General features: G+C 62.0%; 43 protein-coding genes, 1 tRNA gene and 3 pseudogenes (1 of these 47 running past the window's edge). 18 read left to right on the top strand and 29 right to left on the bottom strand.

Going from position 1 to position 51638, the window contains the following annotated elements; genetic code table 11:
* Positions 1–858, bottom strand: an 858-nt coding sequence (istB, locus tag NB311A_RS11275; RefSeq protein WP_009797880.1) for an IS21-like element helper ATPase IstB, incomplete at its 3' end; no start/stop codon positions are given.
* A pseudogene (gene istA / locus NB311A_RS11270) lies at positions 858–2359 on the bottom strand (IS21 family transposase). The gene istB and the pseudogene istA, both read right to left, overlap by 1 nt.
* Before the next feature lie 561 nt (positions 2360–2920).
* Here istA and NB311A_RS23185 point away from each other — a divergent pair.
* Entirely contained in the window at positions 2921–3193 is a 273-nt protein-coding gene (locus NB311A_RS23185) for a winged helix-turn-helix domain-containing protein (protein WP_116394757.1), read from the top strand.
* Between the two features lie 151 nt (positions 3194–3344).
* Here the strand turns inward: NB311A_RS23185 and NB311A_RS11265 are convergent.
* The 4 genes and pseudogenes from NB311A_RS11265 to NB311A_RS11250 form a co-directional block, all read right to left on the bottom strand.
* Positions 3345–3640 (bottom strand): annotated as a pseudogene (locus NB311A_RS11265) (integrase core domain-containing protein); the annotation flags it as partial.
* A gap of 222 nt (positions 3641–3862) precedes the next feature.
* Positions 3863–3938, bottom strand: a tRNA-Phe gene (locus NB311A_RS11260).
* Positions 3939–4068: 130 nt separating this feature from the next.
* Positions 4069–4251, bottom strand: a complete 183-nt coding sequence (gene yacG, locus NB311A_RS11255; RefSeq protein ID WP_009798675.1) for a DNA gyrase inhibitor YacG — start codon at positions 4249–4251, stop codon at positions 4069–4071.
* Positions 4241–4864, bottom strand: a complete 624-nt coding sequence (locus NB311A_RS11250) for a Maf-like protein (protein WP_009798674.1) — start codon at positions 4862–4864, stop codon at positions 4241–4243. The genes yacG and NB311A_RS11250 overlap by 11 nt, the downstream gene beginning before the upstream one ends.
* Before the next feature lie 347 nt (positions 4865–5211).
* On the opposite strand from NB311A_RS11250, the gene NB311A_RS11245 reads away from it, so the two are divergent.
* From NB311A_RS11245 to NB311A_RS11225, 5 genes are all read left to right on the top strand, one after another.
* The gene (locus NB311A_RS11245) at positions 5212–6408 is read left to right on the top strand and encodes a hypothetical protein (RefSeq protein ID WP_009798673.1); all 1197 of its coding nucleotides are present in this window, start codon (positions 5212–5214) and stop codon (positions 6406–6408) included.
* 115 nt (positions 6409–6523) lie between these two features.
* Entirely contained in the window at positions 6524–7711 is a 1188-nt protein-coding gene (locus NB311A_RS11240) for an acetyl-CoA C-acyltransferase (RefSeq protein WP_009798672.1), read from the top strand.
* Positions 7712–8045: 334 nt separating this feature from the next.
* Positions 8046–8564 (top strand): RNA polymerase sigma factor, encoded by a 519-nt coding sequence (locus NB311A_RS11235; RefSeq protein ID WP_009798671.1) that lies wholly within the window; start codon positions 8046–8048, stop codon positions 8562–8564.
* Between the two features lie 231 nt (positions 8565–8795).
* Complete coding sequence (locus NB311A_RS11230) at positions 8796–9800, top strand: FecR domain-containing protein (RefSeq protein ID WP_009798670.1); 1005 nt, start codon at positions 8796–8798, stop codon at positions 9798–9800.
* 226 nt (positions 9801–10026) lie between these two features.
* Positions 10027–12423 (top strand): TonB-dependent siderophore receptor, encoded by a 2397-nt coding sequence (locus NB311A_RS11225; protein ID WP_245256982.1) that lies wholly within the window; start codon positions 10027–10029, stop codon positions 12421–12423.
* Positions 12424–12461: 38 nt separating this feature from the next.
* Here the strand turns inward: NB311A_RS11225 and NB311A_RS11220 are convergent, their stop codons facing one another.
* The 7 genes from NB311A_RS11220 to NB311A_RS11190 all read right to left on the bottom strand — a co-directional run bounded on the left by NB311A_RS11220 (position 12462) and on the right by NB311A_RS11190 (position 19211).
* A complete protein-coding gene (locus NB311A_RS11220) occupies positions 12462–13340 on the bottom strand; it encodes a hypothetical protein (protein ID WP_131522910.1) in 879 nt (292 codons plus the stop codon).
* Between the two features lie 216 nt (positions 13341–13556).
* Positions 13557–14453: an ABC transporter substrate-binding protein gene (locus NB311A_RS11215; protein ID WP_040674935.1), complete on the bottom strand. Its 897-nt coding sequence runs from the start codon at positions 14451–14453 to the stop codon at positions 13557–13559.
* A 5-nt stretch (positions 14454–14458) separates the two neighbouring features.
* Positions 14459–15241 carry an ABC transporter ATP-binding protein gene (locus tag NB311A_RS11210; RefSeq protein WP_009798666.1) on the bottom strand — a complete coding sequence of 261 codons (783 nt, stop codon included), beginning with the start codon at positions 15239–15241 and terminating at the stop codon, positions 14459–14461.
* A complete protein-coding gene (locus NB311A_RS11205) occupies positions 15238–16257 on the bottom strand; it encodes an iron ABC transporter permease (protein ID WP_040674932.1) in 1020 nt (339 codons plus the stop codon). Before NB311A_RS11205 ends, NB311A_RS11210 begins: the two co-directional genes overlap by 4 nt.
* Positions 16258–16589: 332 nt before the next feature.
* Entirely contained in the window at positions 16590–16874 is a 285-nt protein-coding gene (locus NB311A_RS11200) for a hypothetical protein (protein WP_009798664.1), read from the bottom strand.
* Positions 16875–16997: 123 nt separating this feature from the next.
* Positions 16998–18347, bottom strand: coding sequence for a HAMP domain-containing sensor histidine kinase (locus tag NB311A_RS11195; protein ID WP_245256981.1), 1350 nt, complete (start codon positions 18345–18347; stop codon positions 16998–17000).
* Between the two features lie 189 nt (positions 18348–18536).
* Positions 18537–19211, bottom strand: coding sequence for a response regulator transcription factor (locus NB311A_RS11190; RefSeq protein WP_009798662.1), 675 nt, complete (start codon positions 19209–19211; stop codon positions 18537–18539).
* A gap of 295 nt (positions 19212–19506) precedes the next feature.
* Between NB311A_RS11190 and NB311A_RS11185 the strand changes: the two genes are divergently transcribed.
* The 3 genes from NB311A_RS11185 (at position 19507) to NB311A_RS11175 (ending at position 25527) form a co-directional block, all read left to right on the top strand.
* A complete protein-coding gene (locus NB311A_RS11185) occupies positions 19507–20763 on the top strand; it encodes an efflux RND transporter periplasmic adaptor subunit (protein WP_009798661.1) in 1257 nt (418 codons plus the stop codon).
* Positions 20764–20781: 18 nt separating this feature from the next.
* Positions 20782–23934 (top strand): efflux RND transporter permease subunit, encoded by a 3153-nt coding sequence (locus NB311A_RS11180; RefSeq protein ID WP_009798660.1) that lies wholly within the window; start codon positions 20782–20784, stop codon positions 23932–23934.
* Positions 23935–24060: 126 nt separating this feature from the next.
* Positions 24061–25527, top strand: a complete 1467-nt coding sequence (locus NB311A_RS11175; RefSeq protein WP_009798659.1) for an efflux transporter outer membrane subunit — start codon at positions 24061–24063, stop codon at positions 25525–25527.
* Positions 25528–25709: 182 nt separating this feature from the next.
* Here NB311A_RS11175 and phaR read toward each other — a convergent pair whose 3' ends face one another.
* Positions 25710–26306 (bottom strand): polyhydroxyalkanoate synthesis repressor PhaR, encoded by a 597-nt coding sequence (gene phaR, locus NB311A_RS11170; protein WP_009798658.1) that lies wholly within the window; start codon positions 26304–26306, stop codon positions 25710–25712.
* 301 nt (positions 26307–26607) lie between these two features.
* Here phaR and NB311A_RS11165 point away from each other — a divergent pair, with 301 nt between their 5' ends.
* Together NB311A_RS11165 and phbB are read left to right on the top strand one after the other, a co-directional pair.
* The gene (locus tag NB311A_RS11165) at positions 26608–27786 is read left to right on the top strand and encodes an acetyl-CoA C-acetyltransferase (protein WP_009798657.1); all 1179 of its coding nucleotides are present in this window, start codon (positions 26608–26610) and stop codon (positions 27784–27786) included.
* A gap of 145 nt (positions 27787–27931) precedes the next feature.
* The gene (gene phbB, locus NB311A_RS11160) at positions 27932–28657 is read left to right on the top strand and encodes an acetoacetyl-CoA reductase (protein ID WP_009798656.1); all 726 of its coding nucleotides are present in this window, start codon (positions 27932–27934) and stop codon (positions 28655–28657) included.
* Between the two features lie 219 nt (positions 28658–28876).
* On the opposite strand, the gene NB311A_RS11155 is transcribed toward phbB, so the two are convergent.
* Both NB311A_RS11155 and NB311A_RS11150 read right to left on the bottom strand, forming a co-directional pair.
* Positions 28877–30235 carry an MFS transporter gene (locus tag NB311A_RS11155; RefSeq protein WP_009798654.1) on the bottom strand — a complete coding sequence of 453 codons (1359 nt, stop codon included), beginning with the start codon at positions 30233–30235 and terminating at the stop codon, positions 28877–28879.
* Positions 30236–30298: 63 nt separating this feature from the next.
* Positions 30299–31513 carry a DNA recombination protein RmuC gene (locus tag NB311A_RS11150; protein ID WP_009798653.1) on the bottom strand — a complete coding sequence of 405 codons (1215 nt, stop codon included), beginning with the start codon at positions 31511–31513 and terminating at the stop codon, positions 30299–30301.
* Positions 31514–31661: 148 nt separating this feature from the next.
* Here NB311A_RS11150 and def point away from each other — a divergent pair, with 148 nt between their 5' ends.
* Genes def through truA form a run of 3 tightly spaced genes read left to right on the top strand, consistent with a single transcriptional unit; the run spans position 31662 to position 33890 of the window.
* Positions 31662–32189 (top strand): peptide deformylase, encoded by a 528-nt coding sequence (def, locus tag NB311A_RS11145; RefSeq protein WP_009798652.1) that lies wholly within the window; start codon positions 31662–31664, stop codon positions 32187–32189.
* A gap of 31 nt (positions 32190–32220) precedes the next feature.
* Positions 32221–33153, top strand: coding sequence for a methionyl-tRNA formyltransferase (gene fmt, locus NB311A_RS11140; RefSeq protein WP_009798651.1), 933 nt, complete (start codon positions 32221–32223; stop codon positions 33151–33153).
* On the top strand, positions 33153–33890 hold the full coding sequence (truA, locus tag NB311A_RS11135) for a tRNA pseudouridine(38-40) synthase TruA (RefSeq protein WP_009798650.1): 738 nt from the start codon (positions 33153–33155) through the stop codon (positions 33888–33890). The genes fmt and truA overlap by 1 nt, the downstream gene beginning before the upstream one ends.
* A gap of 103 nt (positions 33891–33993) precedes the next feature.
* On the opposite strand, the gene gloB is transcribed toward truA, so the two are convergent.
* The gene (gene gloB / locus NB311A_RS11130) at positions 33994–34761 is read right to left on the bottom strand and encodes a hydroxyacylglutathione hydrolase (protein WP_009798649.1); all 768 of its coding nucleotides are present in this window, start codon (positions 34759–34761) and stop codon (positions 33994–33996) included.
* A 328-nt stretch (positions 34762–35089) separates the two neighbouring features.
* Between gloB and NB311A_RS11125 the strand changes: the two genes are divergently transcribed.
* The gene (locus tag NB311A_RS11125) at positions 35090–35830 is read left to right on the top strand and encodes a class I SAM-dependent methyltransferase (protein WP_040674761.1); all 741 of its coding nucleotides are present in this window, start codon (positions 35090–35092) and stop codon (positions 35828–35830) included.
* A gap of 59 nt (positions 35831–35889) precedes the next feature.
* Here the strand turns inward: NB311A_RS11125 and NB311A_RS11120 are convergent, their stop codons facing one another.
* The 5 genes from NB311A_RS11120 to NB311A_RS11100 all read right to left on the bottom strand — a co-directional run bounded on the left by NB311A_RS11120 (position 35890) and on the right by NB311A_RS11100 (position 43148).
* A complete protein-coding gene (locus NB311A_RS11120; protein WP_009798647.1) occupies positions 35890–36591 on the bottom strand; it encodes a DUF4167 domain-containing protein in 702 nt (233 codons plus the stop codon).
* Between the two features lie 436 nt (positions 36592–37027).
* Entirely contained in the window at positions 37028–37924 is an 897-nt protein-coding gene (prmC, locus tag NB311A_RS11115; RefSeq protein WP_009798646.1) for a peptide chain release factor N(5)-glutamine methyltransferase, read from the bottom strand.
* A gap of 181 nt (positions 37925–38105) precedes the next feature.
* A complete protein-coding gene (gene prfA / locus NB311A_RS11110) occupies positions 38106–39182 on the bottom strand; it encodes a peptide chain release factor 1 (protein WP_009798645.1) in 1077 nt (358 codons plus the stop codon).
* 166 nt (positions 39183–39348) lie between these two features.
* Positions 39349–41613, bottom strand: a complete 2265-nt coding sequence (gene ptsP, locus NB311A_RS11105; RefSeq protein ID WP_009798644.1) for a phosphoenolpyruvate--protein phosphotransferase — start codon at positions 41611–41613, stop codon at positions 39349–39351.
* 281 nt (positions 41614–41894) lie between these two features.
* On the bottom strand, positions 41895–43148 hold the full coding sequence (locus NB311A_RS11100) for an aspartate kinase (RefSeq protein WP_009798643.1): 1254 nt from the start codon (positions 43146–43148) through the stop codon (positions 41895–41897).
* A 383-nt stretch (positions 43149–43531) separates the two neighbouring features.
* Here NB311A_RS11100 and ubiG point away from each other — a divergent pair, with 383 nt between their 5' ends.
* Positions 43532–44317 carry a bifunctional 2-polyprenyl-6-hydroxyphenol methylase/3-demethylubiquinol 3-O-methyltransferase UbiG gene (ubiG, locus tag NB311A_RS11090; RefSeq protein ID WP_009798641.1) on the top strand — a complete coding sequence of 262 codons (786 nt, stop codon included), beginning with the start codon at positions 43532–43534 and terminating at the stop codon, positions 44315–44317.
* A 64-nt stretch (positions 44318–44381) separates the two neighbouring features.
* Here ubiG and NB311A_RS11085 read toward each other — a convergent pair whose 3' ends face one another.
* The 4 genes and pseudogenes from NB311A_RS11085 to NB311A_RS11070 all read right to left on the bottom strand — a co-directional run bounded on the left by NB311A_RS11085 (position 44382) and on the right by NB311A_RS11070 (position 46807).
* Entirely contained in the window at positions 44382–44825 is a 444-nt protein-coding gene (locus NB311A_RS11085; protein ID WP_009798640.1) for a DUF1178 family protein, read from the bottom strand.
* A gap of 15 nt (positions 44826–44840) precedes the next feature.
* A pseudogene (locus NB311A_RS11080) lies at positions 44841–45064 on the bottom strand (DUF1178 family protein); the annotation flags it as partial.
* On the bottom strand, positions 45061–45942 hold the full coding sequence (locus NB311A_RS11075; RefSeq protein WP_009798638.1) for a carbon-nitrogen hydrolase family protein: 882 nt from the start codon (positions 45940–45942) through the stop codon (positions 45061–45063). The pseudogene NB311A_RS11080 and the gene NB311A_RS11075, both read right to left, overlap by 4 nt.
* A gap of 55 nt (positions 45943–45997) precedes the next feature.
* Positions 45998–46807, bottom strand: coding sequence for a ComF family protein (locus NB311A_RS11070; RefSeq protein WP_009798637.1), 810 nt, complete (start codon positions 46805–46807; stop codon positions 45998–46000).
* Between the two features lie 105 nt (positions 46808–46912).
* Here NB311A_RS11070 and NB311A_RS11065 point away from each other — a divergent pair, with 105 nt between their 5' ends.
* Positions 46913–47764 carry a methyltransferase domain-containing protein gene (locus NB311A_RS11065; RefSeq protein ID WP_009798636.1) on the top strand — a complete coding sequence of 284 codons (852 nt, stop codon included), beginning with the start codon at positions 46913–46915 and terminating at the stop codon, positions 47762–47764.
* A gap of 74 nt (positions 47765–47838) precedes the next feature.
* On the opposite strand, the gene mutT is transcribed toward NB311A_RS11065, so the two are convergent.
* The 3 genes from mutT to NB311A_RS11050 all read right to left on the bottom strand — a co-directional run bounded on the left by mutT (position 47839) and on the right by NB311A_RS11050 (position 50631).
* A complete protein-coding gene (gene mutT, locus NB311A_RS11060) occupies positions 47839–48240 on the bottom strand; it encodes an 8-oxo-dGTP diphosphatase MutT (protein WP_009798635.1) in 402 nt (133 codons plus the stop codon).
* A complete protein-coding gene (argJ, locus tag NB311A_RS11055; protein WP_040674755.1) occupies positions 48237–49475 on the bottom strand; it encodes a bifunctional glutamate N-acetyltransferase/amino-acid acetyltransferase ArgJ in 1239 nt (412 codons plus the stop codon). Before argJ ends, mutT begins: the two co-directional genes overlap by 4 nt.
* Before the next feature lie 238 nt (positions 49476–49713).
* Positions 49714–50631: a peptidylprolyl isomerase gene (locus tag NB311A_RS11050; RefSeq protein WP_009798633.1), complete on the bottom strand. Its 918-nt coding sequence runs from the start codon at positions 50629–50631 to the stop codon at positions 49714–49716.
* Between the two features lie 544 nt (positions 50632–51175).
* On the opposite strand from NB311A_RS11050, the gene secA reads away from it, so the two are divergent.
* Positions 51176–51638, top strand: partial view of a preprotein translocase subunit SecA gene (secA, locus tag NB311A_RS11045; RefSeq protein WP_009798632.1) — the 5' end (the start) only. It continues 2396 nt past the right edge of the window; only the first 463 of its 2859 coding nucleotides appear in the window; it begins with the start codon at positions 51176–51178; its stop codon lies off the right edge, out of view.

The raw sequence follows: 51638 nt of genomic DNA, 5'->3' as shown, positions 1-51638 counted from the left end.
GGCTCGCAAATTTGACCCCGTATCGGCGTTCAATTTTGACCCCTTCGCGCGGCGTGGTTTGAGGGTAGCGCTCGACTCGTCGGAGCTGGCCGGGATTGCGGAGACGAGACGAGCGCGGGTGGCGTGATCGTCGTCGCGGCTTTTGAAGCGCCAGCTGTCGTTACCGGTTTCGACGATGTCGCAGTGGTGGGTCAACCGGTCGAGCAGCGCGGTGGTCATCTTGGCGTCGCCGAACACGCTGGGCCATTCGCCGAAGGCGAGATTGGTGGTGACGATGACGGAAGCACGCTCGTAGAGCCGGCTGACGAGATGGAACAGCAACTGGCCGCCGGATTGGGCAAAGGGCAGATATCCGAGTTCGTCGAGCACGATGAAGTCCATCCGGGTCAGATGTTCGGCAAGCCGGCCCTGACGTCCGTTACGGGTCTCGATCTCGAGGCGATTGACGAGGTCGACCACGTTGTAGAAGCGACCGCGGGCGCCGGATCGGATGCAGCTTCTGGCGATTGCGATGGCCAGGTGGGTTTTGCCTGTGCCGGTGCCGCCGACGAGCACGACGTTGCGCTGCTGGGCGATGAAGCCGCCGCCGGCGAGATCATTGACGAGCGTCTGATTGATCGGCGTGCCTTCGAACTGGAAGTCATCGAGATCCTTGGCCAATGGCAGCTTGGCGATGGTGAGCTGGTACTTGATCGACCGCGCCTGCTTCTCGTTGATCTCGGCGCTGAGCAGGTCGCCGACGATGTGCTGAGGTTCGTGCTGGCGCTTGACGGCCGTCGCCATGATCTCGTCGAAGGCAGCCCTCATTCCGTAGAGTTTGAGCTCACCCATGAGGTCGAAGATTTGGGTTCGTTCCATCAGATGGTCCTCCGGAGGTTGTCGTAACGGGCGCAATCGGCGATCGGCGCATGGCGGAGCGTCAGTGCCGCCGGCGTCATAATGTTGGCCGGTGCAGCGGGTTCGCGTTGGCGAGCCAGGATGTTGAGAACGACGTCAGCGGAATGAACGCCATGAGCGATCGCCTCGGCGCAGGCGGCTTCGACCGCCGACAAACCGTCCGTCAGCACCGCATTGAGGATGTCGACCATCTGTCGATTGCCGTCGTCGGTGCTGGCGAGCCTGCGCCGGATCCGTTCGATCGCGGCCGGCAACACCCAGTCCTTGAAGGGTGCGCCGTTACGTAAGGCCCCGGGTTTGCGCGCGAGCACCGGCACGTAGTGCCAGGGATTGTAGGTCGTCTCGCCGCGTCCGAACGATCGCGGATGCTCCGCAACGATGCGCCCGTCCTGACGGATCACGATGCGATCGGCATAGGCTTGAACTTCGACCGGGCGCCCGACGGCGCTGGCAGCGACCGAGTATTTGTTGTTGTCGAAGCGCACCAGGCAGGTCTTCGAGACCGATGCCGGCACCGCGTGGAATCCGTCGAACCGGCCAGCATAGGGAACGAGCTTGGGCCGCTCGGCTTCGAACACCTCCCAGACCGTCTGTTCGGCCAGTTCTGGATGTCGGTGCGCCTTGGCGTAGGCGATGCACTTATCCAGAAGCCACGCGTTCAACTCGTCCAGGGTTTTGAACCGCAGCCGTGGCGTGAAGAACCGTTCCCGGACCAGCCCGACCTGGTTCTCGACCTGACCCTTCTCCCAGCCCGACGCCCGGCGTGCAGGCGACCGGATCGGATCAGATAGTGGCTGCACATCTGCAGGAAGCGGCGATTGTAGCGGCGATCCTTGCCGACGAAGATCGTCTCTACCGCCGTCTTCATGTTGTCGTAGATGCCGCGGCTGCAGGTACCCTTGAACAGTGCGAACGCCCGGTCGTGGGCGTCGAATACCATCTCCTGCGTCTCCCGCGGATAGGCCCGCACGAACAGCATGCGGCTGTGGCACAGCCGGACATGAGCGACCTTCACGATCGCCGTCACGCCGTTGAGGAGAACGATCTCATGGCTCCAGTCGAACTGGTAGGCTTCGCCCGCCGCAAAGCTCAACGGAACATAGGCCGCCGCGGTCGATTGCCCGCGCTCCTTGCTCCAACGCCTGGCGTAACGCCGTACGGCATCGTAGCCGCCGTCATAGCCGCGTCCGCGCAACTCTTCGAAGATCCGGATCAGCGTCAGCTGTTCGCGAGCCGATTTGGCCGCGTTCGCCGCCAGCAGTTCATCAAGCTCCGCCGCCCAACGCCCGAGTTTGGGGCGCGGCTGGATCGAACGCTCATACTCGAACAAGGTCTTGCCCGACCTCAGCACCTTCCGGACCGTGTTCCGCGACACCTTCAGGTCACGGGCGATCTCCTTGATCGTCTTGCCCTTGATGAAGTGTTCGCGCCGTATCCGCGCAATCGTCTCCACGATCAGCATCCCCGACCACCTGCTTCATGACAAAGCAGGCAGCGCAACAGCCAACCTGTAGGGGGTCAATTTTGGACGCCGATCCCCCGGCTTACGGGGTCAATTTTGCATGCCGAATGACAGCGTCGTTGACGATGTCGATTATTACGCAAATGCATAGCAGCTCTATAGTTATCACGCAACGAACGCGGTGCGATGGCGCTTCTATTATGCTCTGCTTTGAAAGTGCTAGACAATCGATGCTGCTGATATCCGCAAATATCCATTCATCCTTTTGCTTATTGGATGTTCAGCGGTGCGTTAGAAGGAGTTCGCCTGAGAAACTCATCAACACGACCTGTGAACGAACCACTGCCGGAGGACTCCGTCATGCGGAAAATCGATCCTCGTCCGCGATGCGTCGTTGTTGCTGACGGGTCGCTTACATCCCCCGGTTATCCTCCTCATTTGTCAGCGTCCTTTATGTCATCGAGGCGGAGCTTCATCGCGACATGCTGGCTCCAACACTATTGTGAGCAGCGGCCCGATCCCTGCTGTTTGCGGCGTTGTCCGTTGGCGCATCGTTGATCTCTGCGGTGGCTGTATGAGGAGTTCAGGGTCACAACCTCCAAGCAGACTCCGAGCCGGGAACTGCGAGGCATGGACTATCGCGAACTCGCCGCTCGTCCGCGGCATCATGCGCAAGCCGAGGGCGCGATCGAGGATTCTAAAAACCTTCTCTGCCCGAGTGGCGGAAATTGCGAAGGACAAGAGCGTCGATGCTGCTTCGCCTGGAACAGGCTAATCGATCAACCTTGGCGCATTTCGTTCATCGGAATGCGTGATTGGGCGTACCGGTTTTGATCAGCGAGCCTTGGTATAACGTGCCGAAAAGGGACGTTCGATCAGCGAGGAGGACATCATGCACCGTCGTGAATTCGTGGCGACCATGGGGACTGCGGCGGCAGTTTTATCGGCATCGAAGGCTTTTGGCGCCCCGGCAAACCGCGCCGGCCTAATTGTTCAGTCCCGGCATTTGACGGATTGGATTGATGGTGAATCGGTCGGTTCTGAAGTCCATTGTTTGCAGATGAACTCGTATGGGGTGAGGCCCTTCAGCGTCTTGAGCCTTCGGCCGAAGTTGTCGGCGTCGATGAAGTCCTGCAGATGCCGCCGCAACTGGTCGTGGCTGTCGTAGTGGAAACGCTTGACGGTGGCGTCCTTGACGGTGCGGTTCATCCTCTCGACCTGACCGTTGGTCCAGGGATGATTGATCTTGGTGAACCGATGTTCGATGCCGTTCTCGCGGCACGACAAGCCGTATTTATCAAGGTCATTTTTGCCTCGCGCTGTTGGCCTCAAGGCAGCAAATATCCGGGCGAGGTCAACATCAAGGCCAATAAATTCCTGGGATCGGGTGAAACCTGCGGATATGGAGCGAGATGGCGAGGGATGCCAAAAGACAATAAAATATAACTATCTTAACATCTTATGAGATGCACTGAGACGTTCTGAGATGTCGGAAAAAGGTAATGGTGCCCAGGGGCGGGATCGAACCACCGACACTGCGATTTTCAGTCGCATGCTCTACCAACTGAGCTACCTGGGCGTCGTCCGGCTTCAGCCAGCGCGCCGGTTTATAGTCAGGCTCGATGGCCCTGTCCACCCATCTGCCGGTGTCTGAAGAGCAGCGGGCGTTCAGATCGCCAAGTCAAATCGTGGGTCGGGCAGCTCGCCGCCTATTCCGCGTCTTCGTCATCGGACCTGCTGACGGGAATAACGTAGGACCCCGACAGCCAGCGGTTCAGATCGACGTCGCGGCACCGTTCCGAGCAGAACGGACGCGAAGCCTCCACCGATGGCTTGCCGCAGATCGGGCACGGCTTCTCCGGCCGCGCGCCGGCGGGTTTCCTAGCTGGCATTTAGCCAGCCGGCGCGGATCGGAAATTCCTCGCCGCCGAGTAACCCAATCGACTCGCTAAGCGGCAACCCGACCACGTTCGTGTAGGATCCCACCAGCTTGACCACGAACGAACCGGCGATGCCCTGAATCGCGTATCCGCCGGCCTTGCCGCGCCATTCGCCGGAACCGATGTAGGCTTGAATGTCTTCCTGGGTCAATCGTTTGAAGCGCACACGCGTTTCGACCAGCCGCTGGCGAAAGTTTTCCTTCGGCGTCACGAGGCATACCGCCGTATAGACGCGATGATTGCGTCCCGAGAGCAGCCGCAGGCACTGTGAAGCCTCATCAACCAGATCGGCCTTGGGCAGGATGCGGCGGCCAACCGCGACGACGGTGTCGGCAGCCAGAATGAACGAACCGCGGAGTTCGTCGTCGAGCTGCAACGCTCTCAATGCCTCCTCGGCCTTGGCGCGCGCGAGGCGATTGGCGCAGGCGCGCGGAAGCTCCCCCTTCGTTGGCGTCTCATCAATGTCGACAGGCCGTAGCGCGTCGGGTTCGATGCCGGCCTGGTTGAGCAGGCTGAGCCGTCGCGGCGAACCGGAGGCGAGTACGAGTTTGGGGCGACCTGACATGCGGTTTCGTATCTATAGCGTTTTCGAGCGAAGTGGAATCCGGTTCGCGTGAAGAAAACGCGTCAAATCAAATAGTTTCCAGAGCATGATGCCGAAAAGTGGAAACCGGTTTTGAACCAGATCGTGCTTGGTTGAGGAAAACAAAGACAGAGTTTGGTTCAACGCAGCCGAACCAGATTTTGAGAGCAGGGATCGACACGCGGAAACTATCGGAACACGCCCAGTTCCACAACCGCAACGGCAATGATGCTCCATTCTCGAAACCCTTTTAAGCTGTTCTCGTGGCGTCGTCGTGACCGTGGCCGATTGGCGGCTGACATCTGTGGCGGGCTTGCTACACAGGTGTGATGCAGAACCGAGTGATTCGTCGTTGTCACCAGATCGTCGTGGGCGCGCTGCTGCTTGCGCCGCTCGCTGACGTCTCCGATGGCGTGGCTACCCCAGCGTTGCCAGTTGGCGCCATGGCGCAGGCGGCGACCCCGACGGTGATTGCGGACTATCGCCGCAGGCTAAAGGCGTATGAGGAGGCGCGCGCCGCCTTCGAGGAAGATGCCGGCGCTTACTGGAACGCGATTGCCGAGAAGAGGCGCATTCGCAACGCCAAGCGACGCAATCGCCAGCCCGTCACCCTCGACGACTACGTGCTGGTCCGGCCTCCGCTCTATGACGGGCCGAAACGACCGGTCAACCCGGAGCCGGAAGAGGAGCGTTCGCCGCGGCGACGCAAATCCATTCCCGTCGTCGCCGATTTCCTGAGGGCGGCGGCGGAGCAGTTCCAGTTCGCGCCGCAGCGGCCAAAAAGCGAGGTCGATTTCAAGCGTGCCTATGCGAGGGTGGCGCGAGCCTACGGCCTGACGAAAGAGCAGGCGGTTCGGGTCTATTCGTTCGAGACCGGCGGCAACGGCAATCACGACATGCAATCGGGTCTCAGCACGTCCCGGCCGGGATCCCGCGCGATCTCCACCGCGATTGGCTATAACCAGTTGCTCACCACCAACAGCGTTGAACTTCTCGCCGAGCAGGGCGATGACATCCTGCGCGCGCTGGGCGAGAAAGCGGCGCGATTGTCAGGACCGCAGCGTGCGGCGGCCGAGCGCAAGATCGCGATGGTCAAGCGGATGGTGGCTTACGCGCGCTCGGCGCCCGATACCTGGAGCGCGCATCAGAAGCTCGCCGACACGCCGAAAGGCTGGGCGATTCATGCGCTGGTGCTGGATATCGATGTCGGTCCGTTATTGCAGACCCACAAGCTCCTGACCTCGATCATCTTCGCGCGCAACAAGGGTTATGCCCGTCCGCTGACCGCTGCCGAACTGGAGATGATGAATCTCACCGGCGACGGCACCGGCCTCGACATGGTGACGATGCCGCAGGCGATGCGAGAACGGGTGCCGACGGCGAATTTTTTCCAGCGCCGCGGCTATGAACGCAATCCGGTGGCGATCCGTTACGATACGGTGGCGAAGTTGCTCGCGGTCACCGATGCGCGGATGGACAGCAACAGCGCAAAGCCGGGTGCACGGGAACTGGCGGCGGCGTTCTGAGAGGCCGGAGCATTTCCAAGCGAAGCATGGCCTCGGTGCTTGACCCGAGGATGGATACCGGTTCGCCTGAGACACGCGCCAGGTCAAATGATCGCAAATTGACAGGAGGTCGCCGATGACCGAAGCCGTTATCGTCTCCACCGCCCGCACGCCGATCGGCAAGGCCTATCGGGGCGCGCTCAACGCCACCGAAGGAGCGACCCTGCTCGGCCATGCCATCCGTGAGGCGGTTGCTCGCGCCGAAATTGATCCGATGGAAATCGAGGACGTGGTGATGGGCGTCGCCATGCAGCAGGGCGCCACCGGCGGCAACATCGCCCGCAAGGCGCTGCTCCGTGCCGGCCTGCCTGTCACCGTGGCCGGCGCCACCATCGACCGCCAGTGCGCCTCCGGCCTTCAGGCGATTGCGCTGGCCGCGCGCTCGGTCCTGTTCGACGGCGTCGGAATCGCGGTCGGTGGCGGCGGCGAATCGATCAGCCTGGTGCAGAACGAGCACGCCAACACCTTTCATGCCGAGGATCCCGCGCTGCTCGAGATCAAGGGCGAAGTCTACATGCCCATGATCGACACCGCGGAAGTGGTCGCGAAGCGCTACGGCATTTCACGTGAGGCGCAGGACGAGTACGCGCTCGAAAGCCAGCGCCGTACCGCCGCCGCGCAGCAGGGCGGCAGATTCAAGGACGAGCTGGCGCCGATCTCCACAAGAATGGCGATCGTCGACAAGCAGACCGGGGACGTCGCGTTCAAGGACGTGACGTTGTCGCAGGACCAAGGTCCACGTCCTGATACGACCGCTGAAGGTCTCGCCGGGCTCAAGCCGGTTCGCGGCGAGGGCTTCACCGTTACAGCCGGCAACGCCAGCCAGTTGTCGGACGGCGCCAGCGCGAGCGTGATCATGAGCGACAAGGAGGCGTCGAGGCGCGGCCTGAAGCCGCTCGGCATCTTCCGCGGTTTCGTCACGGCGGGCTGCGAGCCCGATGAAATGGGTATCGGCCCGGTGCTCGCGGTGCCGCGCCTTCTGAAACGGTACGGCCTCACGGTGGACGACATCGATCTTTGGGAGCTGAACGAAGCGTTCGCCGTGCAGGTGATCTATTGCCGCGACAGGCTGGGCATCGATCCGGACAAACTCAACGTCGACGGTGGAGCGATCGCGGTCGGCCATCCCTATGGCATGTCGGGCGCGCGACTTGCCGGCCATGCCCTGATCGAAGGACGGCGACGCAAGGCCAGATATGCCGTGGTCACCATGTGCGTCGGCGGCGGCATGGGCGCGGCTGGCCTGTTCGAGGTGCTCCCGTGAAGAACTTGACCCGTCGTGTATCCCTCGCTGAATGAAAGAGACGTGTCCGCCGGAACGCGATGCATCGTCGCTTTAATGCAACACTTCCAAGAACAATCGAAATTTCAATGCAATGGGGCTGCGGATTTGTTCAGCCTGATTTCTGATCAGTCTTCTTAAACTCATTCTAAATAATTGCGTTTGTGAGGGAAATTCGTTCACGCTAAGAAACGCGCCACGGTTGGTTCATCGTGCATGCGGCGGGACCATGCGGCCAGGTCGGTTGTTTGATCAGGGGTTAGCGGTCTTGCATTTGGAATGACGCCCACCGCGTGCGTTGGTCAGGAGACCCGATATGCTCGGGACGTTGGTTCAGGAGTTGCAGCAGACGGAGGAAGGCCGGCTTCGCCGGTTTTTCCTGCGCCGTTTCCGCAATCGGGCGGATGCCGCGGACGCGACTCAGGAAACCTTCCTCCGCCTGCTGGCATCGGCGCAGCGCAGCCTGATCGAGAATCCGCAAGCCTATCTGTTCCAGACCGCGCGCAATATCGCCTTCGACCAGGAGCGTCAGCAGAAGCGTCGTGCCCAGGTCGAATGTCCGATCACGGATGAGAAGGCCGTTCTCAATGTTCCGTGTGACGCGCCGTCGGCGGAAATGGCGCTCATCGACAAGGAGCGGCTCCATCTCTTCGAACAAGCCCTTATCGGACTTCCCGAAAGAGCGAGAAAGGTGATTGTTCTGCGCCGGACGGAAGGCTGGTCCTATCCCGTCATCGCGGAGCATCTCGGCGTATCTCCGAATACGGTCTATAATGACTTGCGGCTGGCGATGGCGCATTGCATGACCGCTATCGCAGGGCCAGATCGCACCTAGAGTCTTTCACCGCTTCACGGAAACGGTAAAAGACTCTGGCTTTTTGATTTGACACGTTTTCTCCACGCGAACCGGATTCCACTTCGCTCGAAAACGCTATGGCAAGATCGTACTTTTTCGTGCTGGGCCGGCCGGAGCTTTCCGGATTCCGACTGGCTCTTTTTTGTGAGATCGGATCGTGCGTGGAGTCATACATTATGAGGCTTCCAAGCAAGCACGCGGGCGATCTGAGTGACACAGGACAACCCTGGCGATCCTGAAGCAGGCGGTTCTTCAAAGCCCGGCGCGGACGATCCGTTCGACGCCGAGGCGCTCGACTGGTTCGTGCGCCTGCAAGGGCAGAGCGGCGATCCCGCGACCAGCCGCGCTTTCAGGGCCTGGCTCGATGGCGATCCCCGCCGCGCGGCGGCGTTCGAAAAGGTCACGGAGGTCTGGGGCGCCCCGGAATTCCTGCAGGCCACCAAAAATGTCGCCAGCGCCACGGGGGTTGTTAATCCGCGAAAGAAAACACGGCGGCGCTCGCTCGCCAAAAAGGCGGCTGCCGTCACATCGGCCGTGATCGTCGCATTTGCACTGGCGAAAGGGTCAGACCTGTCGCTGCGGCTGCAAGCCGACTACGTTACCGCCGCGGGTGAACAGCGGGCGGTCTCGCTGCCTGACGGATCGCGCCTGACCTTGAATACCGGGAGCGCGGTTGCTCTCGACTTCGCGAACGGACAGCGCGACGTCAGGATGCTGAAGGGAGAGGCTTATTTCGATGTCCGCGCCGGATTACCGATTCCGTTCCGGGTCGCCGGCCATTTCGGAGATGTCGAAGTCAAGGGCACGGCGTTTTCGGTCACGCTGAATGACAGCGAAGACAATGTGGTTCTCAGCCGCGGCGTTGTGGAGGTCGCGAACCGCGCCCAACCCCGGGAGCACGCTTCGCTGGCTCCGGGTGAAACAGTCAGTGTGACGGCGAGCTCGATCTCGCCGGTCAGGAAAATCGACACAGAACGCTCGCTCGCCTGGCTGGAAGGCCGCATTCGTTTCGATGATCGGCCGTTTGGAGAGGTTCTGAACGATTTGCGCCGTTACTATCCGGGGCGAATCTTCGTCGCGAATAGCGCGATCGAGCGGGTCTCGGTGAGCGGGAATTACAAACTGGATCAGCCGCTTCTGGTGATTCAATCGCTGGCGGAAGCCGCCGGTGCGACCATGACGACGTTGCCGGGCGGGATCGTTATCCTGCGCTGACCCGCGCAACTTTTTTTGTGAGATTGGCGATCCTTCTCAGTCCTCAGTGATAGGGCGCGACGTTCGTATTCAGCGGACGCGTGGACCCTATAGCGTTTTCGACACCGGTTCGCGTGAAGAAGCGGTGAAGATTCCGGGGCTGAGCGGGGCGTTGCAGATGGCATTTCGACTGGAGGCGGTAAAGAGCAGGCAGGGGACTCCCTTTGCGGCTGGAAGGCTTCGCCGCATGACCTCGTGGTTGCTGGCTTCGACGATCCTCTGCTGCGCGGGCGCGAGCTTGTCATCTCCGTCATTTGCGCAACAACCGGTGCCTGCCTCAGCGCAGAGCCGGGCCGTCCAGTTCTCGATTCCCGCTCAGCCGTTGCCGGCGGCGCTCGATGCCTTCATTCGCGCGACGGGCTGGCAGGTCGGTTATTCTACCCGCCTCACTGACGGTCATCGCTCGACTGCTGTGAACGGCATGATGCCGCCGGCTCAAGCGTTGCGGACGTTGCTGGCCGGCACCGGAATCAATCTTAGGCTCACCGGGACCAATACGGCGACTCTTGTCGCGCCAAACTCTGTTGCAGCCGGCGGCGCGGCTCCATCAGGCGCGATCTCGCTCGACACCATCGACGTGCAGGGCGAGACCGCGTGGGGGCCGGCGAACGGCTTTGTCGCCAGCCGCAGCGCCACCGCCACCAAGACTGACACGCCGATCGTCGAGGTGCCGCAGTCGATCTCGGTGGTGACGCGCGACCAGATCGAGACCCGGAGAAACCTGACTCTGAACGAGACGCTGCAATACACGCCAGGCGTTTTCGCCGGGACCGGCGGACATCAGCACAGCGCACCGCAGTTCCAGATCCGAGGCTTCCAAACAACTCCGCTGAACGGGGCATTCTACTTGAACGGGCTGCGCTCGATCGGCAGTGGCGATCTCGAGCCCTATGGGCTGGAGCGCGTCGAGGTGATGCGCGGGCCGGCATCGGTTCTCTATGGTCAGGGTCAGCCCAGCGGAGTCATCGCTCTCGTCACCAAGCGTCCGACTGAACAGCCCTTTCACGAAGTCCGGCTTCAGGGCGGCAGCTTCGAGCAGAGGGGCGGAGCATTCGATTTCGGTGGCCCGATCAGGGAGGATAGGACGCTGCTCTACCGCTTCACCGGCCTGCTGCGCGAGGGCGGCAACGGCATCGACTTCTCGAACGACAAGCGTGCGTTCCTCTCCGGGGCGGTGACCTGGCGTCCGACTACTGCAACGGAAATCACAGCTTTCGGCCTGTATCAAAAAGATCAAGGCAAGTGGAACTTCGGCCTCCCCGCAAGAGGAACGGCGCTGCCGAATCCGAACGGGAGAATTCCGATCACGCGCTACATCGGGGAGCCCGCCTTCGATTATGACAACACGGAGTCGACGGCCGTCGGGTACAATCTTGAGCATCGCGCCACCGATGGCCTGACCTTCAGGCAGAATCTTCAATACGGACGGCAGGTCTGGGACTATCGCTACGTCTCGCCACGCAGTGTGCAGGCCGATTTGCGCACGCTCAATCGAGGTGGGGCCCAGAACTACAGAACCTGGGACTCGTTTGCGGTCGACAACCAGGCGGAGTTGAAAGCCAACACTGGTCCTCTGCGTCATACCGTGCTGTTCGGCGTGGATTATCGGTGGGGTCAGATCACAAACGTAGGTACAGATAGTGGCGTCGTGGGTCCGATCGATGTCTTTGCACCGATCTATAATACTGGCGTCTTTATGCCGCCTGCCGACTATGGGACCCAGCAAACTCTAAACTACACTGGCATCTACCTTCAGGATCAGATCAAGCTCGATCGATGGATAGTGACCCTGGGGGGACGCTACGATTGGTCGGACCTCAAGACCGCCGACATCTTTAACGCCAACGGTCCGAGTACCAATCAGATCGCCAGCGCCTTCACCAAGCGGGGCGGGCTGGGCTACGAATTCGACAGCGGGGTAGTCCCTTACATCGGCTATTCCGAATCCTTCCTGCCCGTTTCTGGAACGACGTTTGACCAGGTGCCGTTCAATCCGGAGACCGGGAAACAATATGAGGCCGGTATCAAGTACCAGCCGAGGGACACGAATTTACGGTTGACCGCCGCGGTTTACGATTTGCGGCGCCAGAATGTCACCACGGCAGATCCGGCTCATCCGGGGTTTTCAATCCAGACCGGTGAAATTAGCTCGCGTGGCTTCGAGTTCGAGGCGGTCGCCAGCCTGACCAGCAACCTCAACCTGACCGCCGCCTATGCCTATAATGACGCACGGGTGACCCAAAGCAACGGCGCCGACCTCGGCAAGCGCCCGTTTCGATCACCGCCGCATCTTGCGTCGCTATGGGCCGACTACACCATCCGCGATGGTGCGCTGAGCGGGCTCGGCTTCGGTGGCGGCATACGTTATGTCAGTGCCAGCGCCGGCGATTTCCTCAACACCTTCGAGGCACCGGCCTACACGGTGGTGGACGCGATGGCCCGTTACGACATCGACAACTGGCGCTTCTCCGTCAACGCCACCAACTTGTTCGACGCATACTACGTCGCGGCCTGCTTCTCGACCACGCAATGCAATGTCGGCCGGACGCGCACCGTTCTCGGCACCGTGACCTATCGCTGGTAGCTGCCCCGCTATGGATCGCATCTCCGCGCGCCGATCAATCACCGCGTGTAGTTGTAAAGAGCGCAAAATCCGCTTCCCTTATGGTCCATCCCGATGGCATCGGAACCGGGTGGGATCTGGCTGCCATTGTAAACCTTGAGATAAAGGTTTGACGAACTGTCCAGGCTCTCTGTTCTTTCGTCCCTGCCATAGACCACGAATGTTGGTGGTTGCTGGCCGCACAACAGATTATTGTTCTTCAATACGGGATTCTCGCGTTTTACGAGCCGCAAGACCCCAGGCTGATCGGTGCTGGTCAATTCGAGCGTCGTCCCGTTTTCAAACCGAATGCCCTTTGCCGAAATCTGGATGTCGCCTGTGATTGCCGTGGCCGTCGTGCTCGCGGCAGTCCATGAGTCGCGGGGTGATGCTGCCGGCGCGGTTGCGAAACCGCAGACCCGTTGCATGGTTCCGGCGGCTTTCGATGAGCCTTGAAGCTCGAAGGAAAAAGCGGCTTTCCCGCGTTCATTGCGAACAGTCAGCATATCGCCACGACCGAAGGCGACAACAAAGGCGGGCGAGAGAAGTCCGGTGATGCCCCACGATTCTTCCCCGGCGATATAGTGCAGGCCGCCCGCGAACCGTTCCGTCCCGGCCTTTCCAGTCACCTCGAACGTGACCGGTTCGCTTTGATCGTCGATCTTTTGAAGCGCGTCGCCTCGATAGGACGAGAACGTCCCGGTGAATCCTGCGCCAAGTCGCTTATTGCATCCGCCGAGGAAGACCGTATGGCCGTCCGTGGCTGTCTTGCTGACTTGAACGGCCGGCGAACCGGCATCAGGAAATGCGGTCCACGCCTCCTTTGCCTGCACGGAAGAACAGAGGCCGGGCGCGATCAAGAGAAATGCTGCTGCTGAAGCTGCGAAGGCTTTCCCCACTATATACTCCCTACCGAAATTCCAGAGTATGATCCGATCAAGTTGAATCAGACCATGTTCGGGAAGTTATTGTCTGGTCGCATTTCTTGTGGCGAACTGGTCTCCACTTCGCCGGAAAATGCTCTCGGTCACGGACCACCGAGCCGAGTGAGCGACTGTATAGCTGGAAATGCTCCGGGGGAGCACCGGGGGCTAATGCGCTCTCCCGGTCGATTTCTAGTCTCCGATCCGTTTCAACTCCGCGACCAACCGGTCCAGCGCGTCGGCAAGCATCGGCCCGCCGCACACCGTGAGATCCTCGGGAATCAAGATGCGCCGCGACGGCGGATACAACTTCTCCAATGCCGGGTGCAGCAGCAGCGCGCTGCCTTCGTCCTCGGCGACGTTGCGGCCATCGGATATCAGGATGAAATCCGGCCGGGCGGCAACGATGGTTTCAAGCTTGGCAAACCCGCCAAACGTAATGCCAAGGCCGGATGCGGCGTTCGACAACCCGGCGACCGAGAGTAATGCGCTGGCGAGGCTGTCGTCGCCCGATACCCAGCCGCGCCGCGACAGCGCCAACACCCGATAGAGCTTGCGCGACGCCGCTCCCCTCGCGCGGGCAATGGCGGCGTCGAGCCGCGCGATCTGGATTTCCGCGCGATCCGGATGGCGGACAAGATCGCCCATCCGGCGGATCTGCTCCTTCACGTCATCGATCGATTTCGCGACATCGAACGCGACCACGCGCATCCCTTGCTGCTTCAAGAGCTCTCGCGTCGCGCGCCTGGTGTAGGGGGTGGCGACGACAATATCGGGTCCGAGCATCAGCACGTCCTCCGCCTCGCCGGAGAGCCGCCGATATTTCTCCGCCTCTTCAGCAGCGTAGGAGCGCGCGGCATCGCGCGAATAAGGGCTGAGGCCGACGATCTGGACGGGGTCGGCGAGCGTCATCAGAAGCTGATCGGTGCATAGATTGATCGAGGCAACCCGCAGCAGGTCGGCGGTGTATGCGGGCATGACGATTTCGACGGTCAGGACCAGAGCGGCGGCAAGGCTGCTGCTTCGCCGTGCGGCGGAACCCGCGCCGATCGCCTTGCGAAAGCCACGCAACCGCGAAAGCCGCAACATCGCGATCAAACTTCCGCCCACGGCACGAGGACGATCTCGCGTTCATGGTCGGCACGATAGGTTCTGATGCGAAAGACCTCGGCCATGATCGCCTCCGAGAGCGCGCCGGCAGGCGGTCCCTGCGATACCAGCCGTCCTTCGGACATCACCAGGACAATGTCGGCGAAACGCGCCGCGAGCCCAAGATCATGCGTCACCACGACAACCAGCGTTCCGTTGTCCGCCGTTGTTCGCAGTTTGATCAGGATCTCGATCTGATAGCGCGGATCGAGCGATGCAGTCGGCTCGTCGGCCAGAAGCACCGGCGCTTCCGCCGCCAGCACCCGCGCCAGCGCGACACGGCTGCGCTCGCCGCCCGACAAGTCCGTCACGCGGCGATCGCCCAAATCCATCACGTCCGCCATCTGCATCGCCCGCATCACGGCGGCGGCATCGTGGCCGGTCAGCCTTCCGGGATCGCGCGCGCCGTGCGGGTAACGTCCAAGCGCCACGACATCCCTGGTCGGCAGCGGCCAGTGGATCTGGTGACCCTGCGGCAGATAGGCGAAACGGCGCGCGCGTTCCTGAAGGCCGAGAGAGGATAGCGCGTTGCCGCAGATCTCGATCGTGCCTTGCGAGGGCAGCAGGCCCGCCAGCGCCCGCAGCAACGTGGTCTTGCCCGCGCCGTTCGGCCCGACCAGCGCGACAAGGTGCCCGCCGGGCAGTGCCATCGAGATGTCGTTCAGGACGAGCCTCTTGCCAAGGTGTGCGGAGAGCGACGATGCGACGAGAACAGCGTCCTCGCTCATGCCACCCCTCCACCCAGCGCCCGCCGCTCGCGCACGATCAGGTAGAGAAAAAACGGAACGCCGAGGAGCGCGGTCAGGACGCCGACCCTGATGTCCGAGGTCGAGGGAATGACGCGCACCGCGATATCGGCCGCGAGCAGAAGCGCCGCCCCGGTCAGCGCGCTCGGCACCAGCAGCCGCGCCGGGTCGTAGCCGATCAGAGGGCGCATCAGATGCGGGGCGACCAGTCCGATGAAGCCGATGGCCCCGGCTACCGCGACCGCGCCGCCTATGCCAAGCGCAACGCCGACAATCGTCCACATCCGCAACCGGCCAATATTCACTCCCAGACTGAGCGCGGCCTCTTCACCGAGACTGAGGGCACGAAACGCATGACGCTGGTACATCAGAATCACGGCTCCCGCGACAATGAAGGGCAGCGCCAGCGCCACATGCCGAAAGCTGCGGTCTTCCAGCGATCCCAGCAGCCAGAATGCAATCTCCAGCGCGGCGAAAGGGTTACTTGAGAGGTTCATTGTCAGCGACGTCGCCGCGCCGGCAAGAGCGGAAATCGCCAGCCCGGCGAGGATCAGGATCAGCAGGCTGGTATCACGCCCCGCAATCACGAGCAGCACGAACACTGAAGTAAATGCAGCCAGGATCGCCGCCGCCGGCAATGCGAAGGAATGAATATCGGCCCATCCCAGCGCGATCACCAGCACCGCGCCGAACGCCGCCGCCTGCGGCGCGCCGAACAGCGAGGGCGATGCCAGGGGATTGCGCAGCAGTCCTTGCAGGGCGGCGCCCGACAGACCGAGAATCGCGCCGATGGCGATTGCGAGGACCGCGCGCGGCAAACGAATGTCCAGCACAATGATCCGCTGGACTTCGCCGCCGCCGCCAAGCAAGGCATGGAGAACCGTTGACGGCGATAACGCCACAGGGCCGATCCCCAGCGATACCAGCGTCAGCACCGCGACACCCGCACACAGCGTCAGCGTCACGATCGCTCGCTGGCGGCTGGCGACGGTCACCATGTGGCGTTGGCCGGCTCGGCAGCGCCGTTCGCGAAACCCATGACCATCCCTTTCCGCTGAACCGACGTCGCGCTGAAATGCATCATCGGCGGGTCGCTTGGTTTGCGGTCCTAATTCGCGTTCCGCATATGCACGGATGAGCAATAGAGCATGATCCGATCAAGTTGAACCGGACCATGCTCTAGAAATTGTTGGCCGCATGTTGTTCCGGCGAGGCGGCGTCCACTTCACCGGAAAATGCTCTCATGAGTTGCCAACAAGCACAGCAGAAGACCCTGCGCAACCGCGTACGTTTCCGTGGGTTGCAGCTCGTTGAGAGCGCGCAATTGACGTTAGAATTGCGCGAGATAGCGGGGCAGTTCCTGCTCGAATTCCGGGAAGTAGCGGGAAATCACGGAAATATCGAAGCGGGCGAGGATCGACTCCTTGGGCTCGCGGTCGAGCAGGAAGCGAAAGGCGGCTTCGATACAACGCTCCGGCGTGTGCTTGCCGCCGGTCAGTTGCTGGCATTTGACTTCAGACATCGTAACGGAGTGGCGAGTCTCGCCCTTTCCTTCGCGCACCACGACCTCGAAACTGAGTGCGCCGCCGTCATCCACTCGCTGAACCGTGATCATAGCTGCTCCCGTATCGAAAAACCGTTCGTCTCCGCCTCATCGTCCTGATATCGCGCGGTACGGCATTGGCCGCTCTCGATCCGCTTGGAAGGTCAGGCTTTCTCCGACCCGATAGACTGGTTGTCACAGCGTCCTATCATCACGCCGGAAGCGCATCGTGAACTTGGCGCCGCGGCCAGGAGCATCCTCGACGGCGACGCTTCCCTGGTGCGCTTCTACGATTTTCTCGACGATCGATAATCCCAGGCCTGCGCCTCCGGCCGTATGCGGCGATCGCCGCCAGAATCGTTGAAAAATGAATTCGCGATCCGCCCATGGCACGCCGTCGCCGTTGTCGATGACGCTGATCGAGCCATCCGTGCTCACGATGAGCTCGATGCTCGTACCCTGGGGGGTATGGTGAATAGCGTTTTCAACGAGATTTCGTGCCGCGCGGCGGATCATCTCCGCGTTTCCTTTGACGAGAACGGGCTCATCGGCGCACATCAATTCGATGCTCTTCCCTTGCTTCAGCGCCAATGGCGCGATGAATTCCGCAACCTCGACGCAAACTTCGTGAAGATCTGCAATCTCCTCCGGATCGACCACGGCGGTCTCGAGTTCCGTCGCGTCGAGCAGCTGGCCGACAACACGGCTCATGTTATCGACGTCCCGACCCAAGGCATGGCTTGCCTCGCTATGCGGCAGGGTCTCGATCCTGGTGCGAAGGATGGCGAGCGGCGTTCGTATTTCATGCGCTGCATTGGCGGCAAACTCGCGCTGAGCGAGAAAGCCATGCTCAAACCGATCGAGGGCCTGATTGACGGCTTCCACGAGCGGCAGAATTTCGGGAGGCATGTCGTCGGTAGGCAGGCGGACCTCAAGACGCGTGGGACTGATATGCTTCGCTCGGCTGGACGCGCGATGCAGCGGTCTGATCGCGAGGCGGAAGATGACGATGTCGGCGGCAAGCAGGAGAAAAAGAACCGGAACGATGATCCATACAACCTGCCGGAGGAAGCTGGCCAGGATATCGTCGACGACGACATCGCTATGCGACAGCTCTTCTGCCACCTGTATCCAGACTGGGTAGCCGCCGATATCCCTGCGCACGCTGGCGCCGGTGATCGTTTTGGCGCCGCCCCGGGTCAGGGCCTTGTGCGGGACAATGCCGTTCGCGTTCGGATCGATGGCGAATAGTGCATTCTTGCTGGGACTCGACGAGAAGATCACCGACCCCGTGTCGTCAATGATCGCGTATTTGTAGCGGCCATAGGCTTCCGAATACTGATCGCGTGCGCTATCGGGGAGGTGAAGCGACCATCCTCCGCCCGGGCGAGGCTCCAGATGGCGGGCGAATATCTCGATTTGGGCCGCCATCTTGTGCAACTGAAATTTGGCGACATCCGATGCCAGCGACCAGTGCAGGACGGAGCGCAATACAACCGCCGCGATGACGATCGCGACAACATGAAGAACGACAATGCGCGACAAAATTGATCTTCGCAGCGGCATCTAGTGTCCCGATTCCGAAGTTCGCATACCTTGAAGTAACCTTTGATGCGAGCTTCGAAATCAAAGGGACACGAACAACTTTATAATTCTGGCGTGGTTTAGGTTCAGGTTCAGAAGTTCGCCTGGCAGACTCGCTGGACGCTGAAAGCGAACCTCTGAACCACCACACTAGTCACTTTCCATCATCACATAGCCGACACCGCGAATGGTGCTGATCTTGACCTTCGCACCAATGTCCAGGAGCTGTTTGCGCAGACGATGGACATACACCTCGACCGCATTGGAGGCGACATCTCCGGTCAGTCCGAAGATCTGATCTTCGAGAAGTTTCTTGGAAACGACGTTACCCTTGCGGCGCAAAAGCAACTCGAGCACCGCGATCTCCCGGGCGGACAGGTTCTGAGGCTTCATGTCGACGAAAGCTTGCCGACCTTCGCTATCGAAGGTCACGTTGGCGAGCTTCAGCGAACTGCCGAGCAACTGTCCCGGCCGCCTGAGCAGTGCTTCGAGCCGCGCCACCAACTCGTCAAAGGAAAAGGGTTTGACGAGATAGTCGTCTGCTCCGCTTCGAAGCCCGCTGACCCGGTCCTCCACGCCCCCGCGCGCCGTGAGTACGAGGACGGGGAGGGGATCCTTGCGATGCCGCAATTCACGCAGGATCGAAAGTCCGTCCCCATCGGGCAGACCGAGATCCAGGATCAATGCCGCATAACGCGTCGTTCCCAGTGCGCTGAAGGCGTCGGCGACGTTGGTGAGGAGATCGATTTCGTACCCAGCCGCCTGCAATCCCTTCGCCAGAAGATCGGCCAGTTCCTCACTGTCCTCGACGATCAAGACTCTCATGGGTGCGATCGCTCCCTGGTCCCTGCCGTTGCCTGGAAAGGCAGGCGCCGGTGTCATTCGGCTTGCGGAAGCCTAGCTGTAAGCTAGGTGTAATGCGCCTGTCATGGCGGTCGTTGTAAGGCTACCGTAAGACGCGACTTCTATAATATAGCGCTCGCCGGACGAGAAGTTATCGCCCTTTCGGGAGCGATCGCCTGGATGGGCAAGGCCTTGGACCAGTATTGAAAATCGTTGGTTCCTGGAGGACAGACCGCCCTTCCAATTCGGCCGGGCGACGGGAATAGGATACGGTATCATGCGCCGTTTGGCGTCATTCTGGCGAGCGTGGTCGGTTCCGCGCGTGGTCATCGGCCTGTCGATCGTGTTCGCCCTTGCCGTAACGGCGGCCATCGTCCTGAAAGTCGATCGCGGCAGCGCCGCCCGCAGTTCAGAGCTGGACAGCGAAATCAAGCGGCCTGACGGAAAGCTGCGTTTGACCGCATCGCAATGGGGTACCGTGACGGTGCAGCCGGTCGAGCAACACGTATTCCGTTCCGAATTCCGTACCGAGGGAAAGATCGCGCTCGATCAGAACCTGTCAACTCGCATCTTCGCACCGTATGCGGGCCGTGTGACGGAATTGATGGTCTCCTCCGGGGATCGCGTTGAGAAAGGCCAGCTTCTCTTCGTGATCGCGGCGGCCGATTCCGTGGATGCCCAAAAAGATTTCGTCGTCGCGCTGACTACCCGGAACAAGGCGGCGTCCCAGGTCAACCTCGCGCAGATCGTCGAGCGAAGAATGTCGAGCCTGGCCAAGGATAAGGCCGCGTCGCAGAGAGAATGGCAGGAAGCTCAGGCCAATCTCACGGCTTCGGAGAACGATTCCCGTTCAGCGGAAGTTGCACTTCAGGCTGCGCGCAATCGGTTGCGGCTCGTTGGAAAAACCGACGCGGAGATCGAAGCGTTCGAGAAGACGGGCGCGCTCACTCCCGATGCTCCGGTTTACGCGCCGCTGGCCGGAACCGTTCTGCAACGCAAGGTCGGGATCGGGCAATATGTCAATGCCGGGGCAAGCGACAGCGATCCGGTATTCCTGATCGGAGACACGTCGAAAGTCTGGATCGTGGCCTATGTCCGCGAGACCGATGTCGCCAAGGTGCAGATCGGCGAGCGCCTGGTGTTCAGGGTCATGACGCAGCCAGACCGTGTGTTCGAGACCCGGGTTGACTACGTCGCTCCGGGAATCGACCCTGACAATCGGCGGCTTCTGGTCCGCGCCACCGTCGATAACACGGACGGACTCCTCAAACCCGAGATGTTTGCGAGCGTCACGATTGTTGACAGCGACGGCGAGCCAATGCCGGCGGTGCCTCTTGAGGCGGTGATCTATGAAGGAAGCAACGCGCATGTCTGGGTCGTCGGCGACGATCAAAGCGTCGAATTGCGCCAGCTCAAGTTGGGTCAATCAAGCGGACAGCTGATCCAGGTGCTCGACGGGCTCCGTCCGGGCGAGAAGATCGTCACGCGCGGCAGTTTGTTCATCGACCGGATGGCGGTCGCCAAACAGACCTGACGAATGCGGTAGCTCGCCATGATCAATCCGATCGTCGCGTTTGCGTTGAGGCAGCGCGTTCTGGTGCTGGTTCTCTTCATTATGACCTTGGCCGGTGGGATCGCCGCGTTCAAGGTCCTGAACATCGAGGCCTATCCCGATCCTGTTCCGCCCATGGTGGACGTAATTACTCAAAGCGCCGGACTCTCGGCCGAAGAGATCGAGCGCTACATCACGATTCCGATTGAAACGCAGCTGTCCGGCGTGCCGAACCTCCGGGTCATGAGAACTATCTCTCTTTACGGACTGTCGGACGTCAAACTGCAGTTCACCTATGCCTATACCTATGATGAGGCGCTCCAGCAGGTCCTCAACCGTTTGGCGCAACTCTCCGGATTGCCGGAGGGCGTCCAGCCCACCATCAGTCCCGTTAGTCCGGTCGGCGAGATTTATCGCTACAGGCTTGTGGGTCCGCCTGGCTATAGCGTACTCGATCTGAAGACGCTTCAGGATTGGGTCCTGCAGCGCCGCTTCCGCTCTGTGCCTGGTATCGTGGATGTCATTGGCTGGGGAGGGAAAACAAAGACATTCGAACTGCAGGTCGACCTCGATAGGCTTGTCGCCTACAGATTGACGCTGCCGCAACTGTTGCAAACGCTGCGCGGAAGCAATCTGAATGTCGGCGGAAATATCGTCAATCTGGGCACGCAGTCGGCAGTTGTGCGTGGTGTCGGGCTGATACGGTCGAGCGATGACATCAACAATACCATGTTGACGCAAGCCGGTGGCAATCCTGTCCTGGTCCGGGACGTTGCGACGGTCATCATCGGGCACCAGCCTCGCCTCGGCATTGCCGGCCAGGACAACGACGACGATATTGTCGAAGGCATCGTTCTGATGCGCCGCGGCCAGCAAAGCACTCCGACCATCGAGCGGTTGAAGGCCGAAGTCGAGCGTATCAATACTTCCGGGATTTTGCCGCCCGGCGTGCGAATTGAGCGCATTTACGATCGTCAGGATCTCATCAACACGACGACGCACACCGTCTTGCACAACATGACGGTCGGCATTCTGCTGATCTTTGCATTGCAGTGGCTGTTTCTCGGGAATCTTCGCAGCGCGTTGATCGTGGGTGCGACGATTCCGTTCGCATTGTGCTTCGCCATCGGGATTATGATCCTGCGCGGCGAATCCGCTAACCTGCTATCGGTCGGCGCAATCGATTTCGGTTTGATCGTCGACGCCACCGTGATCATGGTCGAACGAATATTCCGGGAGCTTGGGCACGGCGCCCATAGGACTTTTCCTGAGGATGGCGACGCGTCCGGACTACACGGAAAGCTTCTCGCGATTTATATTGCGGCTACCGGCGTCAACCGCTCGATCCTGTTCGCGACCGGCATCATCATTGCGGGGTTCATCCCGCTTTTCACCATGAGCGGCGTCGAAGGGCACATCTTTGGCCCCATGGCCAAGACTTACGCCTACGCCATCGCGGGAGGCCTGCTCGCAACCTTTACCGTGACACCGGCGCTCAGCGCACTTCTGCTGCCGGAGCATGTTCGGGAGACGGAAACCTGGCTGGTGCGCACCCTTCACCGTTTCTACAGTCCGGCTTTGCGAGTCACTGTCGCGAACAGAAGGTTGACGGTTGCTGTGACGCTGGCGGTGTTCATTCTGGCGGGGATCGCGATACGATTTCTGGGGCTGGAGTTTCTTCCCAAGCTGGAGGAGGGCAATCTGTGGATACGCGCCACCATGCCGGCAACGATCTCCCTTCAGGAGGGAAATGGCTACGCCAACCGGATGCGCAAGTTGATCCGCAGCTTTCCCGAGGTGGATACGGTCGTGACGCAGCATGGCCGCCCCGATGACGGCACGGACGCCGCCGGCTTTTTCAATGTCGAGTTCTTCACTCCGCTAAAGCCGGTCAGTCAGTGGCGCCATGGCGTGGACAAGGAAAAGCTGACCGAGGAAATCCAGGGGCGGCTCAAGACGGAATTTCCGGGAATCGAATTCAATTTCTCGCAGTATCTGCAGGACAACGTGGCCGAGCAGGTGTCGGGTGTTAAGGGCGAGAACTCGATCAAGGTGTTCGGCAATGATTTGCAGGAACTGACGGACACAGCCGACAAGATCAAGGCCGTGCTCGAGAGGGTTCCGGGTGTGACGGACCTTGGCGTTTTCACGTCGCTTGGCCAGCCGACGATCCAGATTGATATCGATCGTGAGCGTGCCGCACGCTACGGACTGTCACCGGGTGATATCAATTCGATGATCCGGACGGCTGTCGGCGGAGAGTCCGCGGGCGACGTTTACGAACCGGGAAGCGATCGCCACTTTCCGATCGTCGTGCGGTTGGCTCCGCAGTACCGTCATAGCGCAGAAGCCATCAGCAAGCTGACGATCGGCGTATCGGGGCCCAAAGGAATAACGCAGATTCCGTTGGGCGAGGTCGCGCGCATCCGACTTGTGAGCGGTCCTTCATATATCTACCGGGAACAACAGCAACGTTACCTGCCGATCAAGTTCAGTGTTCGTGATCGCGATCTAGGCAGCACCATCAAGGAAGCCGAACAACGGATTGCGCAGGACGTGCAACTGCCTGCCGGAACCCAGCTTCAATGGGTCGGCGAATTCCGCAATCTGCAGGAAGCGATCGGGCGTTTGCAGATTGTCGTGCCGTTAAGCCTTGGCGTTATCGGGTTACTGCTATGGATCAATTTCACATCCATATGTGACACGTTGCTGGCGTTGAGCGTCATTCCGATGGCGGTGATCGGTGGGGTCTTCGCGTTGTTCGCTACGGGCATTCCTTTCAGCGTCTCGGCCGCCATCGGCTTTATCGCACTGTTCGGTATTTCGGTGATGAACGGGATTCTGATCCTGTCGCAATACAATCAGTTTATTGAGTTGGGCCTGGAGCGGATTGATGCGATCATAAGAGCAGGAGAGGCTCAAATGCGCCCTGTCCTGATGACCTGCGTAATTGCGGGCATCGGCTTGCTGCCCGCCGCTATGTCGACCGGAATCGGATCGCAGGTGCAAAAGCCGCTGGCTGTCGTCGTGGTCGGCGGAATGATGCTGGCGCCACTGGTGATCCTCGTCGCGCTTCCGGCCCTCATTGCGCTGTTTTCCCGCCGAAAAACGGTAGCCGCCGCTCCCGATTCGGCGTTCGAACCGGCAGAATAGCAAGTCGGTTCGTGTGAGCCGTGGTTGAAGGGGCATTTCGTGCGGTCAAGCCAACAGAATGGATCGGGGGGACATTCATCGAAACCAGGATGGGGGCTTGTATTCCCCCATGGGCGATTTTTCGTCGTGGCGTTCCTGGCTGCCGCATCGTCTGCGCTGTCGGGCTGTGCGGTTGGACCTGACTTCAAACCTCAGGCGCCTCCCGAAACCTTCAGATATTTGTCCGATCCCGCCGGCGATCGCGTGCCGGGACATCCGGTCGTACGCGCGGCGGAGATTCCTCCCCAGTGGTGGGAACTGTTTCGTTCGCCCGCGCTGAACCGGATTGTGGAGGACGGCATCGCGCACAATGCCGACCTCGCCGCTGCGGAGGCCGCGGTCAGGGTGGCGCAAGCCAACGCGCTGGCCCAGCGCGGTGCGCTGTTTCCCAGCGTGACGGGAGGCTTCAATTCCTCGCGCCAGCAGGTGCCGGTCGATCTGCAGTCGCCTCTTGAGTCGAACGCCCACCTTTTGAGTCTGCACACCGGCCAAGTGACCGTGTCGTACCTTGCCGATGTGTGGGGAGGGACGCGCCGTCTGGTGGAGTCCGCGGATTCGCAAGCTGAGATGCGCGCGTTCCAGCGCGAGGGGGTCTATCTGACATTGGCCAGCAACATCGCGCTTGCGGCGATCGAGGAAGGCCGGGTGAGGGGCCAGATCGCGGCGACCCGTCGCGTCCTTGGTTTGCAGGCCGAGGTTTTGAGGTTGCTGCGACGGCAACAGGAGCAGGGACAGATTGCCCAGACGGATGTCGCGGCGCAGGAGACCGCGGTTGCGCAGACCCGACTGCTGTTGCCCAATCTCGAAAAGCAGCTCGCGCAACAGCGTCATTTGTTGTCATTCCTGACCGGACGTTTATCGAGTGACGCTCCTAAGGAAACATTCGATCTCGGGTCATTTCGAATGCCCCGCCGTTTACCTCTCAGTCTTCCGGCCGATCTGGTAAGACAGCGTCCTGATATTCAGGCTGCCGAAGCGAACCTTCATGCGACCAATGCAATGATCGGAGTGGCGATCGCCAATCGTCTTCCGCAGATAACCTTGGTCGGAAATGGCGGCTCCGCGGCTGCCAAATTCGCGCAATTGGCGACTCCGGGCGCGGCGCTCGGGATGATCGCCGGCAATGCAGCGCAGACGATTTTTGACGCAGGAACGTTGGCGAACAAGCAACGTGCGGCGGAAGAGGAAACCAATCAGTCACTCGCTCAATATCGCAGCGTTGTTCTCGCGGCTTTTCAGAACGTCGCGGATGTCTTGCGGGCCCTTCAGGCGGGCACCCGTGCGATCAGCGCCGCGACCGACGCGGAACGATCGGCGACAGAGAGCATCACGCTGGTGCGTAAACAGGTCGATCAAGGACAGATCAGCGTGCCGCTTCTACTCGCCGCGCAGCAGGCGTATCTGCAGACCTCGCTCGCGCGTCTCGATGCGCAGGCCGCGCAACTGGCGAATACGGTCGCGTTGTTTCAAGCGCTTGGCGGGGGATGGTGGAACAGAGACGATCACAAGCAAGCCGGTTCAGGTCCCGTACCCATGAAACGCGATTCCGTTTGAAGCCATTGCGCGACGGCGCTGATGACTGGAACGGGTAGGGCCATCGGTTATGAAAATTGCAGCGTATGAAAATCGTAGCGGCCGCGAGTGGTCTTGTCCGGCAATGGCGGCGGAGTTCAGCCCCAGGTATTCGAGGTCGGTGGCGTCAGCCTCGTCTGTTCGATCAGGGCCGCGGCCCCCGCTTATTCCTTCTTCGGATCTTTCGACATCCGTTCCAGGCGGTCCTGCATCTCCTTCATCTGCCGGCGAAGATCGTCGATGGTGTCGCCGGGATCGGGAGAATCAGGCGTTTTCTCCGGCTCGGGCGCAGCGGTCCCGTTGCGCGGCGGCACGAATGGCTTGAACATCGAGAAGGTGCGCTCGAAAAGTTCCATGTTGCGGCGGACATGCTCTTCGAGTGGCGCGAAAGGAGTGCCGCTGAAGCTGCTCGTCATCTGCTTGCGAAACTTTTCCTGTTCGCGGGTCAGCATGTCGATCGATCGTTCGAGATATTTCGGCACCACCATCTGCATGCTGTCTCCGTAGAAACGGATCAGTTGCCGCAGGAACGTGGTCGGGAGCAGGTTCTGCCCCGCCTTGTTCTCCTGTTCGAAAATGATCTGCGCCAGCACCGAGCGGGTGATGTCGTCTCCAGTCTTTGCATCGAATACAAGAAAATCTTCGCCCTGCTTGACCATCGCCGCGAGATCTTCGAGCGTCACATAGGTGCTGGTGCCGGTATTATAGAGCCGCCGGTTCGCATATTTTTTGATTGTCGTTGGTGTCTCTGATTTTGCCATAGGTCTCACACGTCCCTGCCTAGGACAAGAAACCCCGCCGGCGTCCACGATGGGGTCAACACGTAACGCATTGCAGCAAAATAAGCACTTTCGGTACGCTTCGGCTACCGTTTTATAAAAAACAGTTAATTCCAAAAGCATAGAATGGAAGTGCTCACGATTGTGTACGGGTGCAACTTCCAACCCTTGGCGCAATTGACACACTCTCGTGAGACCAACAGGATACATTTGAGAAGAATCCGGGCCACCCGCGCGGCCGTCGCCATCGTATTTCAAGTCTCTTAAGCTCCAGGAGGTGTCCATGTCAGACGATGTCGTTATCGTCAGCGCCGCCCGCACGCCGGTGGGAAGTTTCAACGGCGCGCTTGCCACGACGCCGGCCCACGCTCTCGGCGCTATCGCCATCAGGGCCGCGCTGGAGCGGGCGGGAATCGAGTCCGGACGGGTCTCCGAGGTCATCATGGGCCAGATTCTGACCGCGGCGCAGGGCCAGAATCCGGCGCGTCAGGCATCGATCGGCGCCGGCGTTCCGGTGGAAAGCCCGGCCTGGGGCGTCAACCAGCTCTGCGGCTCGGGCCTGCGCACTGTCGCCCTCGGCTATCAGGCCATCCTAAACGGGGATTCGGAGATCGTCGTCGCCGGCGGACAGGAATCCATGAGCATGGCGCCCCATGCGCAGCACCTGCGCGGCGGCGTGAAGATGGGCGGCATTGAGCTGATCGACACCATGATCAAGGACGGGCTGTGGGATGCGTTCAACGGCTACCACATGGGCAACACCGCCGAGAATGTCGCCCGCCAGTACCAGATCACCCGTCAGCAGCAGGACGAATTCGCCGCCGCCTCGCAGAACAAGGCGGAGGCCGCGCAGAAGGCAGGCCGCTTCAAGGATGAGATCGTGCCGGTCACGGTCAAGAACCGCAAAGGCGATATCGTCGTCGATACGGACGAATATCCGAAGGCTGGCGTGACAGTCGAATCGATCGCCAAGCTGCGGCCCGCTTTTGAGAAGGACGGCACCGTGACCGCGGCCAACGCGTCGGGGATCAATGACGGCGCGGCGGCCGTGGTGCTGATGTCGGCGGCGCAGGCTTCGAAAGAGGGCAAGACTCCGCTTGCCCGCATCGTCTCCTGGGCCCATGCCGGGGTCGACCCCAAGATCATGGGCACCGGCCCGATTCCGGCCTCCCGCGCCGCGCTGAAGAAAGCAGGCTGGGCGATCGCGGACCTCGACCTCATCGAGGCCAATGAGGCCTTCGCCGCGCAGGCCTGCGCCGTGAACAAGGATCTCGGCTGGGATACCTCCAAGGTCAATGTCAATGGCGGTGCGATCGCCCTCGGCCATCCGGTCGGCGCCTCGGGGACGCGCGTGCTGGTGACCTTGCTGCACGAAATGCAGAAGCGAAACGCCCAGAAGGGCCTGGCCACGCTATGCATCGGCGGCGGCATGGGCATCGCCATGTGCGTCGAGCGCGGCTGATCGGCGACGGACGCTTCAAATGACGTCGGTCATCGCAGTTCGTATTGAGAGTGAAATGCCCGGTCACGAGCCGGGCATTTTTAATCTGCAAGTTTTTTTTGGATGGTCGTGACGATTTCGGCCTGCTCTCAGGGAGGACGACGCAATGGCAAGGGTGGCACTGGTGACGGGGGGAACGCGCGGTATCGGCGGCGCGATCAGCAGAGCGTTGAAGGCGACTGGATACAATGTCGCGGCGAGCTATGCCGGCAACGATGCGGCGGCGGAGAAGTTCAAGGCGGACACCGGCATTCCCGTCTACAAGTGGGACGTCGCCTCGTTTGAGGCCTGCGCTGGCGGCATCAAACAGGTCGAAGCCGACCTCGGCCCCATCGAGGTGCTCGTGAACAATGCCGGCATCACCAAAGACGGCGCCTTCCACAAGATGACGCTTGAGCAGTGGAGCGCCGTCATCAACACCAATCTCGGCTCGCTGTTCAACATGACGCGCCCGGTGATCGAGGGGATGCGCGCGCGCAAGTTCGGCCGCATCATCAACATCTCCTCGATCAACGGCCAGAAAGGCCAGTTCGGCCAGGTGAACTATTCGGCGGCGAAGGCCGGCGAAATCGGCTTCACCAAGGCGCTGGCGCTGGAGAACGCCAAGAGCGGAATCACCGTCAATGCGATCTGCCCGGGTTACATCAACACCGAGATGGTGCAGGCGGTGCCAAAGGATGTTATCGAGAAAAGTATCCTGCCTCAGATTCCGGCGACCCGTCTGGGCGAGCCTGAGGAGATCGCGCGCGCGGTGGTCTTTCTCGCCGCCGACGACGCCGGCTTCATCACCGGCTCAACGCTCTCCGTCAACGGCGGACAGTATCTGGCGTGAAGAGCAACGCATAGTTGGACAGACCGCTTCTCTCCTTCCCCCCGCGAGGGGAGGAAGGAAGACATCATGACCGTCGCCGCCATGCTGATCGCGGGGGGCGGCTTGATCGCGGCGAAGGACATGATCCGGAAATAGCGTTTTCGAGCGAAGTGGGTACCGGTTCGCGTAAAGAAAACGCGTCAAAAAATAGACCTGGAGCCAGCTTGTTGAACCGCCGCCCTACGCCTGTAGCGCGGCAAAGTGTCCGCGCCGCTGCAGCCACGCCAGCAGGAACAGGCTCGGCAGCGCCACCAGCATGCAGATCACAAAGAACAGCGGCCATCCGGTGGCCTTGGCGACAAATCCGGCGCTGGCGGACAGGTAGGTCCGGCCGACCGCGGCCAACGCCGTTAGCAGCGCATACTGGGTGGCGGTGTGCAGCGGATTGCGGCACAGCGCCGACAGATAGGCGACGAAAATCACCGTGCCGATGGCGCTGGTGAAATTCTCCGCCGTAATGGCGAAAGCCAGCGCCCACTGATCGACGCCGACTATCGCCAGCCATGAGAACGACAGGTTCGCCACCGCCTGCAAAATGCCGCCGATCCACAGGCTTGCCGCCAGCGGATAGCGCCGCGCCAGGAAGCCGCCGGCAAAACCGCCGATCAGCGTCGCGGCCAAGCCAACGCCCTTGACGATGGCGGCGTAGTCGTTGCGGGTGAAGCCGAGGTCGATGACGAACGGCGCGGTCATCGTGCCGGAGAACGCGTCGGTGAACTTGAACAGCACGATGAAGGCCAGGACCGCGAACGCATCCTTTCTCGCGATGAACTCGGAGAATGCGCCGATCGCGGCGTTCATGACTCGCGCGAAACCGCCCTTGGCTCGCGTTGCCAACTCGGCGCGCACGGATTGCTCCGGCTCGGTGGCGGCCAGCGCCGTGATGGTGCCGATCAGCACCATCGCCGCCATGCCGACATAGCCCCACGCCCACGCCGAGGCACGGACCAGGCCCGTCCCTTCGAGCGCGCTGACGAGGAAGAGAGCACCAGCGGTGGAGACCAGCATGCCGATGCGATAGGCCGCCACGTAGGCGGCCATGCCGGCGGCCTGCTCGCTCTCCGGCAGGCTCTCGACGCGAAAGGCATCGACCACGATGTCCTGCGTCGCCGATGTCGCCGCCACCAGAAGTGCGCCGAGCGCGACGAACCACGGTGCTTTCGCCGGGTCGGTCGAAGCCAGCAGCAGGATCGCCGCGATCAGCAGCAGTTGCGAGAACACAAGCCAGCCGCGCCGGCGGCCGAACTGCCGCGTCAGCAGCGGAACGTGCAAGGCATCGACCAGCGGGGCCCACAGAAATTTCAGCGTATAGGGCGTGCCGACCAGCACGAACAAGCCGATCGCCCGCAGGTCGATGCCGGATTCGGTCATCCAGATCTGCAGCGTGGAGCCCGACAGCGCCAGCGGCAGGCCGGATGAGAAGCCGAGCATCATGACAATGAGGACGCGCGGTTGCAGATAGACCGCGATACTCTCGCGCCATGACGCGCGGGAGGCTGCGTCGGATATTGTCGGGGCGGCGGCGTCCGGAACGGTCATGCGGCGATGTTAGCAGATTCGGCCACTTTTCCCTCTCCTTCTCTCCGGAAACCGTTCGAAAGCTTATTCTCCCGCCTGGATTTTGTGAGCGAACTGCGGCGGGAATGGTTCCGGTCCGCGAGAAGCGGCGATCCGCGGCGTCTCGGCAATCGCCTCGTCCTTGCTGAAATCAAGTTCCTCGATCCTCATCGCCCGTTTGCCGATCTTGCCGGCCGAGATCAGGACCTGCCGGACATCCTCGCTGACCTGATCGAAATGGCTGCCGAGCCGGCTGACGCGGTCGCGCAGACGCTCGACGTCATCCATCATGTTCAGGACCTCGATCCGTACCTGATCCGCGGCATCGCGCATCCGTGCGTCCTTGAGAAGCTGCTGCATCACCTGGATCGCAAGCATCAATAGCGACGGCGACACCAGCACGATCCGGGCGCGATAGGCCTTCTGAATGACGTCGTCGAAGCTGTCGTAAATCTCGGAATAAACGGATTCCGATGGCACGAACATCAGCGCGGTGTCCTGAGTCTCGCCCGGAATCAGATATTTCCCGGCGATGTCGGTGACGTGCCTCATAACGTCGGCGCGCAGCCGCTGAATCGCCAGTTTCCTTTCGTCGTCGGTTCGGGCGCCGCGCAGCGCCGTCATCGCCTCAAGCGGAAATTTTGCATCGATGCAAAGCGGGCGCTGATCGGGAAGGAAGATCACGCAATCCGGCCGCTTGCCGTTTGGCAACGTGTGCTGAAAGGCGAACGAGCCCTTCGGCATTCCGTCCTGCACGATCGCTTCCATCCGCGCCTGCCCGAAAGCGCCGCGCGACTGCTTGTTGGCGAGCACGTCCCGCAGTGTCGTCACCTGCGTCGTCAGTTCGGTTAAATTCTTGTGCGCATTGTCGATAATCCCGAGCCGTTCGTGCAGCACGCGCAAGCTGTCCATGGTGTTGCGCGTGGTCTGTTCCATCGACTGGCCGAAGCGATGAGTGACCGAGTCAAGCCGTTCGCTGACCGCCCGGGCCATCTCCGCCTGCCGTCCCGCAAGCGCCCGGCCCATGGCGTCGACACGGCCGGTGGCCTCGGCCTGGGCCCGCATCATGTCGTTGAGGCGATCCTCCAGCTCGTCGGCGCGGCTTGCTTGCGCGGTCGCCATTTCGGCTTCCCGGCGCCCCGAGCGCGCGATCACGATCGCAATGGTCAGCAACAACGCCAGCGCCAGCGCGCCAAAGGCGATCAGCACGGCGTCGATCCGCACCGGCATGCCGCCCAGCATGAAAAGGATATCGTTCACCCGCCCATTGTAGTCGATTCGGCCGCGGGCGCGAACAAAGAAGGAACATGTAGGGTTAACGAAAGTTCAACATGCTGCTCGGGAGGCGCGCCGGTCAGTGCGGCCCCGCGGATTGACCCCGGCAGGCCCGGGCATTACATCGCCCTGCATGGCTATTCGCGAAATAATCATCCTTCCGGACAAGCAGTTGCGCCTCGTATCCAGGCCGATCGAAAAGGTCACGCCGGAGATCCGCAAGCTCGCCGACGATATGTTCGAGACCATGTACGATGCGCCCGGCATCGGACTTGCCGGCATCCAGATCGCGCAGCCGTTGCGCATCATCACCATGGATCTCGCCAGGCGCGACGAGGACGGCGAACTTAACCCGCGGCCGCGGATTTTCATCAACCCGGAAATCCTGTCGGCGTCGGAGGAACTTTCGGTTTACGAAGAAGGCTGCCTGTCGATTCCCGAATATTACGAGGAGGTCGAGCGGCCGGCGCGGGTGCGGATTCGCTTCACCGACCTCGACGGCAAGCTGCACGAGGAAGATGCCGAGGGTCTTTTCGCCACCTGCATCCAGCATGAGATCGATCATCTCAACGGCGTGCTGTTCGTCGATTACCTCTCGAAACTGAAACGCGACCGCGTGATGAAGAAGTTCACCAAAGCCGCGAAGCTTGCCGCGAAATAAGGGCGGCTTTTACCGCGCAGAAATCAACAGCATGCCGCTTCGCCTGATTTTCATGGGCACGCCCGATTTCGCGGTGCCGACGCTGCTGCAACTCGTCGCCCACGGCCACGAGATCGCCGCCGTCTACACCCGCGAGGCGAGAGCCGCGGGCCGCGGCATGAAGCTGCGACCGACACCCGTGGCGCGGGAAGCGCAGCGCCTCGGCATTCCGGTTCTGACGCCGAAAACACTGAAGACGCCGGAGGCGCTGCTTGAGTTTCAATCGTTCGCCGCCGATGCGGCGGTCGTTGTGGCCTACGGCATGATCCTGCCGCAGGCGATCCTCGATGCGCCGAGATACGGTTGCTACAATCTGCACGCATCATTGCTGCCGCGTTGGCGCGGCGCCGCACCGATCAACCGCGCCATCATGACCGGCGACGCCGAAAGCGGCGTCATGGTCATGAAGATGGATGCCGGCCTCGATACCGGCGATGTCGCCCTGACCTCGGGACTCCCTGTCACCGATGCGATGACCGCATCCGATCTGCATGACGCGCTGGCGCCGCTCGGGGCTGATCTGATGGTGCGGGCCATGGACGCGCTGTCGCGCGGCGAGTTGCCTCTGACCAGGCAGAGCGAACAAGGCGTCACCTACGCCGCCAAGATCGACAAGGCGGAAGCCCGCATCGACTGGAACAGGCCCGCATGTGAGGTGCTGCGCCACATTCATGGCCTGTCGCCGTTTCCGGGCGCCTGGTGCGAGATGCCGGTCGACGGCGAGCCCACGCGCGTGAAGATCCTGCGTTGTGAGGTGGCGGATGGCGCGGGATCACCGGGGGACCTTCTCGACGATCGCCTGACGATCGCGTGCGGCGAGGGTGCGATCCGCGTTCTCGAATTGCAGCGCGCCGGAAAGCCGCCGATGAAGGCGAGGGCCTTTCTGAACGGCACGCCGCTGACGTTGCCGCTGCGGCTCGTCTGATGCCTCGCTACAGGCTCACCATCGAATATGACGGTGGTCCGTTCTGCGGCTGGCAGTACCAGGACAATGGTCCCTCGGTGCAGGGCGCACTGGAGGCGGCGGTCAAGGCGATTTGCGGTGACTGCGTCCGCGTGCATGGCGCGGGCCGCACCGATGCAGGCGTCCATGCGCTGGCGCAGGTGGCGCATTGCGACATCGCCAAGCACTTCGCGCCGGACCGGCTGCGTGACGGGCTTAATGCGCACCTGCGCCCGCATCCGATCGGCGTGCTCGAAGCCGAGATCGTGCCCGACAGCTTCGAGGCGCGCTTTTCGGCGCGCAGGCGACATTACATTTATCGTATCGCCAATCGCCGCGCCAATCTCGCAATCGACGTGGGCCGCGTCTGGCGCGTCCCCCGGCCGCTCGACACCGAGGCGATGCACGATGCCGCGCAACGGCTGCTCGGCAAGCACGATTTCACGACCTTTCGCGACACCGAATGTCAGGCGAAGTCGCCGGAAAAAACGCTCGATCAACTCGACGTTGTCAGGAACGGCGATAACGTCAGCATCATCACTTTGGCTCGTTCGTACCTGCACAGTCAGGTGCGCTCGATGGTAGGATCCCTGGTGTGGGTCGGGCATGGCCGTTGGAGCGCCGATGATTTGTCCAGCGCGTTGGCCGCGCGGCGGCGCGAAGCCTGCGGGCCGGTGGCACCGCCCGACGGATTGTACCTTGTGCGGGTCGATTACTAGGGCATGATCCGATCAAGTTGAATCGGACCATGCCTTGGAAACGATTGTCTGGTTGTATCTTCTTCACGCGAACCGGTATCCGCTTCGCCGGACAATGCTCTACTCACGACTTGTTCTTGCGTTCGCGTAGCTCGGCGAAAACCTCAGCTCCGCTGGCTCCCTTCATATGCACTCCGGCCGCCACGGCGGGATCGTCGGCGCGCAGGAATACGTTGGCTTTTTTCTCCTCGCCCATCAGGGTCGGTACCGTCGGCTTGCCCTCGGCGCGCAGCCGCGCGACCTCCTCGGCGCGGGCCTTCAGCGCCGGATTGTTGGGTTCGATGGTCAGCGCGAATTTCACGTTCGATGCGGTATATTCGTGGCCGCAGTAAAGCCGGAAACTGTCCGGCAGCGCGCGCAGCTTCAAAAGCGAATCCCACATCATCGGATGGGTGCCCTCGAACACCCGGCCGCAGCCGATCGAGAACAGGGTATCGGCGGCGAATACTACCTTCTCATCGTCGAACACGTAACTGACGTGGTCCAGCGTATGACCGGGCGTTTCCAGCACGCGTCCCAGCAGCGTTCCGACCTTGACGATGTCGCCCTGACCGACCCGCAGATCGACGTTGGCGATTCCGGCGCCCTTGTCATGCGGTGCGACCACCCGGCAATTGTATTTCTGTTTCAGTTCCGCGACGCCGCCGACATGATCGCTGTGATGATGGGTAACCAGAATATCGGTCAACGCCCAGCCTTCGCGATCCAGCGCCTGGATGATTGGCTCAGCCTCCGGCGCATCGATCGCGGCGGTCGCATTGGCTGCGGGATCGTGAATCAGGACGCCGAAATTATCGGTGAGACAGGTGAACAGGCGGATGTCGGCGGTCATGTCGTCTCCGTGAGTCCGAGAGGTCGACGCGAGTGTCCCGGCTGCGAAGTTCGCTGGACGGACTTGCGGGAAATGACGCGAACTCCGGGAAGTCAGATTAGAACTACTCCGGCTTTGATGGAGTTAAGCCGGTTCGAGCCTTGTTTTGACGCGCACTCCTGCACGAACCGTAGCCGTCCCATCGGCGACCTATGAGGACATGCTCGCTCGGAAGCGCTATAGCATAGGTAATTCCGTGGTGAAACAAGCCGTTAACAGCAGTTTATGATTGTACAAATCAGGCAAAGCGGGGGTGCCCTACCTGCCGGCAACATGATAGATGTGGAACATGGCGATCGACGTCATCGACCTTCGTGACTTCTACTCGCAGCGTCTCGGCATCGTGGCACGGCGGCTGATCAATCGCGCCATTCATGCACACTGGCCGAGCCTGGAGGGGCAGTGCGTGGTCGGCCTCGGCTATCCGACTCCTTACCTCGGTTTGTTTCGGGAGGAATGCGAGCGCTGCATCGCCTTGATGCCGGCGGCGCAAGGCGTGCTGAAATGGCCGACGGCGCGGCCGGCGCTGGCGGCCTTGGTCGACGAATTTTCGTTGCCGCTGCAGGATGCGGTTGCAGACCGGATCTTGCTGGTTCATGCGCTGGAAGTGTCGGACGATCCGCAAAGCCTGCTCCGCGAGGTGTGGCGCATTCTTTCGCCGTCCGGTCGAATGATGGTGGTGGTTCCCAATCGTCGCGGTATCTGGACCCGGACCGACACAACGCCGTTCGGCCACGGTCAGCCTTATTCCCGCTCGCAGATCACTCAACTGCTGCGACAGACATGGTTCACGCCGTCCGCCTGGGGTGAGGCTTTGTTCGTCCCGCCGATCAATGGCGGCTGGTTCCTGCGATCGGCCGCCGTGTGGGAGCGCATCGGCGCGGCGCTGTCGCTGCCATTTGCAGGCGTTCACCTCGTTGAGGCAACCAAACAGGTTTATCGGCCCCTCGCCGCGAAACGGGAGCATAGCCGGTTGATGCCGGTGTTGCCGCCGGCGCTTGCGCCGTCCTCGTGTAACGCCGAGGAGTGATATATCGGATCGTGATCCGGATGTTTTCGCTCACGAAGAAGGGGTGAAGCGGCGGATCGCTATTCGTTGCCGGGATTGAAGTCCTCGCTCGGAGCCGGCGGCTGCACCATGCTGTCGGGACGCGGGCCATGCGGACGTCGGCGGCGGCGTGGCGGGAAGCGGTCGCTGCGCTCTCCGCCCTGATGGCCGTTGCCTTCGAACCGGCCACCGTTCACCTGCGGCTGCGATCCCGTAATGAAGGACGGGAGGCGGTCGACACCGCCATTGTCGGCGGGCTGTATCGCCGGCTGCGGCTGACGGTATTCCCGGGGCTGCTGCTGATCGCGCTGGTAGGGTTGCGCCTCGCGCTGCTGCTGATCGCGCGGTTGCTGAACCGGAACGAAGCCGGGCTCCGCGCCAAAATTCGAGTAGTTTTCGCCGTCATCGTCCCCCGCTTCCTCTGTGGCGTCGACGTCGATTCGCGGCTGTTGCTGCGGCTGGCTCTGGCGAAACTGTTCCTGCGCCGCGGCGATCAGGCGGAAATAATGCTCGGCATGTTGATAGTAGTTTTCTGCCGCCACGGGATCGCCGGATGAGCGAGCGTCGCGGGCGAGTTGGACGTATTTCTCGGCGACGTGAGAGGCGGTGCCGCGGATCTTGATGTCGGGACCGTTGGATTCGAAAACCCGTGTCATCGGGTTTTGGCCGCGCCGGTTGTTATTGTTATTATTATTGTTATTCCGGTTCCGCATCCGCTTGTTGTTATTCTGACCGTTTCTCATGTCCCGCCTTCAGTTATCAGCCTTGAAGTTTCCGGTTGGGTATTGCCCTGTCGTTCTGGCACAATTTCGCGCCCTCGACGCGACCTAAGCGAAGCGCGCACCGGCTATCGTCATAATAAAGACGCGTTCCCGGGTCGCCGGTAGGCGCATGGCGTTAGCATGGCTAGGTCATTCAGCCAGAGACATCAAACTCAGCTTTTCTTGCGTGAATTTTCAAGCGCAGTATCAGGCTTTCGTTCGCTTCGCGGTCGCAAGCGGCACAGCTCATGGCCGTCGCGCTCGATATGACCTGTCTTTAGGGACCGTTCACTCGGGCCGGTTCTCGTTCGAGAACTCTCGGCTCATCTGCAGCAAGGCTGCGGGGCCAACCCGGGACCGACGATTATGCATGAAACGTAGTCGTTCCCAAAGGATATTCCAAGTGGTTTTTTATGACTCAATCGGGCTTTATAAGGGCAACCCTGCGGGCCACGACCGCGCGGCCGATGCCGGCGAGGTCGGTCCTTGCTGACCCCATGACCGTCAGTCCCGCGGCTGCCATCAGCCGGCTCACGGCGCTGTCCTGGCCTTGCCCGATCTCCAGCACCAGGAGGCCGCCGTCCGCCAGCAGCGATAGCGCCTGCGGCGCGATCCGGCGATAGGCATCGAGCCCGTCGCGGCCGCCATCCAGTGCGAGAGGGGGATCGTGGTCGCGTACCTCCGGCGCCAGCGTCGCGATGTCGGCCGAGCGGATGTAGGGTGGGTTCGAGACGATCAGGTCGAATGGCCCCGACAGGCCATTCCCATAGTCGCTGACCAGGAACTGAGCGCGCGTCGCGAGGCCGACATCTTGCGCGTTTGTTTTGGCAGTGTCGAGCGCCGCTGCGCTCAGGTCGGTGCCGACGCCGGTGGCAGCCGGCAGTTCGGTCAGCAACGCGAGCAGGATCGCACCGCTGCCGGTCCCAAGGTCCGCGATGCGGAGTGCTGCTTGCATCCGGCCTTCAGCGCGGAGGATGTCGAGCGCGGTCTCGACCACGGTTTCAGTATCGGCTCGCGGCACCAGCGTGTCCGACGACAGCTTCAGCGGTAGCCCCCAGAATTCCTTCGTTCCAAGGATGCGCGCCAGGGGCTCGCCCGCGAGCCGGCGCCGCGCAAAAGCGTCGAGGCGCGCGGCGTCATCCTCGTCGAGTTGCCGCAAGCCTTGCGCGACCAGTCCGGTCAGATCGAGACCCAGCACCGCGCCGGTGAGCATGCGGGCCTCGAGCGCGGCGCTGTCGATCCCCGCGGCTTCGAAGCGCGCCGTCAGCGCGCGGCGGATGGTCTCTATTGTCTGTGCGGCGAATGAGTCGGCCACAGGGTTGTTTCCTTTCCCTCTCCCCTTGCGGGAGAGGGTGGCTGCGAAGCAGCCGGGTGAGGGGACACGGCGATGCTGCCCACAATGTCCCTTCGCCCGATCTTCGCTACGCTCAGATCACCCTCTCCCGCAAGGGGAGAGGGAAAGAAAGACGTTCACCGGGATGAGGCTTGAGTGTCACTCACTTGCCACTTTCGGCCGCGAGCTGCGCGGCCTGATGCTCTGTGGTCAAGGCATCGATCAATTCGTGCAGCGCGTCGCCGGCGATCACCTGCGGCAGCTTGTAAAGCGTCAGGTTGATGCGGTGGTCGGTGACGCGGCCTTGCGGAAAATTGTAGGTGCGGATGCGTTCGGAACGGTCGCCCGATCCGACCTGATCCTTGCGGTCGGCGGAGCGCGCGGCATTGATGCGCTGCCGCTCGACGTCATAGATGCGGGAACGCAGGATATTCATCGCCGAGGCGCGGTTCTTGTGCTGTGAACGGCTGTCCTGCATGTTGACGACGATGCCGGTCGGGATGTGGGTGATGCGGATCGCCGATTCCGTCTTGTTGACGTGCTGGCCGCCTGCTCCCTGGGCGCGCATGGTTTCGATGCGCAGATCATCGGGCTTGATCTCCACATCGACCTCTTCGGCTTCCGGCAGCACTGCCACGGTGGCCGCTGAGGTATGGACGCGTCCCTGCGCTTCGGTATCTGGCACGCGCTGCACCCGATGCACGCCGGATTCGAATTTCATTTTGGCGTAGGCGCCGCGTCCCTGCACCTCCGCGACGATTTCCTTGTAACCGCCCATGGTGCCCTCGCTGGCGGAGATCACCTCCACCTTCCATCCCTGCAAGGCTGCGAAGCGCTCGTACATCCGGAACAGATCGCCCGCGAACAACGACGCTTCATCGCCGCCCGTGCCGGCACGGACTTCGAGCATGACGTTGCGTTCGTCCATGGCGTCCTTTGGCAGCAGCGCTATTCGGATCTGCTGCATGAGTTCGTTGTTGCGCGCCTCCAGCGCCGGACGCTCGGCCTCCGCCATCGCGCGCATTTCTGCGTCCGTGGCTGGATCGGCGATCATCGCGTCGATCCCCGCGATTTCAGCCGTGATGGCGCGCCAGTCCTTCACGGCCTCCACGACAGGATTGAGCTCGGCCAGCTCGCGCGTCATCTGGACGTATCTGTCAGCACTGACATGGCTCAGCAGCTCGTTTTCGAGCGCGGCGTGGCGAGCCAGCAGGAGGTCGAGTTTGGCTTCGGGCAGCATGGTCAGGCGCGCAACGGTTCGTTGTTTCCTCTCCCCTTGCGGGGGAGCGTCAGGGTGGGGGATATACTCGGGTTGCGGTTCGTTCTGCACTCCTTTTTCCGCTTCCTCCCCACAGGAGGGAAGAGAGCAGGCAGTGCGGGAGGCGGAAGCCGGCTCAAAAATCTGCTCACAGCGGCAGCCCCTCGGCGTCGGCGAAGTCCTTGAGCTTGTCGCGGATTGAAATGCTGCCGGTAGGCGCCTGGAGCAACGGCATGATGGTCGCCTCCGCCTTTTGCGCATCGAGATCGAGTATCATGGCCTTGACGGGGCCGTGTGCGGTCGCCGAGAGCGAGAGCGAGCGGTAGCCGAGCGCGATCAGAGCCAGCGCGCCCAGCGGTTGCGACGCCATTTCCCCGCACAGCGAAGCGCTCCTGCCCGCCGCCCGTGCCTTGACCACGATGTCGCGCAGCGCCCGCAGCATCGGCGCGGAGAGCGTATCGAAACGGTTCGATACCTTGCTGTTGCCGCGATCGACGGCAAACATGAATTGAAACAGGTCGTTCGATCCCACGGAGACGAAATCGACCTTCGAGAGCAGTTCGTCGAGCTGGTACAACAACGAGGGGACTTCGACCATGGTGCCGATGTCCACACGTTCCGGCAGCGTGTGGCCATGCTGGCGAAGATAGGTGAGTTCGCGCTCGACGATGGCTTTTGCCTGATCGAATTCGGCGACTTCCGAGATCATCGGGAACATGATCCGCAATGCGCGGCCGCCTCCGGCGCGCAGCAGAGCGCGAATTTGGCCGCGCAGCAGGCCGGGACGATCGAGTCCGAGCCTGATCGCGCGCCAACCTAGCGCAGGATTTTCCTCAGCCGCAGCTTCCATATAGGGAAGCGCCTTGTCGCCGCCGATGTCGAGGGTGCGGAACGTCACCGGCTTGTCGCCGGCGGCGTCCAGCACCGTGCGGTACAGTGCAAGTTGCTCGCTTGCGCGTGGCAGGTTCTGTCCGATCATGAATTGCAGTTCGGTCCGGAACAGTCCGATGCCGGAACAATTGGTGTCATCGAGATGCGGGAGGTCGATCACGAGGCCCGCATTGATCATGAGATCGATCGGCTCGCCGTCCTTGGTGACGCAGGGTTTATCGCGCAAGGCGATGTACTGCGCTTGCCGCCGGGCGCGAAAGCGCACGCGCTCCGCATAGGCCGATTCGATTTCCGCCGACGGCCGCAGGTAGATCGAGCCGGAGGTGCCGTCGACGATGATGGCGTCGCCGGGATCGGCGATTCCGACCGCGTTCGGCACTTCGCCGACGGCCGGGATACCAAGCGCGCGCGCGACGATGGCAACATGCGAGGTCGCCGTGCCTTCCTCCAGCACAAGTCCGCGCAGCCGCTTGCGGTCATAGTCGAGCAGGGCTGCCGGTCCCATGGCCCGCGCGATCAGGATCGCGTTGTCCGGAAGCTGCTCGCGGGACGGCGCGTGATCTTGCCCCACCAGCTGTCGCATCAGGCGGTGGCCGAGATCCTCGAGGTCATGAAGGCGATCGCGCAGATAAGGATCGGTCGAGCGCAACATCCGCGCGCGGGTGTCTGATTGCACACGCTCGACAGCAGCTTCGGCCGTCAGACCGGTTGCGGCCGCCTCCTGCAGCCTGTGCGACCAGCCATGATCGTTGGCGAACATCCGGTAGGCCTCAAGCACCTCGCGATGCTCGCCGTCAGCAACATCACCGCGCTCCAGCAGGTGGTCGAGATCGGCGCGCAGCTTGGAGAGCGCCATATCCAGCCGCCGGATTTCCTTTGGCACGTCGTCGGCGATGTAGTTGGTGATGACGACGCGCGGTTCGTGCAGCACAACGTGGCCCAGCGCGATGCCGTCGGACAGGATCGCGCCGATCTGGTGGATCGTGTGGCGGGCGGCGGGCTCGAGGCCGGGCTGCGCGAGGGCCGCCAGCTCGCCGGAAGCGATCATCTCGGCAAGCACCATCGCCGTCGTTTGAAGCGCTTCGACCTCTTCCTCGACATAGGTGCGCCTGGCGCGGTTCTGCACAACCAGCACGCCAAGCGTGTTGCCCGCGCGCAGGATCGGCACGCCGAGGAACGAGTTGTAGATTTCTTCACCGGTTTCGGGGCGGAACGAGAATGCCGGGTGACTGCGCGCGTCCGACAGATTAAGGGGCGTCGCTTCGCTCGCGACCAGGCCGACGAGGCCCTCGTGCGCGGTCATCACGGTCCGATGCACGGCGTCGCGATTGAGTCCTTCGGTTGCATAGAGTTCCAGCGTATTGTCGACGCGCAGCACATAGGTCGAGCAGACTTCCGCCACCATATTGGCGGCGATCAGCACCACGATCTTGTCGAGACGCTCTTGCGCGCTGACCGGCTCCGCCATGACCTCGCGGAGCCGTCTCAACAAGACGCGGGGGCCGCTCGACGCGCTCCGCATATCCCGGTCCTCCCCCTGCGAGCCAGTCTTTGGATAAGCCTAAAAAAACGACATTGCGCGTCAGAAGCGCAGCGCATTTGTCTGAAGCCGTGGCCCCGGCCGCAACGGCCATGTCATTCGCCGTATAGCCAATCGACGTCCATTTTGCCAAGCAAAACGCCCGCCACTGGGGAGCGCTCGGTCTGAAAAACGGCCATGGTGTTCGCGCAACGATGGGCTGCGCGGCGGCGTGCTGCGCCGGGCTCAGCGGAGGACGATCGAGGCTGCCGTAAGCCTTCGTCTCAGCTCTGATCGAGCCCGTAGAGCGTATGAAGGGTCCGTACCGCGAGCTCGGTATAGGCGGTATCGATCAGCAACGAGAACTTGATCTCCGAGGTCGTGATGGCGCGGATATTGATGCCCTTGTCCGACAGCGCCTTGAATGCCTGCGCCGCGACGCCGGCATGGCTGCGCATGCCGGACCCGATCACCGAGATCTTGGCGACGTCCGTGGCGCTGTCGAGGCGCGCATAGCCGATCTTGTCCCGGGCGCGGGTGATGGTCTCCCTGGCGCGGGCATAGTCGGAGGCAGGCACCGTGAACGTCAGGTCGGTGGTCTTGCCGTCTTCGGACACGTTCTGGACGATCATGTCGACGTTGATATTGGCGTCGGCAAGCGGGACGAAGATCGAGGCGGCGACGCCCGGCTTGTCCTCGATCTGGCGGACCGAGATCTGGGCTTCGTCCTTGGAGAAGGCGATGCCGGTGACGACGTGGCTTTCCATGATGTCCTCCTCGCCGCAGATCAGCGTGCCCGGCGGCGTGCCATGGGGGTCGATCTCCTCGGGCGCATCGAAACTGGAGCGGACGAAAATAGGCATGTTCTGGGTCATGCCGAGTTCCACGGAACGGACCTGCAGAACCTTGGCGCCTTGCGAGGCCAGTTCCAGCATGTCCTCGAACGCGATCCTGTCGAGCCGGCGTGCTTTCGGGACCACCCGCGGATCGGTGGTATAGACGCCGTCGACATCGGTGTAGATGTCGCAGCGGTCGGCGCCGATGGCGGCGGCGATGGCCACCGCCGAGGTATCGGAGCCGCCGCGGCCCAGCGTGGTGATCCGGCCGGTCTGGGTGCTGATGCCCTGAAAACCGGCGATCACGGCAACTTCCTTGCGTTCCGTGAAGCGGTTGACGAGTTCGCTGCCGTCGATTTCAAGAATGCGGGCCGAGGCGTGGGCGTCGCTGGTGCGAATCGGGATTTGCCATCCCTGCCATGAGCGCGCCTGGATGCCGAGCGCCTGCAGCGCGATCGCCAAAAGGCCCGAGGTGATCTGCTCGCCGGAAGCCACCACGGCGTCGTATTCGCGCGCGTCGTGCATTGACGAAGCGTCCCTGCACCATGCCACCAGCTCGTTGGTTTTGCCCGCCATCGCCGACACCACCACCGCGACGTCATGGCCGGCGGCGACTTCGCGTTTGACATGCCGCGCGACGTTGCGGATGCGGTCGAGATTGGCGACGGAGGTGCCGCCGAATTTCATCACAAGCCGGCTCATGACGGATGGTGCGTTCCCAAGGCTCGCTTAAAAAGGTTCTCTGGATACAAGGCCAACTCGATGAAGTACGAAAAGCGGGGCGCACGGGCGAGAAGGCGCGTATACATAACGGCGCGGATGCGGGCAGGCAACCCGGCTTTCGGTCGCCCTGCGGGCGGCCGAATGATCCGGGAAACGGCGCGAAGCAGGGCGATCAGGGTGCCATGTCAGCGATTCCGCAACCGGTCCCGACCATGGTGTATGCGAGTCACATGCCCGTATCCGCGTTGCGACGCGATCGCGCCTCTGTTCTCGCGACTACTTATCTATTTCGAGGATGTTCGTGAGCGTGACCACTGATACTGTTCCACGACCCGTCATCTCGCCACAGGAGCCGCGCGGCAATGACCACGCAAGTCAACCCTCCCGCGAATTCTTCAGCCGCGTCTTCAGCGGCATCCAGAACGACCGTCGATCGCGCCGAGATCGAAAAATTCTCGAAACTGTCGCAGGAATGGTGGGATCCCAACGGGAAGATGGCGCCGCTGCACAGGATCAACCCGTTGCGGCTTCAGTTTATCCGCGACGCCGCCTGCCGCAAGTTCGAGCGCAGCGCCCGCAGCCTGAACTGTCTGGCGGACCTGCGGCTGCTCGACATCGGCTGCGGCGCGGGCCTTTTGTGCGAGCCGTTCACGCGGCTTGGCGCGCAGGTGATCGGGGTCGATCCCTCGGCGTCCAATATCGCCGCGGCGAAGCTCCACGCCGAGAAAGCCCATCTGTCGATCGATTATCGCTGCACGACCGTGGAAGACATGGACGTCCGAGAACGCTTCGACATCATCCTCGCGATGGAGGTGGTGGAGCACGTCGCCAATGTCGGGCTGTTCCTCGATCGCTGCGCGGCGATGCTGAAACCGGGCGGCATGGTGGTGGCCTCCACCCTCAACCGTAACTGGAAGAGCTTTGCCTTGGGCATCGTCGCGGCCGAATATGTGCTGCGCTGGCTGCCGCGCGGCACGCATCAGTGGGACAAGTTCGTCACCCCGGACGAACTCGCGCGCCACTTCGAGCGCAACGGGCTCGGCATCACCGAGCAGTCCGGCGTGGTCTATAACCCGCTCGCGGACAAATGGAGCCTGTCGTCCGACATGGACGTCAACTACATGGTGGTGGCGGAAGCGGTGGGGTGAGGCTATCTTTATGTTTTGATGCGTTTTCTTCACGCGAGCCGATCTTCACATCGTCAGGAACGCTTCAGTTCCGGTTGTCCCGCAACACCGGCAGCGATCCGACCTCGACGCCTTCCTCGATCAGCGATCTCGCTTCCTCGATCGAGGCTTCGCCGTAGATCGGACGATGCTCGATGTCGCCGTAATGCATTTTGCGAGCTTCGTTGGGAAACTGCGCGCCGACATTGTCGGCGTTCTTGACGAGATGGTCATGCAATTGTTTGAGTTCCGCACGCAGCTCGCGCTCCTCAGCCATTATTGCTGATGTGGATGGATCCGCAGATGAAGGTTCGTCGCGCGTTTTGGAGCCGGCGATCCGCGGCGCCATGATTGCTTTCTCGACATTCGTCGAGCCGCAGATCGCGCAGGTCACGAGCTTGCGTTTGACTTGCGAATCATAGGTCGACGAGCTCTGGAACCAGCTTTCGAATGTATGGCCGCGCTCGCAGCGCAGGTTGTAGCGGATCATGCCGAACCTCCTCGCTCCGGGGGGTCGTCGATCGTGAATGCGGGAGCGGCTGCGAGCCTCGGCGTACGGCGCTTGGAGCCGGCGATCCGCGGCGCCATGATTGCTTTCTCGACATTCGTCGAGCCGCAGATCGCGCAGGTGACGAGCTTGCGTTTGACCTGCGAGTCGTAGGACGAGGAGCTTTGGAACCAGCTCTCGAACGTATGTCCCTGTTCGCAGCGCAGGTTGTAGCGGATCATGCCGAGCCTCGCACAAGATGCAGACGGTCGCTTGCCGGCCTATGATCGGCGAAAGAAAAGCGACGCCCATGCTGTAATGAGGGTACGGCCTTGCGCGCGGTCGCGACCTTGGCCGGGTCGATCGTCGCCAGCACGATGCCGGGTTTGGTGCCGTCCGCTTCGGCCAACACTGTGCCCCACGGATCGACGATCAGCGAGTGGCCGAACGTTTCGCGGTGATTTTCGTGCATCCCGCCCTGGGCGGCGGCAAACACGAAGCAGCCGTTTTCGATCGCGCGAGCGCGCAGCAAGGTGTGCCAGTGCGCCTCGCCGGTCTTCCTGGTGAAGGCCGCCGGCACCGTGAGGAACGACGCGCCGGCTTCGGCCAGCGCGCGATACAGCGCCGGAAAACGGACGTCGTAGCAGATCGTCATGCCCAGCCTGCCCCATGGCAGGTCCGTTATCACGGCCGTCTCGCCCGGCTGATAATTGGCGGACTCCCGATAGCTTTCGCCGCCTTCGAGATCGATATCGAACATGTGAATCTTGTCATAACGCGCCAGGATGTCACCGGACGGTCCGATCAGAAACGACCGGTTGACTGCCTTCTCACTCGTCAGCCGCAACGCCAGCGAGCCGATATTGAGATGAATTCTCAGTTCGCGTGCAAGATCGCGATAACCGCTGAGCGAGCGGTCGTCGTCCTCGGTGCGAAGATGGTCGAACAGTGCGGCGCGATCGGCCTGCATGATGTTGCTGACTTCGGGAGTCTGCACGAAATTGGCGCCGTGCGCCGCCGCCTCGCGGATCAGTTCTGAGCCCTGATCGAAGTTCGGCTCGGGAAGGAGACCGCTCCGCATCTGGATCATTGCGGCGACGAACGTGGGCTGGGTGTTCATGTCCTTGCCTTTCGCCCGCAAAAAAACCGAACAAGGCTTGCGGGTCGAAGCTCGATTATATGGGGGCTTTCATGGTGTCGACAACCCGCGCGAAGACCAGCACGTCGACCTGGGCGGCCTTCGCCCGCAACAGGACCCGCGCGCAGGCATCCACCGTGGCGCCCGAGGTCAGGACGTCGTCGATCAGGATGACGCGGCGGCCCTGGACGTGACTGCTGCGTTCCGCCGCCACCTTGAACGCGCCCTGTACATTGCGTGCGCGGTCATTTCGCGACAATCCGACCTGTTGGCGGGTGGGACGGATGCGCCGCAGCGTGTCCGGTGCGACCGGAACACCGGATTGCCGGGCAATGACGTGAGCCAGCATCCCCGATTGGTTGAAGCGGCGGCTCCAGCCGCGCCGCCAATGCAGCGGTACCGGGATCAGGACGTCGGCGCCATCGAGTAACTCGGAGCCCGCGCGCGCCATCCAGCGGCCCATCGCGGGCGCGAGATCGGTGCGGTCCTGATACTTCAGGGCATGGACCAACACCTTGGCGACGTCGTCATAGCGCACGGCGGCGCGGGCGCGCTGATAGGCCGGGGGGTTGGCAATCGCCTCCATGGACAGCATCTCGGAACCCGGATCATAAACAAAGGGTGTGCCGAGGCGGGGACAATAAGGACGTTCGATGAACGACAGTTGCGTCCAGCAATCCGCACAGACGCCGGGGCCCGCGACCGGTTCGCGGCAGGCGACGCAGAGCGTCGGCAGCGCGATGTCGAGCGCCGTGCGTGCCGCATGGGACATGACGTCGCGACATGCGCGCCATGCGCCGCGCAGCGGGTTGGGTCGGTGCGGCGCGTTTTCCGGCGAGGGTTCCATAGGGCAAGGCTAATCCTCGATATTGCCGTGCTCAAGCTGGAGAGCGCGGCTTTTCCTGCCTCGGACGCGATTGCCAGATGACCGCTGACCGGCGTACCAAACCACATGGCTCCGGACCCGTCTTCTCCGCCCGTTCTGTTCGACCGCGCCTTGCTGCGCGAGCGGCAGAAACGCGCGGCCGAAGCAGGAGCCGTGTCGTTTCTGCTCGATCGCATTGCGGAGGATATGGCGGAGAGGCTGCACGCTGTGCTGCGCGAGTTTCGGTGCGCGGCGGATATCGGCACGCCCGGCGATCAGGTGCGCGGCGCGCTCTCGGCCCGGGTCGGGGAGCTTTCGCGCGTCGATCTCCCGGTTGACGAAAGCGAAGCGGTGAGGCTGTCGCCCGATTCTCTTGATCTCGCCGTCTCCGGACTTGCCTTCCAGTTTGTCAACGATCTTCCGGGCCTGCTGGCGCAGATCCGCCGCGCCCTGAAACCGGACGGGTTGCTGATGGCGGCCACGATCGGCGGAGACACGCTGACCGAGCTGCGTCAGGCGTTCGCGATGGCCGAGGCGGAGCTTGAAGGGGGCATCTCGCCGCGCGTCGCACCGTTTGCCGACCTTCGCGATGTCGGCGCGCTGCTGCAACGCGCCGGGTTCGCGCTGCCGGTGACGGACGTCGACCGGGTCATGGTGCGCTATAATGACCCTTTCGCCCTGATGCATGATCTGCGCCGCATGGGCGCGACGAATGTGCTGACCGAGCGCCGCCGCAGGCCGTTACGCCGCGCAACCCTGTTGCGGATGGCGCAGATCTATCATGAGCGCTTCGCCGATGCCGACGGCCGCATCCGCGCGACCTTCGATATCGTGTGGCTCTCGGGATGGGCGCCGCATGACAGCCAGCAGAAGCCGTTGAAGCCGGGATCGGCGAAGGCGAGGCTTGAGGACGCGGTGAAGGCTATCGAGAAGAAGTAAGACGCGGGATGGTTTTGCCGTCATGCCCGGCACAAGGCCGGCCATGACGGCAACGCGTTGCCGTGCGAAATTGTCTACATCAACAGATCGATCAACGGCGGTATCAGAGGGATGTCCGCGGGCGGCATCGGATAGTCACGAAGCTTGTTGGCCCGAACCCACTTCAGCGCCTGCCCCTCTTTCGAGGTCACCGTGCCTTCCCAGCGCCGGCAGATGTAGAGTGGCATCAGCAGGTGGAAACTTTCGTAAGCGTGGCTTGCGAAGGTCAGCGGCGCCAGGCATCCCTCCTGCGTGACGATTCCGAGTTCCTCGCGCAGTTCACGGATCAGCGCCTCTTCGGGGCGTTCTCCAGGCTCGAACTTGCCGCCGGGAAACTCCCACAGGCCGGCAAGTTGCTTGCCTTCCGGCCGCTGCGCGATCAGTACGCGGTTGTCGGCGTCGATCAGCGCGCAGGCGACGACCAGGGTGAGCTTCACGACCGGTAATCGCCGTTGATCGCAACATACTCCTTGGTGAGGTCGCAGGTCAGCACGCGGTCGCGGCCCTTGCCGAGGCCGAGCGTTGTCTTGATCTGAATCCTGTCGTTCTTCATGGTCTTCGAGACTTCCGCCTCGTTGTAAGACGGGTCCCGCGCGCCGCGTTTTGCGACGCGAATGCTGTTGAAATAGATCGACAGCTTGTCGCGGTCGGCTGGCTCGCCGGCCTTGCCCACCGCCATCACCACACGGCCCCAGTTGGCGTCCTCGCCCGCGATCGCGGTCTTCACCAGCGGCGAATTGGCGATCGACTTGGCGATTTTGCGCGCCGATGCCTTCGATGACGCGCCTTCGACGATGACCTCGACCAGCTTGCGCGCGCCTTCGCCGTCGCGCGCCACCTGTTCGGCGAGATCGGCCAGCACGCCGTGAAACGCTTTCGCGAATGCTTTCATGCGGGGATCGCTGGCGCGGCTGATTTTGGGCGCGCCGCGGGCGCTCGCGGCGCCGGTCGCGAACGCCAGAAGCGTATCGGAGGTGGATGTATCGCTGTCGATGGTAATGGCGTTGAAGGTGTCTTCGACGCCGCTCTTCAACAGCGATTGCAAGGCTGCTGCCGCAATTGGCGCATCGGTAAAGACAAACGAAAGCATGGTCGCCATGTCGGGCGCGATCATCCCGGCGCCCTTGGCGATGCCGTTGATGGTGACGGCGGCCTTGCCGAGCTTCACGCGCGCGGTCCCGACCTTCGGAAATGTGTCGGTGGTCATGATGGCGCGCGCGGCGTCCATCCAGCGATCCGGTGCGGCGTCGCGCCCCAGCGTTTCCAGCACGCCGTTGAATTTCGTGGCGTCAAGCGGTTCGCCGATCACGCCGGTCGAGGCAAGATAGATATCGCTAGCCTTGCAGCCGGCCGCCTTGGCGGCGATGTCGGCGGTCAGCTTGGTGGCCTCGCGGCCGGTCTTGCCCGTGAAGGCGTTGGCGTTGCCCGAGTTCACCACCAAGGCCCGCGCGCTGCCGCCTTTCAATCGCGCGCGGCACCACTCGACCGGCGCCGACGGGCACTTCGATTTGGTGAATACGCCGGCCACCGTCGTGCCTTTGTCCAGTAGGGCCAGCAGCACGTCGGTGCGGCCCTTGTAGCGGATGCCGGCCGCGGCGGTCGCGAGGCGGACGCCTGCGATCGCGGGCATGTCCGGGACATCGGTCGGGGCGAGGGGGGATATGGTGGACATGCGGCGGGCCTCGGCGTTTCGTCCTCTCCCCTTGCGGAGAGGACGTTGAGCGGCGACGTCGCGAAGCGGGTGAGGGGTAGGCCTGGCCGTGCGATGATCCCTCACCCGGCGCGTATTCGCTTCGCTTATTTCAGCCACCCTCTCCCACAAGGGGAGAGGGAAGAAAAGAGCCGGATGTAAAATGGGCGGGATGATTGTCTCATCCCGCCCATCGATCCTCAATATTAGCTCGTCAATTTTACTTCTTCGCCGGCGTTTTACCGTCTGCGGGTTTGGCGGAGCCGGCCTTGTCTCCGCCTGCCGGAGCGGCCGGCTTGTTCATGCGCTCGATCTTGGCGGTCTCGCGTAGCTTGGCGACGTATTCTGCCTGCGCCTTTCGTGTCACAAACTGCTCGATTTGCGGCTTGACCTGATCGAAGTCGGGGGCTTTGCGGGCGCGTTTTTCCTCGACCTTGATGATGTGCCAGCCGAACTGGGTTTTGACCGGGTCGGAAATCTTGCCGGGCTCCAGCGCAAAGGCGACCTTTGAAAATTCCGGTACCATCTGCTCCTTGGTGAAGAAGCCGAGGTCGCCGCCGTCGGAGGCCCCGGGATCCTTGGATTCTTTCTTGGCAAGTTCGGCGAAGTCCGCGCCTTTCTTCAATTCGCCCTCGATCTTCTTGGCCTCGTCCTCTGTCGGCACCAGGATGTGGCGGGCATGAACCTCCTGTTCGCTGGTGATCTGCTTGGAGGCATCCGCGTAGACGGTCTTCATGGCGTCGTCGGTGATCGCCGCTTTGCCCTGGGACGCCAGCAGCCTGTCCATCAACAAACGATCGCGGGCGAAGGCGAGCCGTTTTTTGAACTCCTCGCTGTTTTCAATTTTCTTTTCTTCGGCGGCCTTGGTGATGATCTTCATGTCAATAAGGAAAGACAGTATGTTCTCCTGCTTGGCCGCCGGATCCATCTGCGCGAGGCTCGGACCCAATTCCTGCTCGGCAAGATTAACGTCGCTCTGGTGGATCTCGGTGCCGTTAACTTTTGCCAGCACGGGATCCGCATCGGCTGCGTGGACCGGGGTGCCGACGAACAGGACAGCGGCCAGGCAGCCGCCGAGAGCGGACGAAGCCAGGCGAACGCGCAGACTGTGTTTCGTTGCGGGCAATAGGATGGTCATGAGAAGTCCTTGATCTCCAGGAGGAGGATGTGGGGCGGCGGACACTCGCTCAATCGTGGGGTCTTGGCAATGCGAAAACTCTGTCAAAATCATGAACTCCGGACAGGCGGACGCCGCCGTTTCAGTCGCAGACGCTTCGAACCGGTGTTCCGGCCACCGTTGACAACCCCCGGGGCCGGCCATATTTCTGCCGGACGGTCGACAGCAAAGGCGGGTTCTGACTGTGCTTTTGCGATTGAACCCCGGGTCACCGAATCTCAACCCACTATGCGGACGCTCGGCTTTCGGGACTTTCGGCCCTGATGCGTCACGATGAGTTGAGTTGATAGGCGGCTCCTGCGGTGGTTGCGAAGTCCGAAGGCGCCGCAGACCCAGGCGGACTTCGGTGGTTCGAACTCATTCGGGTTCGGACCCTCGAGCTTTTTCGAACGGGATTTCCGGTTCGCGTGAAGCAAACTCGTTGCCGCTTCTGAACCATCAGAAGCGGAGCTCCAGGAGACGACCACATGGCTGCAACGGCAAACCGCGAAGACAGGAATTTGGGATGATTGGCGCGTTTGCCCGCAAGTTTTTCGGTTCCGCCAACGATCGGCGGGTCAAGGGATATCAATCCCGCGTCAAAGCCATCAACGCCCTGGAGCCCGAAATCGCCGCGCTGTCGGACGAGGCGCTGCGGGCGCGCACCGCCGAATTCAGACAACAGCTTGCAACCGGCAAGACCCTCGACGACATTCTCGTTCCGGCCTTCGCCACAGTGCGCGAGGCAGCCAAGCGAACCCTCGGCCAGCGGCATTTCGATGTGCAGTTGGTCGGCGGCATGGTGCTCCATGAGGGCGATATCGCCGAGATGAAGACCGGCGAAGGCAAGACGCTGGTCGCCACGCTTGCCGTTTATCTCAACGCGCTGGCCGGCAATGGCGTTCACGTCGTCACCGTCAACGACTATCTCGCCCGCCGAGACGCCGGCTGGATGTCGCAGATCTACTCCTTCCTTGGCCTCACCACCG

Origin of the sequence: Nitrobacter sp. Nb-311A, assembly GCF_000152905.1 — a bacterium.
Taxonomy (GTDB): Bacteria; Pseudomonadota; Alphaproteobacteria; order Rhizobiales; family Xanthobacteraceae; genus Nitrobacter.
The sequence above is the reverse complement of the archived record's forward strand: the minus strand, read 5'-3'. Positions and strand labels throughout refer to the sequence as shown.

Coding starts and splice junctions, on each gene's coding strand:
- yacG (WP_009798675.1), bottom strand. CDS start 4,251: ATGCCAGCTAGGAAACCCGCCGGCGCGCGGCCGGAGAAGCCGTGCCCG.
- NB311A_RS11250 (WP_009798674.1), bottom strand. CDS start 4,864: ATGTCAGGTCGCCCCAAACTCGTACTCGCCTCCGGTTCGCCGCGACGG.
- NB311A_RS11245 (WP_009798673.1), top strand. CDS start 5,212: ATGCAGAACCGAGTGATTCGTCGTTGTCACCAGATCGTCGTGGGCGCG.
- NB311A_RS11240 (WP_009798672.1), top strand. CDS start 6,524: ATGACCGAAGCCGTTATCGTCTCCACCGCCCGCACGCCGATCGGCAAG.
- NB311A_RS11235 (WP_009798671.1), top strand. CDS start 8,046: ATGCTCGGGACGTTGGTTCAGGAGTTGCAGCAGACGGAGGAAGGCCGG.
- NB311A_RS11225 (WP_245256982.1), top strand. CDS start 10,027: ATGACCTCGTGGTTGCTGGCTTCGACGATCCTCTGCTGCGCGGGCGCG.
- NB311A_RS11215 (WP_040674935.1), bottom strand. CDS start 14,453: ATGTTGCGGCTTTCGCGGTTGCGTGGCTTTCGCAAGGCGATCGGCGCG.
- NB311A_RS11210 (WP_009798666.1), bottom strand. CDS start 15,241: ATGAGCGAGGACGCTGTTCTCGTCGCATCGTCGCTCTCCGCACACCTT.
- NB311A_RS11205 (WP_040674932.1), bottom strand. CDS start 16,257: ATGGTGACCGTCGCCAGCCGCCAGCGAGCGATCGTGACGCTGACGCTG.
- NB311A_RS11200 (WP_009798664.1), bottom strand. CDS start 16,874: ATGATCACGGTTCAGCGAGTGGATGACGGCGGCGCACTCAGTTTCGAG.
- NB311A_RS11190 (WP_009798662.1), bottom strand. CDS start 19,211: ATGAGAGTCTTGATCGTCGAGGACAGTGAGGAACTGGCCGATCTTCTG.
- NB311A_RS11185 (WP_009798661.1), top strand. CDS start 19,507: ATGCGCCGTTTGGCGTCATTCTGGCGAGCGTGGTCGGTTCCGCGCGTG.
- NB311A_RS11180 (WP_009798660.1), top strand. CDS start 20,782: ATGATCAATCCGATCGTCGCGTTTGCGTTGAGGCAGCGCGTTCTGGTG.
- phaR (WP_009798658.1), bottom strand. CDS start 26,306: ATGGCAAAATCAGAGACACCAACGACAATCAAAAAATATGCGAACCGG.
- NB311A_RS11165 (WP_009798657.1), top strand. CDS start 26,608: ATGTCAGACGATGTCGTTATCGTCAGCGCCGCCCGCACGCCGGTGGGA.
- phbB (WP_009798656.1), top strand. CDS start 27,932: ATGGCAAGGGTGGCACTGGTGACGGGGGGAACGCGCGGTATCGGCGGC.
- NB311A_RS11155 (WP_009798654.1), bottom strand. CDS start 30,235: ATGACCGTTCCGGACGCCGCCGCCCCGACAATATCCGACGCAGCCTCC.
- def (WP_009798652.1), top strand. CDS start 31,662: ATGGCTATTCGCGAAATAATCATCCTTCCGGACAAGCAGTTGCGCCTC.
- fmt (WP_009798651.1), top strand. CDS start 32,221: ATGCCGCTTCGCCTGATTTTCATGGGCACGCCCGATTTCGCGGTGCCG.
- truA (WP_009798650.1), top strand. CDS start 33,153: ATGCCTCGCTACAGGCTCACCATCGAATATGACGGTGGTCCGTTCTGC.
- gloB (WP_009798649.1), bottom strand. CDS start 34,761: ATGACCGCCGACATCCGCCTGTTCACCTGTCTCACCGATAATTTCGGC.
- NB311A_RS11125 (WP_040674761.1), top strand. CDS start 35,090: ATGGCGATCGACGTCATCGACCTTCGTGACTTCTACTCGCAGCGTCTC.
- NB311A_RS11120 (WP_009798647.1), bottom strand. CDS start 36,591: ATGAGAAACGGTCAGAATAACAACAAGCGGATGCGGAACCGGAATAAC.
- prfA (WP_009798645.1), bottom strand. CDS start 39,182: ATGCTGCCCGAAGCCAAACTCGACCTCCTGCTGGCTCGCCACGCCGCG.
- ptsP (WP_009798644.1), bottom strand. CDS start 41,613: ATGCGGAGCGCGTCGAGCGGCCCCCGCGTCTTGTTGAGACGGCTCCGC.
- NB311A_RS11100 (WP_009798643.1), bottom strand. CDS start 43,148: ATGAGCCGGCTTGTGATGAAATTCGGCGGCACCTCCGTCGCCAATCTC.
- ubiG (WP_009798641.1), top strand. CDS start 43,532: ATGACCACGCAAGTCAACCCTCCCGCGAATTCTTCAGCCGCGTCTTCA.
- NB311A_RS11085 (WP_009798640.1), bottom strand. CDS start 44,825: ATGATCCGCTACAACCTGCGCTGCGAGCGCGGCCATACATTCGAAAGC.
- NB311A_RS11075 (WP_009798638.1), bottom strand. CDS start 45,942: ATGAACACCCAGCCCACGTTCGTCGCCGCAATGATCCAGATGCGGAGC.
- NB311A_RS11070 (WP_009798637.1), bottom strand. CDS start 46,807: ATGGAACCCTCGCCGGAAAACGCGCCGCACCGACCCAACCCGCTGCGC.
- NB311A_RS11065 (WP_009798636.1), top strand. CDS start 46,913: ATGGCTCCGGACCCGTCTTCTCCGCCCGTTCTGTTCGACCGCGCCTTG.
- argJ (WP_040674755.1), bottom strand. CDS start 49,475: ATGTCCACCATATCCCCCCTCGCCCCGACCGATGTCCCGGACATGCCC.
- NB311A_RS11050 (WP_009798633.1), bottom strand. CDS start 50,631: ATGACCATCCTATTGCCCGCAACGAAACACAGTCTGCGCGTTCGCCTG.